The organism is Methylocapsa sp. S129 (assembly GCF_009765995.1).
GTDB lineage: Bacteria > Pseudomonadota > Alphaproteobacteria > Rhizobiales > Beijerinckiaceae > Roseiarcus.
In genome coordinates this window covers 1-56,828 of the sequence record NZ_LMUI01000024.1, presented here as the reverse complement: position 1 = coordinate 56,828, position 56,828 = coordinate 1, and the positions used below count along the sequence as shown (strand labels likewise).

Genomic DNA, 56,828 nt, shown 5'->3' with positions numbered 1-56,828 from the left:
AAAAATATCATCAGCGCCGAGAGGACGGCGACCGCCAAGCGACCGGGCGCGATCCTCGCGCCATGAGGCGTCGCCGGATTCTCCAGGATCAATCGAAGCAGCGCCAGCACAAGCAGCGCCAATGCGGGATAAGCCTGATAGGCCCAGAGCTTGCTTTGAATCAGATAGGCCGCCATGGCGCCGGCGGACGCCAGAGCCGGCACGGCGACGAGCGGCTCGGCCCAGCGTTTGCGCGCAGCAAACGCCAGCAAAGCGCCGAGTGCGATCCAGGCATGGATCGTGGGATCGTGAGGCAGCGTCGAGAGCGGTTTGTGGAAGGGTACGTAAATATCCCGCGCGATGGGCACGGCGCGCTCGAAGAAAGCGGGGCACCACAGCGCAACCGCGGTCCAATAAAGCGCGACCGCCGCGAGCGCGGCCCATAGTTCGATACGTGGGACGAGCGAGCGCCAGCCTGTGCGCCACGCGAGATAGGTGAGATTAGGCAAAAAAAACAATGCGAAATGGGGTTTGATCGCGATCGCAAGGCCAGCTCCCAGGCCAGCTAAGAGGCTGAGGATGGGTTCAACGCGTTCGCGCGACGCCCAAACGGCCAACGCGGCTAAGCATGGCAGGCTCGCCATCAGCGCGATATGTTCGCGCTCGCTGAACGCGCGCATGGGGAGCAGCAACAGCACGGCGAATGCAATGGCTGCGAGCCGCGAACCGGCGGCCGGCGTAACGGCGCCGCCGCGCGCGAGAACGATTCCCGAGAGCCAGAGACTGAGCGCGGCGCCCACGAAACAAAACAGGTCGATCACGAATTCAGGCGCTGTCCCCGACAGGCGGGCGACGAGAATCGGCGGCAAATAGATAAGAAACGACAAAGGAGGGTTGATCTCTATGAAATCAACGTAGGGCCGCGCGCCATCCAGCGCTTTCTCGGCTAGTGTGATGTTCCAAGACGTGTCGGTATTGACGCCCCAGTGAATTTGCACGGCGGCGGCTAATAGGACGACAGCCGCTAGCAGCCAGAACGTGCGGGACGCGAGAAATCCGCTGACATTTACGCGCCCGGGCGCCTCAAGCGCAGATTCGTAGGTCACGACAATTCCGCTCCGCCATCAGTCATGTTGACCTAAATCCGCATCGCTGATTCATCCACATTTTGCTTCGATCGTGCGCGTCTCGATAGCGAAGGCCGCCGCGTTGGCGATGACATGGGGCGGGCGTCTTTCGCTTCGGCAAGGATGCGCCCGGCGCAGAGGCCCGTGGCTCCGGTCAATTATCGGCGTCGCCCGCATTCAAGGGAAGCGGCGTCGAGCTAATCGCGAAAGGCTTAAGAAAGCCGTAAGGGGCTGGCGGCGAAGGCTCTTCGAGCGTTCCTGAAAACAGGTTCGCTCCCGATCGGTCTTTGGTCGACCTCTTGCCTCGTCGCAGGCGCCGCGCCCCTCAGCGCCAGGCCGAGAAGAAGCACAGCTTGTGGGCGCCGACGAGCGGATCGCCGAAGACGTCATTGTTGCAGGGCAGTCCGCCCGGCGCGCTGCGGCGGTTGGCGAATACGCCGTAGCGGCCGTAATGGATCACGGCGCCATAGGGCGCGGCGCAAAAACCGTGCTCACGCGCACAAAATTCCCAGGCCTGCGCCGCTGAGGACGAAGCCAGAATCGCGGCCCCGACGGCCGCGGCAGCGATCAGATTTTTCATTGCCGTTCTCCTCGTCGCCGACGCTGGTTTTGGCGCGGGCGATGGGAAATTACGGGATGGTCGTTCGTGCGCATCGGCGCAGAGCCATGACCAGACGCTGGCGCCCAAGGACGTGGGCTATAGGGTGAACGTGGCGTCCACCCAGCATGGGGCCGGCAACGGGCCCTGGAAGCGGGTCGACGGCTTTTCCGAAACGGTGATCGCCTGGATCGTCGCCTCGAAAGGGACGATGCATCGAGGCGCGTTGCGGTGAAACTACGGGCCGCGCATCCCGTAAGATGAATTAGCCATTCGGGCCGCCCATGCCCCGAGTGGCGAGGGGCCGCCGGGAAGACTCCATGCTCCCGGCGGCTCGCATCTCCTTATGGACGCGCCTCGCTCCAGGCGGCGCCGTCGTATGAGCGCGTTGCAGCCTCGCGGCTCACGAAACAAATCTCGTCAAGCGCCTCGATGACGCCGGGTCTTTCCAACCAAGGGACCGTTTCATCGTATCCCTCGTCGATGATCGCCTGCTGGATTGAAGCAAAGTCGGCGTAGTCGCCGCTTCGCGCCAGCTCATAGGCGCGCCGCCCGACATAGGCGAGTCGGTTTTTGGTTTCTTCCATTCGCCGCCTCCACTATTCGCCTATTCGTCGCTGGCTGCCTTTGCCGCCTCTGGTCGTTTGGGGCGGAAATCGATAGCAGCTTATCATCTCAAATCGATGACGGAAGGCGGCGGCGTTTCACTTTTGAGTCATTTCGTGAGCATCAACAGGTTCAAGCTTGCCTGCGCCGCTCGCGGACGGTTCGCATGCGTGACAAGGGCGACGGCTGCCCATCGGGGCCGACGGCGCCACGCATTCGACTGACGCGGAACGCGCGCTCGAGGCGATGTCACTGCGTGAGGCGCGCCGAGGCTACCGATTGTTGGAACAGTTGCACGATCGCGGCCGAGATATCGGCATCGCTGTCAGCTTTGGCGAAAAAGCCGGGGCTCGCGCAATTCGTCATCGTCTGTTCGATCGGCGACACGCCGGTCGGCGTCAACGTCGTCGGTGTGGCGATATCATCCACGTTGATGGACTCGCTGCCAAAACTCGTTGATGCGGGGGTGATCGGCACATAGGGGATTAGCAGGACCGCGACAGTATAGCCGTAGGCTTTTGCCTGGCTGCAAAATGACGGCTGAGCATACGGCCCCGAAGCCGCGGCGGCGCCGACAACGCCGTTGGCGTTCGGCAATTGCGGCTGGGACCCGGTGAAGTTCGGGTAGGTCTGAGCGTTGTCAGCGCCGTCGGTGACGATAAAAATGTACCCTTGCGGCGATGCGGCCGTGCCCGGCGCGCCTGTGATATTCGGAAGTTTCATGTCGCCCCACAGATTTTCGAAATGCGTGCCGCCGGAGCCGATCGACAGCATCTTGCCGTTAATGTCGGGGACGGAACCGGCGCCATTGTCGAGATAAGTGCTGGCGAAAGGCGAGGTGGTCGTCGTGTAGGTAGTGGTGGTGGTGATGGTGAGGGGAGTGGTGGAGCGGGTGGTGGTGTTGGCAGGGATTGTGCTGCCGGTGGGAACGAGGGTGTTGATGAAGGCGCTGGTGGTGGTGACGGGGGTGAACATGTTCACCGCCGCGGATCCCGACTGTGGCATCGCCGCCAGCGGCACAGCCGGCACCGCATGGTTGATGAATGGATAGATTCCCAATTGATATTGATTTGGCTTCGTCGCGAGGCCAGGTGTGTTTGCGTAGTTTATAAGATTTAAGACGGCGGACGCGAGCGAATCCACACGAAGCTTGAGGCCATGGCTTTCAGCGTAGGCGAAACTCCGCATTGCATAATTGCCGTCGCCCGACGCAGCATTGAAATGGCAAGCAAACGCACAAGTGTTATTGGGATAGGCGACATAGTTGCCTTGGACTTCGCTAATTCCGCTGTTCACATAATCATCGGGGTTGTTTGCCTTAAGCGTGTCCTGATCGGCCGAGGCAGTCGGCAGCCCCATCGAACCCGATACGTCGAGCATGAGATAGAAATTCTCGTACGCGCCTTGCGACAAGCTGGATTGAGACTGCCCGGCGATCTGGAGCGTACTGATCCCGACGAGACCTCCCACGACGGTCGGCGCCTGCGCGGAATAGGTGACTGTAGCATTGATGACCAGCGAGTCGCTGGGCGAAAGCGCGACGGTGACTTGCGGAGACGCCAGCGTCAGATCCGTCGCCACTGCGCCCACGTTCGCTTTAAATACATTGACGCCCTGCGCCTGGCCGGCGGCGTAGGCGGCATTGGTCAGAGCAGACCCGGTCAGGGTCTGGCCAGGGGCGGTGAGAAAAGCCTGTGTCGTGTTGATCGCAGCAATCGCCGCCGCGTCGGCCGCCGCGTCAAGCCGCGCCTTGTATGACAATTTTCTATAAAAATCGAGGCCGACGCCCATCATCACGATCAGCGGAATCGCCATCAGCGCGAAGGTTATCGCCACATTGCCGCGTCTGTCGCGCCGCGCCGCGCCCGCGCGCCGGCCGAGAAATTTGACGAGCCTGGTAAAAAATCCTTCCGTGATCATGGCTTCTCTCGCTAACACGTTTGAGCGATTATGCCGCTACCCTGATAGGTGAGCGTCTGGACATAACGCGGCGCGATATACATCGATCTGGCGATCGGCAACGCCATGCCAAAATAAGAGCCGAACCAGGGATGATAGGTGTATTGGACGTCGACCGCGATGAGCGAACCCGGCCCATATACGTCAGGCGGCAATGCCGTGGGGCTGGGGACCGATGCGTCGCTCGGTAGCGCGCCGATCGGCTTGGTGTTGCATGAGCGCCATTTGTTGCCGGCGGTCCAGATCGGCGCCGCGTGATAACAGGCGGGACCCGCCACGGTGCAGCTCGGCGCGACTTGCGTGAACTGAATGAACGCCATCGAAATGGCGATATCGTTGCTCCACGGGACCCCCTGATTGGCCGCGTCGCTCAACACATCGGGAAATATCACCATCGCCGAATCATGATAAAATTGCAGGTCGGTATCGCTCACAGTGGCGCTGCTGCCGCCCGGCGTCGTTGGCCCCGTCGTGACGATCATTTGCCCGATCGTGTTGGCGACCTGTTCGATCTGCTCGGTGGCGAGCGCATATCGGGTGACGTCGACGCCCATCAGCGCGAGCAGGATCATGATCGGGGCGATGAAAGCCATTTCTGTCGCCGCGATCCCCGAGTGGTCGCGACAAAATTCGGCGAGCCTCGCGCGAACAAGGGTCAACATCGTCTAGCACCCCGCCGCGGTGTCGCCTTGAGCGCCCTGGTATGGTTCATTTTTGAAGGCGGCTGTGGCGAGCACGAAATGGACGACGCTGCCGTTAAAGTTCTGCGAGGCGACCGCAAACCAAATCGGACTGAAGATCGGCATGGCGTAATAGTTCTGGACATAGATGACGGAGCCTGGCTGTCCCGGACAAAAGGCGGCTGGGATCGCGGTATTGGTCTGCGGCGGAGCGAGCCCCGTCTGAGTAGTATTTAGAAACGCGTAAAAGCCGGCGGGACTGACCCCCTCGGGCACGGTGTACAAATTCTGAATGACACTGGCGCAGGGCATCGGCCCCGACAGGTAGGAGCAGAAGTTCGCTTTGAATTGGGCGGCGGTTTCAGAAGACGCCGCGACGGCGCCGACCCGGATCTGGCGCGCGGCGGCGTTGGTCGCGTAGTTCAAGGTCGCGGAAGTGTAAAAGTAGAAACCGATCTGCAATATTTCGATAATGAGCAGAATAAGGACAGGCGAGACCATCGCAAATTCGATCGCCGCGACCGCCGAGCGCTCTCCGATGAAGCGAGCGCTCAATGTGCGTCGCCGCCGGGAGTGCGCTCCGCCCTCGCTTTCGTTCGTTGCCGTGATTCCGTGCGTCATGACCGACAACCTACTGTGAGGCGTCGCTAAATTTAATGAAATTCGACGGCCAACGCTCTGTTATTCGCCGACAACGGATAAGGAACGTTTAAAGCCGACAATTGAAATGATTAACGCGCTGTATCATCGGGATTTCCTTGGCGGATTGGGGATTTGCCGACGATCCGCCGGCGTCGCTGCGGCGGCGCAAAACGCCGCGCCGGAGAGCGCGGCGCGGCGGATCAGGAAGCTGTCCAACGCACGCAATCAAACGCCCCGCCTCCGTCTCACTCGTCGGTGAACGGACCGATGACGAGCTGCTCGACCTTCATCCAGTTCGCCAATTGCTGATAGGTGAGGCCGATGCCATGCAGGTCGTAGGTGACTTCCGAATGGGTCGGTCCGACGCATTTGGTCACGCCCTTGCTGTCCTTGGCTTTCTTGCAGTCGGTGTCGGTGTCGGCGTAATAGACGCGGCCGTACAGGCCGGGCTTGGTCTGATCGGCCGATGAGAAGAAAGCGTCGGTATCGGCCTGCGCCGCGTCGCCGCCAAAGAATGAAGCGTCCTTGTTGACCGTCGGTTCGTTGAAGCGAAGATTATAGTCGTAATAGGACGTGTAGGCGTGTTTCTTCGCCTTGGAATCGGTGAACTCGCCGCCTTCCTCGACATAACGGATCGAGCCGGTGACATGGTCTGAGATCACATTGTCGCCGACATTATAAGTGAATTGCAATCCGGCCTGATCGGTCAGCCAATTGCCCAGTTCGTAATCGTAATCGAACACGCCCGAGACTTTGGACGCCGCGATGAACGAGAACGGGCCGGCGGCGAGACCGAGACCTTCGAACCGCAGCGGGTCGGGATTCTTAACCTGGATCGAGACCACCTTGCCGTTGACGAGGCGCGAATAGGCTTTCGTCGCCTCATTGGTCGCCGCCTTGAGTTTCTTGCCGATCTGCCACCAGCGGGCGACCTCGCGACCCTGGATGTCGCCGATGAATTTGTTCGACGACTGGTTTCCCTTAACGACGTCGAGCCTGAGACTCCCGTCCTCGGGATTGTAGCGCCCGTCCGCGTCGATCAGAAGATCGCCGCGCAGGATCGCTGCGTCGCGCGCGATCTGCGTCGGGTTCGCCGGATTGATCACGTCCATGCGGACCGAATAGGTCATACGCTGGTCGGGAATGCGCTGAATGGCGCCTTTTAAGATCATCAGGTCGGCGACGGCCAGATCCTGGATTTCATAGGTGTCGACATTGCTGGTCGAGCGCTCGGAACGGGAATTATAGTCGATGATGATCGCGCCCGTGACCTTCGCCTTGTCGGCGGGGATTTCGGTGGTCGCGCGGGTTGTCTGCGCCAGCGCCGAAGTCGGGCCGACAAGCGCCGCCCCTACGGCCAGCGCGCCAAGCGCCGCGCCGATCCATGATTTTGACATTGATTGATCCTCCAGATTTCGGCCCGCCGCCTCTCCGGCAGCGTCCAGCCCACGCATGCGCTTACGGTCCGCGCTGGCGGAACCCGGTCGACGCGGGCTGTGGGGATCGGCGCGATTTGGGTTGGGCGGGTGCGAAAATTGACGTTATGATTGCGCGAATCCGGCCCATGGCGTGGCGGTTCAGGAGGAAACCCGATGGACGATATCGATCGCGCGCGCAAAGTGGTGCTCGCCAGCTTCCTGGGCTGGACGCTGGACGCTTTCGATTTCTTCATCATGGTTTTCGTGTTCAGCGACATCGCCAAGGAATTTGGCGTCACCGTCACGACGGTCACCGTCGCGGTCACGCTGACGCTGGCGATGCGGGCGCTCGGCGCCTTCATCTTCGGCCGGCTGGCCGATCGCTTCGGACGGCGACCGCTGCTGATGGCGAGCGTCTTATGCTATTCGGTTTTCGAATTGCTCTCGGGCCTTGCTCCTAATCTGATTAGCTTTCTCGTGCTGCGTGCTTTGTTCGGCATCGCGATGGGCGGCGAATGGGGCATTGGCAGTTCGCTGACCATGGAGACCATTCCGGCGAAATGGCGCGGCTGGGTCTCGGGGCTGCTGCAATCGGGCTATCCCGCCGGCTATTTCCTCGCCACTTTGACGTTCTTCGTCGCCTATCCCTATGTCGGATGGCGCGGCATGTTCATGATCGGCGTGCTGCCGGCGCTGCTCGTGCTCTATATCCGCCGACACGTGCCCGAAAGCCCGGACTGGACGGCGCGCCAGGCGGCGCCGCGCCCCTCCATCGTCGCGGTTCTGCGCCAGCATGTCGGACTGACGATCTACGCCGTGATCCTGATGACGGCGTTCAACTTCTTCAGCCACGGCACCCAGGACATCTATCCCAACCTCTTCCTCGCCGGGCAGCACGGCTTCGACCATTCCACCGTGAGCACGATCGCGCTGATCTATAATGCGGGCGCCGTGATCGGCGGCATCGCGTTTGGCGCGCTGTCGCAGCGCATCGGCCGACGCGTCACGATCGTACTGGCGGCGCTGCTGTCATTGCTGGTGCTGCCGCTCTGGGCGTTCGGCGCGACGGCGCTGACGCTCGGCATCGGCGCCTTCCTGATGCAGATCTGCGTGCAGGGCGCGTGGGGCGTCATCCCCGCGCATCTCAATGAATTGTCGCCGCCGAGCATCCGCGCGACTTTTCCCGGCGTCGTCTATCAGCTCGGCAATCTGCTGGCTTCCTACAATGCGACGCTGCAATCGGGCATTGGCGAGCGAACGGAGCCGCACAATTACTCCTGGGCGCTGGCCGGCGTCGCCGGCACGGTCGCAATCGTGATCGCTCTGTTGGTCGGCTTCGGCGTCGAGGCGCATGACGTGAAGATGGGCGAGGACGCCGCGCCAGAAGCCGTCAAGGCGTGATGATCGACCGGTTCGACCATATCGTTCTGACGGTGCGTTCACTCGAAGCCATGCTGAGCTTCTACGAACGCGTGCTGGGATTCAAGCGCGAGCTGCGGCCCGGAGCGCCCGCTTCGCTCAAGTTTGGCCGCCAGAAGATCAATGTGCATGAGAGCGACCGGACCTTCGAGCCGAAGGCGGCGAGTCCGACGCCGGGTTCGGGGGATTTCTGCCTGATCACGCAGCGGCCGATCGACGAAGCGGTCGCGCATCTGGAGGCTTGTGGCGTCGCCATCGAACTGGGGCCGGTGGCGCGCAACGGTGCGCTGGGGCCCATGATTTCGGTCTATTTCCGCGATCCCGACGAGAACCTGATCGAGGTGAGCCGGTACGACGACCAAGGCGCGTAAACGCCGGCTGCTCATTCGACAATACGCAACAAAATGGCTGCCTATCTGCGCGGGGTTGGGTATATCAATACACAACCAGGAGGTTGCGTATGGGCAATAGCATCGAGAAGCGCATCGAACTCAAGGCGCCAGCGATGCGCGTCTGGCGCGCGTTGACCGACCATCGCGAGTTTGGCGAATGGTTTCGGGTGAAGCTGGAGGCGCCGTTCGTGCCGGGGCAGATCTCGCGGGGCTACGTCGCCTATCCCGGCTATGAGCATCTCAAATGGGAAGCGACGGTACAGAAAATGGAGCCCGAACGGCTCTTTTCATTCACCTGGCACCCCTATGCCGTCGATCCCAAAGTCGATTATTCGAGCGAGCCGACGACCCTCGTCGAATTCAGGCTGGAGCCGATGGCGGGCGGCGTCGTTCTTGTCCTCACCGAATCCGGGTTCGACGCGATCCCTAGGGATCGCCGGATCGAAGCGTTCCGCATGAACGAGCGCGGCTGGGGCGAGCAGATGACGAATATCGCGCGCCATGTCGCGGCCTAGAATCCGCGCCGAACTTGAGGCGCGCGCGTCGGTCTTTGCGGCTCTCGGCGATGAAACGCGGCTATTGCTTGTTGGAAAACTGTCCAACGGGCTGCCGCAGTCGATTTCGCGGCTTGCGGAGGGTTCGGCGCTGACGCGGCAGGCGATCGCCAAGCATCTTCGCGTGCTGGAACGCGCCGGACTCGTGCGCGGCATGCGCGCCGGACGCGAGAGTCGGTTCGCATTCACGCCGGAGCCTTTCAAAGAGGCCCAGTCCTATCTCGAACGCGTTTCGAGCCAATGGGACGATGTCTTGGCGCGGCTGAAATTCTTCGTCGAGGACGAAGAGTCCTGAGGCGCGGCCGATTGCGCCGCGCGGCCGCGATTGAACCAAACACGAAAACGCTTTAGAGCAAAGGGAGACGCGCGGGCGGTCAGGAGGCGGCTATGGAGTGGGAAAACTCCCGGGAATCGACCAATGTCGAGGATCAACGCGGTTCCTCTGGCGGCGGCGGCCTCGGCATCCCGATCGGCGGCGGCACTGGCGGGCTTGGCATCGGCGTGATCCTCATCCTCGCCTTGATCGGCTATTTCACCGGCATCGATCCGCGCATCCTGATCGGCGGCGCCCAGATCCTGGTCGGCAATGGCGCCGGCAACACCAGCTCTTATTCCGCGCCGGCGCCCGCTCCGACGCCGACCGCCATGCAGCCGCAGCAGAGCGCGCAGAACGATCTGATGCGCCATTTCGTCGCTGTCATTCTGGGTCAGACGGAAGACGTCTGGTCGCAGGTTTTGCCTGCGCAAAAGGGCGTCGCCTACACCGCGCCCAAACTGGTTCTCTATAGCGGCTCGACGCGGTCCGGCTGCGGCACAGCGCAATCGGCGATGGGGCCGTTCTACTGCCCCAATGACAAGAAGGTCTATCTCGACATGGCGTTCTTCAACGACATGCGTGACAAATACGGCGGCGGCGGCGATTTCGCCTATGCCTATGTGATCGCCCACGAGATCGGCCATCACGTTCAGGATCTGCTTGGCATTCTCGACAAGGCCGACGCGGCCAAACAGAATATGAGCCGCACGCAGGCCAACGCCGTATCGGTGCGCATCGAACTGATGGCCGATTGCCTGGCCGGCGTCTGGGCGGCCAATGCGGATCAGAAATGGCACATCCTCGATCCTGGCGATGTCGAAAAGGCGATGGCGACCGCCTCGGCGATCGGCGACGACCGCCTGCAGACCGCCGCCAAAGGCTATGCCGTGCCCGACAGCTTCACCCACGGCAGTTCGGCGTTGCGCCAGCAATGGCTGACGACGGGCCTGAAGAGCGGGCAGGTGGATTCTTGCAATACGTTTGCGCAATAGAGGTCAGCGGCCTGCAGACGCGTTGCTGACCGCGTCGTCCCCCGCCGCGATCGCGCATCGGCGGTGAACGCGGTCATCGACCGCGCTACAAGGGTTAGCGCCTCTCGCTGTCGAGATGCGCCATGGCCGCGGCGGGATAGCGCTCGCCTTTGGCGGCGCCCTTGGGAGCGGCTTGTTCGATCGCATGGAGATCGGCTGGCGTCAGGGTCAGCGCGAGAGCGCCCGCCGATTCCGCCCATTGCGCGCGCCGTCTGGCGCCGATGATCGGCGCGATGTCGGGCCCCTGCGCCAGCACCCAGGCGATCGCGATCTGGGCGACGCTTGCGCCGCGCGCCGTTGCGACCTCGCGCAAGGCCTCGACCAGCGCCAGATTGTGATCAAGGTTGTCGCCGGAAAAGCGCGTCGAGAAACGGCGGAAATCGGCGGTCTTTTCGCGCTCCTTCGACCAGTGGCCCGATATCAGGCCGCGCGCGAGCACGCCATAGGCGGTGACGCCAATGCCCAGTTCGCGGCACGTCGGCAAAATCTCGTCTTCGATTCCGCGCACGACCAGGGAATATTCGATCTGCAGATCGGCGATCGGGTGAACCGCGGCGGCGCGACGGATCGTGGCGGCGCCGACTTCCGACAGGCCGATATGCTTGATGTAACCCGCCTTGACCATGTCGGCCATCGCTCCGATCGTCTCTTCGATCGGCACGGCCGGATCGAGCCGGGCGGGGCGATAGATGTCGATATAGTCGGTTCGCAAGCGCTTCAGACTATAGGCGAGAAAATTCTTCACCGCGGCGGGACGCGCGTCATAGCTGACCCACCCGCCGGCCGGATCGCGCATGGCGCCGAATTTGACGCTAAGGATAACATCCCCGCGCCGCCGGCCCTGCAGGGCTTCGGCGATCAGCATCTCGTTATGGCCGGAGCCATAGAAATCGCCGGTGTCGACCAGGTTGACGCCCGCGTCGAGCGCGGCGTCGATCGTCAGCAGGCTCTCATTGCGGTCGGCGGGTCCATAGGCGTCCGACATGCCCATGCAGCCGAGACCCAGCGCGCCGACCGTCGGTCCGTTCGCGCCCAGTTTGCGTTGCGGCATCGTCATGATTCCAGCCTCCCGCTGCATAGAGTCTCCGTCGCCCTGTCTTGGCGCCGATTTGAACGGCGCCGAGAGGCTATTGCGGCCGCGCTTATGGCGGCCGGTCCCCGGACATCAGATCGCCATCCCACCTTTTACACCCGCTGTGGGCCTTGCGTCATCTCCGTCGCTTGGCGGCGTGATCGTCATGTCGCCAGAATTGTCCTATGAATCCTGGTCTTGGCGACGGTCCCGGGGTGGGCATGCGCTTTTTCAAAATCGCCGTGAGCGATTGCCCGCATGGCCTCGACGAATGGGAGCCCGCCAAGGCCGAGATCAAGGCGCTCGGCGCTTCCAGAACTTCGGGCCGGGATGATGGCGCGCCAGCGATGGGTCTCCCGGCGTCGGCAATCGCGGTTGTGCTTATCAGCGGGAGAACAGCTTTCGCCACCATGTCGCCTGTCTGCCCTCGGCGCCCGGAAAGGCGGCGTCGATTTTTTGAACGATTCGTTCCGCCGCGGCCTGAACGGTGGATTTGTCCGTTTTGGCGGAGATGAGCACCGCGACATATTTGACCGCGACCGGGCCTCTGGTGAAGAGATAGATGAAGGCATCGTCGGGCATTGCCGCGATCGCTTGACTGATCCCGCGCGTCATCTGATGGCCTTCGCCGAGCGCGCCCGCGAAAATGCCCCGCGCCGCGCCGAGCGCCTGACCCGAGGGGTAGCTATAGACGCGGCAGTCGCCGCCGATTCGCGCGGCGGTCTGGTTTTCCGGTTTGCCTTCGCATTTGGCTTGCAGCGTTTCGAGATGATAGGCGGTCGCCGATCGCGCGTCAGGAAACAGCCAGCGAATGTCGAAGAGCATCTGAAATGGGCTGCCTTCGCCGCCATCCCATTTCGTCATGCCGACCTTCAGCCCGCCGTGCTCGCGATAGGCTTGATCGCCCGGTTCGCTGAATCCAAGCCTGAGATCGCCGTAGAGCGTCATCGGGAAGGGCATGTCGCCGGCTTCGAGAAAGAGCGCGGAGAAAAGATCGTCGTGACTGCCGGCCATGTCAGATCCTCCTCGTCCTGGTTGGCTGCGCCAGGGATACGGTCCCCATCGCCCGAGCTGATTTATTCGCCGAGAGAGTATACCAATCGAACAAGAGCTCGAGATTCCGGCACTATTGCGGCTATGACCGGGCGGCGCGTCAGCGCCACCGCGGCGCATCCCTGGAGCCGGCGGCCTATCCCACGATTTCGAGCGCGATGCGCCCATTCACCGCGTCGCCATATTCGGTGATCGCTTCGACGATGATCCGGTGCGTGCCGGGCGTAAGATCGGCGGGCAGGCGTGCGGTCCACATATGCGAGGACGGCTCGGCCTTGATCCAGGACTTCTTCGTCGCCTCGTTGCGCGCGAACACTTCTTCGACAAACGGGTCGGGCATAGTCTGGCGCGCCATCGCGATGGGCGCGCGATCGCCGATCCGCATCGCAACTTTTGTCTTTGGGCCGCCGTCGAACACATTGGCGATGAGCGATGTCGCCGCGACCGCCGCGTACGCGATCGGCGAGCCCAGCAATTGTCCCTGTCGGAATTCGCGTTGCACTTCTTTCTGGGCGCTGTGGAACCGGCTGTCGATCGACAGGCGCATCTGGCGCCCGTTCGGCTCCTTGGCGGGCACGAAACGCGTCTTGTAGCTATTGCCGTCGATCGACAGGATATGGAACCCGTTCGGACTGCCGTCGCGGCTGTCGGCGCAGGCGACGCCGCGATGATCGAAAGGTCCGCTCCACCAGGAGCCCGACACTGCCGTCATCACATGATGATGGTGCGGTTCGGCGCCGGTCCAGCCGTCGGCCGCGTCGAAATAATGATGCTCGGTCGTATGGGTGTGGCCGGAGAAACTCACCGTGAACCGCCGGCCTTCGAACAGCGCGAACAATTCCTTCAGATTCTGCAGGTTCGTGCCGGGTTCCGAATCGAGATAATTGCGCAAGGGAATATGCAGCACCATGACGATGAGTTTGTCGGCCGGCGTTTGCGCGAGGACGTTCTTGATGAAGGCGAGTTGCGGCGCATCGAGGCGTCCCTCGTATTTACCGGCGTCATGCGGCTTCGTCGGGTCCGCGCCGAGATAGTCGACGTCGTCGAGCATCAGAAACAAGGCATCGGCGTAGGAGAACGCGTAATAATTGGGCCCGAATACGCGCTTGAATGTTTCGCGGCTGTAGTGGCGGTCTGGCGCCTCGAAATTCAGGTCGTGATTGCCGCCGATGTTCCACCAGGGAATGCCGATCGTCCCGATGATGAAATTGTAGCGGCCGTAGAGCGACAGATCGTCGAACATCACATCGCCCGCCGTAATGCCGAATTTCGCGGGCGTTCCGTTAAGCGCCTCGATCACATCCTCGCGGATGAAATCGACTTCCACCTCGGATTCGGGCTGCGGGTCGGTGAACAGCACGACCTCGAATTTTTTCGGCTCGTCCTGGCGCTTCAGTGCAAAATCGAGCGAAGCGGGCAGGGGATCGGTTGGCGCGATTCCAGCAAAGGTCAGATTGAGTTCGGCAGGCGAGCCTTTAGGCTGATGCAACCGGTAGAAGCGCGGCAATTGGGTCGCGGGATCGACGGGCGGCATGTAGCCGGAAGGCTTGATGACGCAAATGGCCGCGTCGTCGCGCAACGACAGACTATAGCGCCCCTCAGAATCGGTGACGGAGACATCCTCGCCATTGGAGACGAGAACGCCCGCGATTGCCGGATTTCCGTCGCCGGGCTTGCCGGATCCGTTTCGGTCCTCGAAAACAGTTCCGGCAATGTGAATGATCTCCGAAACCGCGGCGCCCTGCGCCTGCGCCGCTCCGGCCGGCGCCAGAGCCGCCGCCGCGGCGCCTGCCGCGCCAAGAAGAACATCGCGGCGCGTGACGCCGTTGGCTTGTTGCTCCGTCGTCATGACGTCTCCTTTTGGAATCAATGGTTCGTCGGCATTTCATCAAGCGCATGTGAAGCTTGGATGAAACAGGCCGCTCAGACCGCCATGTCGGCCGCTGCAGGATCGAGCAGCGCGCCTGTCGCTGTAATTCGTAATTCAAGATCATTGAAATAGAGGATAGTCGGCATTCAGTAGATGAAAACCGATTTGGCCAAAGTTGTTTATGTCCCGACCGTTCGAGAGCACAACGCAGCCCCGGCGGCTGATCGTGGAGAACGCCGCGAAGGAGCTGAAACCCTGGGTCGTGCCTTCATGGGCGACAATCTCGTCGCTATGTTGGGTGGAGATGAACCAACCCAGCGCCGCCATCATCCCTGGCTCTCCCAGCCGCCGCGTAGCCAGCATCATCGTCAGCGCGGGCGTCAAAGGACTGTTGCTTCGCCCGAGGCAGTTCTCAAGGAATACGAAGAGGTCGTTCACGGTGGAATTCAACGCCCCGGCTCCAGCAAGCGTCGGCATAGCCCAATCCGGCGTGGGATGGCGGCGATCGTCGTGGCCCTGCGCCTTCCGTGCTCGCATGGACGGCGTGAGGGTGATGCGCGTGCTTTCAAGCCCCAGCGGTTCGCATATACGCGCAATCACAAGGTCTTCGTAGCTTTGATCGGCGCGGCGCGCGAGCGCATGGCCAAGTAGGCCGAAGCCCAAATTAGCGTATGCGTAGTGGGAGCCTGGATCGAAAAGCAGCGTGTAGTTCGATAGGAAACTGTAGAGTTGCCCAAGGGTGTAGTCGGCAAAGAGATTGGCCGGGTCTTTCGGGTGGAGGTTGCCCGGCATGTTGGGCAAACCTGATGAGTAGGTGGCGAGGTCCAGCAGCGTGATCGCCTTGCCGCCGCGCTCTGGCATCTTCACCTCGGCGGGCAGATATCTCGCTACCGGATCCTCTAGCGCCACCTCGCCCCGATTGACCATGTCGGCCAACAGCAGGGCCGTGAACACCTTTGTGATCGAACCGATCTCGAAAACAGTATCGCCGTCAATAGGTCGCTCATCCGGTGTGTCCGGCCGGCCATCGGTGACAAGCCGGCGGCCGGAGGCGTCAAGCACGCCAGCAACCATCCCCGTGCTGTGCTGACCGACGTCGACGCGATTCTTCAGGATCGCGTAAATGGTATCGTCAGACGGCGTCTCAGCGGAAGCACGAGATCGCCCGCTGAGCGTCGCCAGGGCTCCAAGCAGAAACGCTCGGCGGTGCGGCATTGATCTAGCTCGTAGGTTCCAAGGAGCAATTATCGATCCGAGAGATTTGGATGGCAATCATCTATGACCCACCCGCCACCGCTAAGGTCATCTGCCACTACTGCGGCCCACACCGTATATTCGTGCAGAACTCAACCTTTAGTCCAGTCCGTTCAGCTTGCGGTCCCCGCGCGCTCCAGCGCGGCGGCGCAGGCGGCTTTCAACAGCGCGCAAACCGCGTCGCGCGAGCGGCCGGGCGCCATCATCGCGAACATCGCATGGCTGGTCAGCGCGAACATCATATCGACCGCGTCCCGCCGGCCGGGCGCGTTGCGCCGGTCGCCGCCGCCTATTCGTGCGACGAGAGCGGCGAGCAGCTTGCGTCGCTGCTCGTTGCGCTCGGCCATCGCCAGCGCGAATTCGGGATCGACGGCGGCCGCGGCGTGCAGCCGGCCGACGGCGGGATCAGCATCCCAGAATTCGCAGAAGAATTCGATCACGCGATCGAGGCCCACGCGTGGATCGGCCATCGCCGCGGCCTCGGCGAGGCGGGCGAAGCCGCCCAGCCGGGCGCGTTCGTCGAACACCGCCTCCAGCAATCCGCGGCGCGATCCGAACTGGTTGTAGACGGTCAGCCGCGTCACGCCGGCCGCCTTGGCCACCGCCTCCAGCGAAAAGGACGCGGCGTCGGCCTGTTCGCCCAGCAGTCGGCCGGCCGCGGCGACGACGCGCGCGCGCTTTTCGGCGGCGACCGAATCGCGGAGCGGGCTGACATAGGAACGCGGCGGCATGATCGCTCTGGCTATTTGAATGTACACACTGTATATCGTATTATATCACAGCTGGAGAATCCCCCATGCAGATCGCTCTCATGATAGCCGTGTCGCTCCATCTTCTGACCGCCACATTTTGGGCGGGGACGAGCGTCGCGCTCGCGCGCACGAACGGTGCCGGCGCCGAGCGGCTGTTGCGCCCGCAGATGGGCGCGGCGGTTCTTGCGGTGCTGTCGGGCGCCTACCTCTGGAGCCAGCTCCACCGCGACCTGTTCGAAAGGCCGGAACAGGTGCTGGCCGTCGGGATCATTTGCGCTTTTATCGCCGCCGGCGTCCAGGGCGCGATGGTCGGGAGCGCCATACGCAAACTCTCTGTGCGCGCGATCGACGAAGCGACGGCGCGATCGCTCATTCTCCTGGCGCAGCGCATCGCGTCCGGGCTGCTGGCGGTGACGATCATCTGCATGGCGGCGGCGCGCTATGTCTGAGAGCCGCCGCGACTTGTCGGGACGGACGCTTTTGTCAGCTCTCACTCGAGAGTAAGGCATTCACGGCGATGCGCCTGTTCCATTTCAGCGATGACCCCAACATCAAAATATTCACGCCGCGGCCTGTGCGCGTCGCAGTCGACAGGCCCGCGGGACAGGAGTGGCTGAACGGTCCTCTCGTCTGGGCGACAAGCGAGGCCTTTGAGCTGCTGTACCTATTCCCTCGCGAATGTCCGAGGATCGTGATCTGGCCGACGCCTGAAACGAGCCCCGAGGAAAAGCAGGCCTGGTTCGGCGACGGTTCTCGCCGCGCTATCGCTCACATCGAGCGCGTTTGGTTCGAACGGCTCAGAGCTGGCGTCATCTATCGTTACGAATTGCCCGTCTTCTCGTTTGAGGACGTCGATGAGGTGGGGATGTGGGTTTCGCGCATCGCGGTGAAGCCTGATGGCATGGAGGCCATCGTCGACATGCTGGCGGAATTGGACGCGCGAAACATAGAGCTGCGCGTGATGGAGAAGCTGACGCCATTGAAGGACATTTGGGGCGCCTCGCTCCATGCGAGCGGCATCCGGCTCAGGAATGCGCAGGATTGGGGCAAGCCCGGGTGGACGCATTCCAAGCCCGGCAGGCCTGTCGTTGTTTCACCGTCCGAAAGCTAGCGCGGATTTGGCGACAGGCGCTTATTTCTCCTATTTTTGCACGCTGTCGAGAAAGGCCGCGAGCCTGTTCTCGTAGTCCGCGTGATCAACGTCCCAGATTGCCGCGTGGCCGCCCTTGTCGGAAAACCAGACGGTCTTTGGACCTGTGTAGAGTTCAACGAGCGCCTGGGCTTGTCGATAGGAAACGATTTCATCCGCTTTGCTATGGATGAAATAGATCGGCGTCGATCTGGCGAGCGGCAGGGAATTTTCCGCACTGCTCAACCCGTCAAACCGGCCGCGCAGCATGGCGAGTTTGATGAGAAGATCGGCGGCCCAGTCCGGCAGGGATTGCGATTGGGGCGCTTCCCTGATGAGCTGCTGAAAGCTCGCCATCGGATTCTCCGCGATCGCGGCGGTGAGCCTGGGCATTTCCGGCAAAGCGATCAAAATCGACGCGGCGCCCACAGAGCTGCCCATCGCATAGAGTTTCTCGTATTTGTCCGTGAGATAGAGATAGGCGGAAAGAACGTCTCTCGATTCCCGTTGCCCATAGGTCAGCCCGGGCGCGGGACAGGGCGCTTCGCCCTGGCATCCCAAATCGAGCGTGAGAACGTCGAGATTCCGGCCAAGGAAGAAGGAAATATATTTCGTTTCCTCGCGCCGGTCGCTGCCGCCGGCGGGGACCAAGAGGATCGCGCCTTTTGCCGTCCCCCTGCCGTTTTCCGCCGAGCGAATGAGCCAGCCCGGCAGTTCATAGCCGTTGAAGGAAGGGACGCGAACCTCTTCGAATTTGAATTCGTGCGTGCTGCGCAGGTTGCCGCAATCCTTGCCCCAATATTTCGCCAGATCCGGCTTGCAGTCGGCGAGGTCCCTTGTCGCGCCGCGCCATACCGGAAAAAGCAATTGGTCGCTGGCGAACCAAAGTCCCGCACCCGACAAGACGAACACAGCGGCGAAGACGCCGAGAGCGAGCAGGCCGAGCTTACGAATCATAGCGCGACCCTCTTTTTACCAAGATTCTCCGAGCGCGACTTGGCGTGCGCCCCCACCGTCATGGCCGGGCTCGTCCCGGCCATCCACGCCGTGCTGCGAGCAGTAATCACCAAAGTTGTCCGCAACGGCGCCGCGTGCAGACGAATGCTACGCATTCGCTTGGGGATGGCCGGAACAAGTCCGGCCATGACGTCCCGAGGTTCGTGTATTCATGCGACTAAGGAATCGTATTTTCGGCGCTTCGGTATCAGCGACATGCTGGATCAACCGTGTCGCGAGCGTTGGTTCATCGGGATTCTGATCAGGGGATTCCCGGCATCTGCTCCTTGACGCCTTGCAGCCAGCGCAACGATCCGGGCGTGGTGAGAATCTCGCCTGTCTCGAGCAGCGTCTTGATTCCCGACAGGATCATCGGCCAGCCGCCATAGAGCTGGGCGTTGGCGCCCTCGCGCAATTGATCGTGGGTGACTTTCAGCAGGCAGGAATCGCCAACCGGCTCGATCTCCCAGGTCACCCGCGAGGTTCCCTCGCTCTTGGCTTCCGCGCTCCACAAAGCCCGGTAGCTCTGGACGAGCCGGCGCGGCGGGTCGACCTCGAGATTTTCGCCATCGAAGATCAATGCGCCGCCGCCGGCGCCTTTGTAGCGGGAGCCGGACGTCCAGTCTGAGGTCACGACCGCGCCGAAATTATATTGGCGCCGCATCTCGGTATCGGTGATCGCATGCCACAGGCGCTCGGGCGTCGTTTTGATGTAGATTTCGAATATCTTTTCCATCGTCCTGTTCTCCAATGTGTGTTTCAGGCCGCTCAGCGTCGCGACCCAGGGCTCGGCGAATTTGCTCACCCACCGATCATGGATGAGCCGGATCGGCACGGCGTTGAGGAAATGCAGCTTTTCGCGCCCGCGCCGCCGAGTGACGACGACGCCAGCCTCTTCGAGCACTTTCAGGTGCTTCATGACGCCAAAGCGCGTCATCGGCAGCCGCGCTTCGAGCGCGCCCAGCGTTTGCCCATCCTCCCGGAACAGTTCGTCGAGCAGGCTGCGGCGGGTCGGGTCGGCGAGGGCTTTGAAGACATCGTCCATGGGGGTGAGAATAGGTGACTATATGGTCACATGTCAAGACGCATTCGCATGCCCCAATTTAGCGGCCTCCTGTAGGCGCGATCGTTGATCGCGTCCGGCGCAAGCGCCTTATTTCCGATAATTTGCGGGCGGCGGAAGAGCGCGATCAGCGATCGCGCCTACAAGCCACCCCGCCCTTCCCACATCGCCCTTTCGCCCCCATATTGGCGCTATGTCCAAGCCCCCCAAATCGGCGTCGCGTCCGACGCGTCCCAAAGCGTCGAAGCCTGAGGTTCATCCGCTCGGCGACCATCTCGCCGCGCTGCTCAATCCCGCGTTGCTGGAGAAGCCGCCGGGCTTCGCTGAGGCGCCGCAGGCGCGCTTCGAACCGGCGCCTTACGACGATGCCGACGGCGATCATCCGCGCGGCATGACTGGCGCGGCGGCGACCGTTGAATCGTTGAAGAGCCTACTTGAGCTCGGCGATCCCAATCTGCGCGGCGCTCGGCCATGGACGCCGCATCGCCCGGCCCGGCCCGACAAGTCGGAAGGCGGCCGCGCGTTCAAGATCGTTTCCGAATATGAGCCCAAGGGCGACCAGCCCGAGGCGATCAAGGAACTGGTCGCGGGCATTTCCACGCATGATCGCGACCAGGTGCTGCTCGGCGTCACCGGTTCGGGCAAGACCTTCACCATGGCGCAGGTCATCGAAAAGACCCAGCGTCCGGCGCTGATCCTGGCGCCCAACAAGACGCTCGCCGCCCAGCTCTATGGCGAGTTCAAGAGCTTCTTTCCCGACAATGCCGTCGAATATTTCGTTTCGTACTACGATTATTACCAGCCCGAAGCCTATGTGCCGCGCACCGACACCTATATCGAGAAGGAATCCTCGATCAACGAGCAGATCGACCGCATGCGCCATGCCGCGACGCGCTCGCTGCTGGAGCGCGACGACGTCATCATTGTCGCCTCGGTCTCCTGCATCTACGGCATAGGCTCGGTCGAAACCTATACGGCGATGACCTTTTCGCTGAAGCTGGGCGAGAAGGTCGACCAGCGCCAGCTCGTCGCCGATCTCGTCGCGCTGCAATACAAGCGCTCGCTCGGCGATTTCACGCGCGGCGTGTTCCGCGTGCGCGGCGACACGATGGAAATCTTCCCCGCCCATTATGAAGACCGCGCCTGGCGCATCGGCTTCTTCGGCGATGAGATCGAGTCGATCGCCGAATTCGATCCGCTGACCGGCAAGAAAACGCAGGACCTCGAATTCGTCAAAGTCTACGCCAACAGCCATTATGTGACGCCGCGTCCGACACTGCTGCAATCGATCAAGGCGATCAAGGAGGAGCTCAAAACCCGCCTCGATCAGCTTCATGCCGGCGGACGCCTGCTGGAGGCGCAAAGGCTGGAGCAGCGCGCCACTTTCGATCTCGAAATGCTGGAGGCGACCGGCTCCTGCGCCGGCATCGAGAATTATTCGCGTTATCTCACGGGGCGCCGGCCCGGCGAGCCGCCGCCGACTCTCTTCGAATATCTGCCCGATAACGCTTTGGTGTTCACCGACGAAAGCCATGTCACCGTGCCGCAGATCGGCGCGATGTATAAGGGCGATTATCGGCGCAAGGCGACGCTCGCCGAATATGGCTTCCGCCTGCCGTCCTGCATGGACAATCGCCCGCTGCGCTTCGAGGAATGGGAGGCGATGCGCCCGCAGACCGTGCATGTCTCGGCGACTCCCGGCAAATGGGAAATGGAGCGCACCGGCGGCATCTTCGTCGAGCAGGTGATCCGCCCGACCGGCCTGATCGATCCGCCGGTCGAAGTGCGCCCGGCGCGCAACCAGGTCGATGACCTCCTCGGCGAGGTGAAGGCCGTGGCGTTGCGTGGCTATCGCACTTTGGTGACGACGCTGACCAAGCGCATGGCCGAAGATCTTACGGAATATCTGCATGAGCATGGCGTGCGCGTGCGCTACATGCATTCGGATATCGACACGATCGAGCGCATCGAAATCATCAGGGATTTGCGCCTGGGCGCCTTCGACGTGCTGATCGGCATCAATCTGTTGCGCGAGGGCCTCGACATTCCCGAATGCGCGCTCGTCGCCATTCTCGACGCCGACAAGGAAGGTTTTCTGCGCTCGGAGACGTCGCTGGTGCAGACGATTGGGCGCGCGGCGCGCAATGTCGATGGCAAGGTGGTGCTCTACGCCGATTCGATCACCGGCTCGATGGAGCGCGCGATGGCCGAGACGACGCGGCGGCGCACAAAGCAGGAGGCGTATAATGCCGAGCATGGCATCACGCCAGCCTCGATCAAGCGCGGCATCGCCGATATTCTCGGTTCGGTCTATGAAGCCGATCATGTTACGGTCGACGCGGGGATGGCGGGCGGCGGCAGGGACGGCGTGCTGGTCGGGCACAATCTGAAAGCGACGATCGCCGATTTCGAAAAGCGTATGAAGGAGGCGGCGGGCAATCTTGAATTCGAAGAGGCCGCGCGCCTGCGCGACGAAATCAAGCGCCTGCAAATGGTCGAGCTGACGGTCGGCGACGATCCGCTGGCGCGCCAGTCGGCGATCGAGGCGATCGCCGGCGGCTATCAGGGCGAGCGCAAATTCGGCAGGGCCGCCAACACGCCCGCCAGCCGTGCGCATAAACCGACCGACGCGGATATGGGCCCGCATAATTGGGGCGGCGGCGAAGCGCGGCCGAGCGGCGGGGCGATGAAGCAAAGGCGTGGCAGGAGATGAGCGCGGCGCCTCAGTAATAGCGCGGGATCGGGCCGTTATGCGGAGTCATGCGGTCCGACAGGTCGAACATCAGCTCGTCTACGTAGCACCAGCCCCAGCCTTCGGGCGGATCATAGCCTTCGATGATGGGATGCTGGGTCGCATGAAAATGCTTGGTCGCGTGCTGGCCGGGCGACTGGTCGCAGCAGCCGACATGGCCGCACGCGCGGCAGATGCGAAGATGGAGCCAGGCGTCGCCGGTCTTCAGGCATTCCTCGCAGCCGAGCGCGCTGGGCGTCACCGTGCGAATGGTCTTGAGATGGGTGCAATGGTTCGCCATGGCGGCTCCCTTTGGTCAGAGGCTGGGGCTTCTGGAATCGGCGAGAAAGCCGTGCAGCGCCTGCACGACCTGCGCGCCTTCGCCGATCGCGGCGCCGACGCGTTTGACGGATCCGGAGCGGACGTCGCCGACGGCGAATACGCCGGGCACGGAGGATTCGAGCGGCATCGCCGGACGATTTCCAGCGCCGCCGCAATGCGGGCCGGTCATGATGAAGCCCGCCTTGTCGACGACGACGCCGCAGCCATCAAGCCAGGCGGTGGCGGGATCGGCGCCGACGAACAGGAAGACGTTGCGGATCGGCGCCTCCGCCTCGGCGCCGGCGCCGCGATCGCGCCAACGGACCTGTTCGAGGCCGCCGTCCGGCGCGCCTTCGAGGGCGACGATCTCGGTCTGAATCATCAATTCGATATTGGGCGTCGCGGCGATCCTGTCGATCAGATAGCGCGACATGCTTTCGGCGAGGCCCGCGGCGCGCACCATCATGCGCACCTTGGCGGCATGGGCGGATAGAAAGACGGCGCCCTGGCCCGCCGAATTGCCGCCGCCGACCAGGATCACCTCTTCGCCCGCGCAGAGCCGCGCCTCGATCGGCGAAGCCCAATACCAGATTCCGCGCCCCTCGAAGCGCGCGAGGTCGGCGATCGCCGGGCGGCGATAGCGGGCGCCGCTGGCGACCACCACGGTGCGCGCATGGACGCGGCCGCCGTCCTCAAGTTCGAGGCCAAGGGCGCCGTTGGCGCGCGAACAATCGAGCGTCTTCACGACAGCGGGAATCAGCATTTCGGCGCCGAATTTCGCCGCCTGGACATAGGCTCGGCCGGCGAGCGCCTGGCCGGAAATGCCGGTGGGAAAGCCGAGATAATTCTCGATGCGCGCGCTGGCGCCCGCCTGGCCGCCAAAGGCGCGCGCGTCGAGCACGACCACCGACAGGCCCTCCGAGGCCGCATAGACGGCGGTCGCCAGGCCCGCCGGCCCGGCGCCGACCACCGCTACGTCATAGGTGAAATCCTGGCGCGGCGCGTCGGTCATTCCCAGCCGCCGCGCAAGAACGGCCTCGGTCGGATTATGCAGGATCGCGCCGTCGGGACAGACGACAAGCGGCAGGCCGCCCGCCTCGGAAGCGTAGCGCGCGATCAGGTCGCTCGCCTCCTGCTCGCTCGCCGGGTCGAGCAGATGATGGGGATAGCCGTTGCGGCTGAGAAACCCCTGCAGCCGGACGACATCGGCCGAGGCGGGCGAACCAATCAGCACCGGGCCCCCCGCGCCCGTGCCGATCAAGCTGACGCGGCGCAAGATCAGCGCGCGCATGATGCGTTCGCCAAGGTCGGCTTCGGCCACCAGCAGCGAACGGACCCCGGCGGAGGGAATCAGCAGGGTCTCGACTTCGCCTTCCGCGACGCCGTCGACCAGAGCCGCGCGGTCCGAAAGCTGACCGATCTCGGCGAGGAACTGGCCGGGCCCCTGCTCGACCACCGGCGTGACGTGGCCGATGCCGTCGCGTTGCGTGATGGCGACATGGCCGGACAGGACGATGAACATGCCGGGCCCCGGCTTGCCGGTCTCGAACAGCTTTTCGCCGTCGGCATAGCAGCGCAACGTTCCAAAGCGGCGCAGGCGGTCGATTTCCTTGCCGGTGAGGACTGGGAAAGTCTCGTCATAGCGCGGGCCATGCGCCGGGAAAGGAACCGCCATCGTCAAAGTCGTAGCCATTGCCCCTCGCAGAGTTAGGCGTGTTGCAGGCGTATCCTATCGGACCGGATGCGCCAAGGAGCGGGGCGCTCTTCCCTTCCGCCTTCGGCGGGAGAAGGCGGCGCGCAGCGCCGGATGAGGGCGGTGAAGCCGGGTGCGACCCAAACTGCCGCGTCCATTTTCGCATCATCACGCCGATAGGCCCTCATCCGACCCGACTTCGTCGGGCCACCTTGTCCCGCCGAAGGCGGGAGAAGGGGTGTTCGCCCCCGCCGGCAGTTATACAAATTCCCCACATTTCCCCCTTCCACGCGCCGATAATGCGCCTAAATAACAGTCATGCCGCTTCATGCGGCAAATCCATCATCGTTTGGGCCGGTCGGCGTCGCTTCGGGGCGCGGCCGGAGCCGAGGAGAGAACGAAATGAATTTGGAAAAATACACGGAGCGCGCAAGGGGATTCATCCAGAGCGCGCAATCTTTGGCGCTTCGCGAAGGCCATCAGCAATTCACCCCCGAGCACCTGCTCAAGGTGTTGCTCGACGACGACCAGGGCCTGTCGGCCGGGCTGATCGACAAGGCGGGCGGCCGCTCGCGCGACGCGCTCGCCGCGGTCGAGCTTGCCTTGGCCAAACTCCCCAAGGTGCAGGGCTCGGGCGCCGGCCAGCTTTATCTCGCGCCGACCACGGCGCGCCTGTTCGACAATGCCGAGAAGATCGCGCAGAAGGCGGGCGATTCCTTCGTCACCGTCGAACGCCTGCTGCTCGCCATCGCGATGGAGAAAGGCGCGGAAGCCGCCAAGATTCTCGCCGCCGCCGGCGTTTCCGCCCAGACCTTGAACGCCGCGATCGAAGATCTGCGCAAGGGCCGCTCGGCCGATTCGGCGAGCGCCGAGAACGCCTATGACGCGCTCAAGAAATATGCGCGCAACCTGACGGACGCCGCCCGCGCCGGCAAGCTCGATCCGGTGATCGGCCGCGACGAGGAAATCCGCCGCACCATCCAGGTTTTGTCGCGCCGCACCAAGAACAATCCGGTGCTGATCGGCGAGCCCGGCGTCGGCAAAACCGCGATCGTCGAAGGCCTCGCTCTGCGCATCGTCAATGGCGACGTGCCGGAATCCCTGAAAGACAAGAAGCTGCTCGCGCTCGATATGGGCTCGCTCATCGCCGGCGCGAAATATCGCGGCGAATTCGAGGAGCGGTTGAAAGCCGTGCTCAACGAGGTGACCGCGGCCGAGGGCGGCATCATTCTGTTCATCGACGAAATGCATACGTTGGTCGGCGCGGGCAAAGCGGACGGGGCGATGGACGCCTCGAACCTGCTCAAACCCGCTCTGGCGCGCGGCGAATTGCATTGCATCGGCGCGACCACGCTCGACGAATATCGCAAACATGTCGAAAAGGACGCCGCGCTCGCGCGCCGCTTCCAGCCTGTGTTCGTCTCCGAGCCGACGGTCGAGGATACGATTTCGATCCTGCGCGGCCTCAAGGACAAATACGAGCTGCACCATGGCGTGCATATCACCGACGCGGCGATCGTCGCGGCGGCGACTTTGTCGAACCGCTATATCGCCGACCGTTTCCTGCCGGACAAGGCGATCGATCTCGTCGACGAGGCCTCGTCGCGCCTGCGCATGCAGGTCGATTCCAAGCCCGAGGAGCTTGATGAATTCGACCGGCGCATCATCCAGCTCAAGATCGAGCAGGAGGCGCTGAAGAAAGAGACGGACGCGGCTTCCAAGGATCGCCTGAAGAAGCTGTCGACAGAACTGGCCGATCTCGAGGAGAAGTCGGCCGCGCTGACGGCGCGCTGGCGCGCGGAGAAGGACAAGCTTGGCGCGGCGCAGAAGGTCAAGGAGCAGCTCGAAGCGGCGCGCAACGAACTCGCCGAGGTGCATCGCAAAGGCAATTATCAGCGCGCGGGCGAACTGACCTATGGCGTCATCCCCGAACTCGAAAAGAAACTCGCCCAGAGCGAAGAGGCGAGCGCCGACAACCTTGTCGACGAAGCGGTGACGCCCGACATGATCGCGCAGGTTGTGTCGCGGTGGACCGGCGTGCCGGTCGACAAGATGCTGTCGGGCGAGCGCGAGAAGCTTCTTAAGATGGAGGCGGAGCTGGCCAAGCGCGTCGTCGGCCAGAGCGAGGCGGTGACGGCGGTCGCCACCGCCGTGCGCCGCGCGCGCGCGGGCCTGCAAGACCCGCATCGCCCGATCGGCTCGTTCATGTTCCTGGGGCCGACGGGCGTCGGCAAGACCGAGCTGACCAAGGCGCTGGCGTCGTTCCTGTTCGACGACGACACGGCGATGGTGCGCATCGACATGTCCGAATATATGGAGAAGCACTCGGTCTCGCGTCTGATCGGGGCGCCGCCCGGCTATGTCGGCTATGACGAGGGCGGCGCGCTCACCGAGGCGGTGCGCCGGCGCCCCTATCAGGTCGTTTTGTTCGACGAGATCGAAAAGGCGCATCCCGACGTCTTTAACGTGCTGCTGCAGGTGCTCGACGACGGCCGCCTGACTGATGGCCAGGGCCGCACGGTCGACTTCCGCAACGTGCTGATCGTGATGACCTCCAATCTCGGTTCGGAATATCTCGTCGCCCAAAAAGAGGGCGAGGATTCCAAGGCGGTCGAGGGCGAGGTGATGCATGTCGTGCGCGGTCATTTCCGCCCCGAATTCCTCAACCGCGTCGACGAGATCATCCTGTTCCACCGCCTGGCGCGCGAGGATATGGCGGCCATCGTCGACATCCAGTTCCAGCGGCTGGCCAAACTGCTGGAGGATCGCAAGATCGTTCTGGAGCTCGACGCGAAGGGCCGGCAATGGCTCGCCGACAAGGGCTATGACCCGAGCTACGGCGCCAGGCCGCTGAAACGCGTCATCCAGAAATCGGTGCAGGACCCGCTCGCGCAATTGCTGCTGGCGGGGGAACTGGCCGACGGGTCCGTGGTCAAGATCGGCGCGTCGCATGGCGCGCTGATGATCAACGGCAAGGCGATCGGCGGCAGCGCCGAAGCTGAGGCGTCGAGGGGCGGCAAGGCGACGACGGTAGTGAGCTTCCCCAAGGGGGCGTGAGGGGGCAGGCTCATCTTCCTCCCTTGCGGGGGAAGAGGGGGTAGCCGGCGACCGGCGGTGAACTTTCCCAAGTGGGTTCTTGCCGTATCGTCCGCACTCCCTATGCGCGCAGGCGTTCGGCTGGTGCAAGATGGTCCCGCGCGGCAGCGGCTTCCGCGCGGGTCAAATAGCCGAGACGCCAGGTTTTCGTCGTGCTGCGCCAAAAGAGAAAACCGGTCGGCAGCAATACGGCCATCAGCAAGAGCGACCAGATGAGGCCATCCATTTTGGTGACTTCTGCGTCGCCAATGAAAGATTGGTAGCCGAGCAGCATCGCCGTGAGGTCGACGGCTTTCTCCTCGTGCTGCAGCCTGTGGTCCATCGCGGAAAGAACGGCATGCGAGAGTTCGTGCGAAAATCCGGCGACGACGCACACGAACGATTTGGCTTCCAACACGTCGCGGCGCGCATTGACGATCACGCGCGTCTCGCGGAACTCCGCGGTTCCACGGCGCGGCATCGGCTGCGGAATTTCGATCCACATCGGCGGGGACGAATCGGGTGCGTCGACAATGCGCAGGCCGACGCGAAGATCGAGCCGCATTGAATTCTTGATCCAGCCCAGCATGGCCGCATAGTCTTGGCGATCGTAGAGGGTTTTCAGCACGCTCGAATCGATCGGCGGCGCCGCCGCGAAGGAATTCTGCAATTCATCGAGATAATCGCGAATGAGATAGCTCATTCCGCCCCGCGCCAATTGTGTGACGGCCCCAAGCGTATTTCTACCCATGCGCGACGGGGGAGTCATCCTGCTGAGGCATGTGATCGGAGGGGTGGCGCAGGGGCCGCATGCAATGCTGCGGGCGGGTGAAATTCTGATTTCGCGGAAACCCTCGACGTTGATTGTAAGGTGTTTCTACCTTACAATGTTGATCAAGAACACGAGGCTTCCCCATGTCTACCCTCAAAGTCACCGCTAAGGGACAAGTCACTTTGCGCCAGGATGTCCTCAAACATCTTGGCGTGCAGCCCGGCGAGAAAATCAATGTGGAAAAGCTTCCCGATGGTCGGGTCGAAGTGAAGGCCCTGCGCTCGAAGGGCAAGATTTCTGATGTCTTCAATTTCTTGAAGAAAGAGAAGGGCCGACCTCTGTCGATCGCAGAGATCAATGAATTGGCCGCCGACGGCTGGGCCGGCAAACGGTGAAGATCACAGCCGATACGAATGTTCTGGTTCGCGCGATAACCGGCGACGACGAGCGGCAAAGCCGCATTGCTCAGAGAGAGTTGGCGCGTGCGGAAATGGTCGCGTTGGCGCTGTCGACATTGTGTGAGCTCTCCTGGGTGTTGTCGCGGGGCTACAAGACGCCGGCGGGCGAAATTGCGGAGACGATCCGACGACTGATCGATGGCGCCAACGTCGCGGTGAATCGCCCTGCAGTGCAGGCTGGGTTGGCGCTGCTGGAAGCAGGCGGCGATTTCGCCGATGGAGTCATCGCTTTTGAAGGCGCTTGGCTCGGAGCGGAAGCCTTTGTCTCTTTTGATAAGCAGGCGGTGAAGCTGCTGAAGGCGAGGGGCGAGTCCGCTCGTCTGCTTTCTTAGCCTGGAGCCTGTTCCTGACCGAACGCTCCCCCGTCATCGCGAGGGAGCGTAGCGACGAAGCGATCCAGGCTAAGCTCTGGCAGCCTTCGTCTGGATCGCTTCGCTGTCGCTCGCGATGACGGGCGCGTGTTTCACGTTGATTGGGGCGCCGCGGGAAACGGCGTTGCTCGATCATCGCGGATTACGCGGGCGGAGTCTCCGAGACGAGGATGCGCTCTCTCGCCTGCGCGTCTCCCACAAGGGCAAGCCCATAAGTCTCCGCCACGAACTGGCGATCGCTGGCGGCGATTTCGTCGAGCGCCTTTATCGCAGGGGCGCTGAGCGCCCAGGTCCTGCGTCGCGACATCGATGAAAGCATGGCGAGCGGCTGCCGGCACAAGATTGACAGCAGCGAAAGCGCCGCCCAGCCAGCCAAGCTGTCGCCTCGCGCGACGGTGCGCTTGATCGCGACATTGGCGCGGCGCAGCGCTTCAATATTGCCGGGGAGGAGCGAAACGCGGTTGCGATGGCGGCCCGTTCCAGCCAGGCTTTCATCGAACCCGCAATGGCGGAGGATCGCCGGCGTCACATCGATCTGCGCGTCATAATCGATGACGTGGATGCGCTCAGCGCCGAAAGCCTCCTGCCAGATCAGCAGGGTTTCGCGCATGCTCATATAGCGGGTGACGGGGATCAGCACGCTGCGCGCATATTCCTCGATCGTGAGCCAGCCGCCGGCCGTCACATGGGTGTTGTAGGCCGACAGGAAGCGGCCGTGCAGGCTGCGCAAGGTTATGACGATCCGCGGCTCGTAACGGCTGAAATCGGTCGCGAGCCGCAGCGCCTCGGGGCGATCGAAGTGCTTGGAGAAATGTTCGGAGCTGATGAGAACGGTCCCGGCCTGGGTCGCATCGATCTCGCCCGCAAGGTCGCGCACCGCCTCCGTTCGATGAGACCATCGCAGCGCGAGCGAAGGACCTTCCGGCCGGTGTGCGATATAACTGGCGACCAGCGGCGAATGGTTTCTATGCCGCCCAAGCTGATTTCCGGGATAAAGAATTCCGCGGCGCCTGAGCAAGTCCCGATGCCGCCAGCAGAAATTTAGGAACGATGTGGTTCCGGTCTTGGTTTGGCCGATATGAAAAATCACTTTCGGCGTCATATTGTTTTCAACAACACAGAGCTCCTCCCGGTTTTTGTTTTACTTCAATAGCTTTAGGAGCGATCGTCAATTCTACGAGGTGCGCCGGCGGAAATGGAAGCTTCGCCGATCGCAGGCGCATACGCCGACGGAGCGCTAATCGCCGATGGGGTCATCGCCGTCGAAATCGCCTGGCTTGGCGCGGAAACCTTTGTCTCTTTCAACAAAAGGGCGGTGCAGCGACTGGAGGCGCGCGGCGAGTCCGCGCGTCTGCTTTCCTAATTGCGACGCGCCGCGATGGCGGGCGCCATATAGGTCGCTAATGCTGTCATAATGTCCCGCTTCCTCTTGGAGTCGCATTCGTTATCCAGCCGGCGGCGTCGTGAAAAACCATGGGTGGCCTTCGGGATTGCGCGCGGTATAGCTGCGCCCGTAGGGCAAGTCCTCGGGCGGTTTTTCGATCTCGGCGCCCGCCGCGTGCGCCCGTTGATAATGGGCGTCGGCATCGGCGAGATGCGAAGACGCCCTGCGTCGCGGCCTGCGTTTCGCTGGCGCTGAGCATCCGCTTTTCTTTGCTGCCTTGTCCCATCATGATGTGCTGGCCGTCCAGGCTCATCTTCTGGTTCTGGACGCCTGGTCCGCCATGATCGTCCTCCGACCCATCGCAGCGACGGCCTGCAGGCCGATTGATCTGCGCCGTCCTCCTCACCCGCCCGCAAAACTGCGCGGGGCGGGGCTCAGCACCGAGGCGGCGCCGTTGACGATCTGCATGACGGCGAGGCCGCGCTCGTCCGGCCCATCGAGGTGGAAGCGGAAGACGCCGTCCGCGCCGTTGAAGCCCGACGCATTGGTGAGAACCTTCTCGGTGAAGCGTTGCTGCCCCTGCGTGCGCGCCAGCGCCGCGACGAGAGAGACCGCGTCATAGGCGAGCGTCGCCAGTCGCGTCGGGTCAGTGTTGAACTTGGCGCGATAGCGCGCGGCGAAAGCGTTGAAGCCGGCGTTCTCGGGCGCCGCGAACCATGCGCCCTGCAGCGCGGGCAGTTTCAGGACGCGCGGGTCGTTCCAGATTCCCGTTCCAAGGATTTGCGTCTTTATGCCATTGGAGGCGAGCGCCGCATTGATGCCGTCCATGCCGTCCGCCTGGTCGGGAATGAACAGAGCGTCGATCTGATTGCCGACCGCGGCGATCTCCTTGGCGGCGACGGCGGCCTGACCGGGCGCATAACGGGCGATCGTCACCACGCGAAGGTTGAGGCGCGAGGCGGCCTGCTGGAATTCCGCGACGGCGATGTTGCCGTAATCGCTTTGCGGCGCCATGGCGGCGACGGACTGCTTTCCCTTCGATTTCGCATAATCCATGATCCGGTCGACATAGCCCTCGATCAGGAACGACAGGAGATAGACGCCGCGCGCGGCGACGCTGGTGTCGGTCGAAAAAGCGATGACCGGGCGGTTGGCGGCTTTGGCGATTCTGCCGACCTCGCGCACGCTGGGCGAGAACAGCGGGCCGATGAGCAGTTCCGCGCCCGCCCCGATCGCCGCCTGGGCGGCCTGGGCGGCGCCTTCGGGCGTCGAATGGTCGTCGAGGATCATCAGGGTCACGTCGCTCGCTCCCGATTCCTCCACCGCCAATTGGGCGGCGTTGCGCAGCGAGGCGCCGACCGCGCTGGGATTGCTCCCCTGGGTGAGCGGCAGGATCAGGCCGATGCGCACCGGGCCCGTGCCCAAGGTCTCTCCGACCGCGGCTGCGCCGTTGAGGGGCTGGGACTGCACCGGCGTCGTCGGCGCGGCCATCGAATTGTCGAAACTGGGCTCGCCGGTCGGGCCGCAGCCCGCCAGGGCCAGGGCCGCGCAACCGGCAAAAACGAGCGTGGCTGGCCTGGCGACAAGGCGCCCGAAGTTAGACAATGAGGCAAAAGCCGACATTCGGACCCCCAAATCAGCCACGCCTAAGGAAGTTTCCCCAACAGGCTGGCGCGCCGTCGATCGAGGCCCGCGCGAGCCCGGCGATATCCTCGCCGTTACGGTCTTCGCGGCCAATTATGGCATTTTAAGCCCCTGATGGTAAATGGTTCCTCAAGGAGCGACGGCTGCGATGGCGTTTCCCTTTGGCTCTGGAGGCGGCGATGACGCGGCGCGACGATGTGGATAAAACTCAAATTTCCCAGCCAAGCGCCTTCACAGCGCTGGGCATGCGCGCGGAAGCCGAGCCGATCGCGCCGGGCCTGCATGTCGTGGCGACGCCGATCGGCAATCTGCGCGACATCACTTTGCGCGCGATCGCGACTCTCGCGGCCGCCGATGCGGTGATCGCCGAGGACACACGGGTTTCACATAATCTCCTCGCCCATTATGGCGTCACGACCCCGCTCGTCGCCTATCACGAGCATAATGCGGCGGTGATGCGCCCACATCTGCTGGCGCGGCTCGCCGAAGGCGCCGCGCTGGCGTTGATCTCCGACGCCGGCACGCCGCTCGTCTCCGATCCTGGCTACAAGCTGGTCGCCGAGGCGCTGGCGGCGGGCGTCGCCGTCACCAGCGTTCCCGGGCCCTCCGCCGTGCTGGCGGCGCTGGTGGTGGCGGGGTTGCCGACCGATCGCTTCTTTTTTGAAGGCTTTTTGCCGCCCAAAAGCGCGGCCCGGCGCGCGCGCATCAACGAATTGGCCTTCGTGCCCGCGACATTGGTGTTCTTCGAATCGCCCCGGCGCCTTGCCGAAATGCTGACCGATCTGGCCGCCGAACTGGGCGACCGCCCCGCCGCCGTCGCGCGCGAACTCACCAAGCTTTACGAGACTACGCGGCGCGGAACCCTTGCCGCGCTTGCCGCGCAATTTGATGCGGAAGGCCCCCCGAAGGGCGAAATCGTCGTCCTCGTCGGGCCGCCGGACACCGCCGCGCCGGTCGCGGAAGAGGAGCTCGACCGGCTGTTGCAGGGCGCGCTCGAAAGCCTGTCGGTCAAGGACGCCGCCGCCGCCGTCTCCGCGCAAACGGGTGCGCCGCGCCGGCAGGTCTACGCGCGCGCGCTGACCTTGGCTGGTTCGAAACGCTAGATGGGCCGCTCCGCAAGGCCTGACGCGAAGCGGCGCGCCCATCTGTTCGGCCTGCGCGCCGAATGGCTCGCGGCCGCCTGGTTGCTGCTCAGGGGCTATCGCATTCTCGCGCGCCGGTTTTCGGTCGCCGGCGGCGAAATCGACATTGTCGCGCGGCGCGGCGACGTCGTCGCCTTCGTCGAGGTGAAGGCGCGCCCGGGCCTCGATGAGGCGGCGATCGCGATCAGCGAGGTCAAGCGCCGCCGCATGTCGCAGGCGGCCCGCGTCTGGCTGACGCGCAACCCTTGGGCGATGAGCGCGACCTTGCGCGGCGATGCGGTTTTCATCGCGCCGGGGCGCTTGCCGCGCCATCTGCCCGCCGCCTATCTCCTGGACATTGATTGAGTCGGGAAATGTTGGCCGCGGCGGCAAAAAGTCGACGGCGCTCCAACTCTGTGGTCAAACAAGTCCGAAATCTGACGCAACCGCCAACGCTTTCCCATCCGCAGGCAAAAATCCCATGACTCTCACCGTCGCGGTCCAGATGGACCCTGTCGAGCGCATCAAAATCGCCGGCGATTCGACCTTCGCCTTGTTGCTGGAGGCGCAGGCGCGGGGGCATCGCCTTCTCTATTATACGCCCGACCGCCTGACCCTGAACGGCGCCCGCGTGCTGACGCAGGCGCAGTCCCTGACCGTTCGCGACATCCAGGGCGAGCATGCGACGCTCGGCGAAATGCACGGCGTCGATCTGGCCGATGTCGATGTCGTGCTGTTGCGACAAGACCCGCCTTTCGATCTCGCCTATGTCACGACGACCCATCTGCTCGAGCGCATTCATCCCCGCACGCTTGTCGTCAACGACCCGCGCGCGGTGCGCGACGCGCCCGAGAAGCTGTTCGTCATGGACTTTCCCGAACTGATGCCGGCGACGTTGATCTCGCGCGACCGGGCCGCCATCGAGGATTTCCGTAACGAACATCGCGAAGTCGTCATGAAGCCGCTCTACGGCCATGGCGGCGCAGCGGTCTTCAAGATTGGCCCGGGCGAACCGAATTTCGGCTCGATTTTCGATATGTTCAGCACGACATTCCGCGAACCCTGGGTGATCCAGAAATTCCTGCCGGAGGTCGCCCAGGGCGACAAACGCATCATTCTCGTCGATGGACAGGCGCTCGGCGCGGTCAACCGGGTGCCGGTCGGCGACGACATCCGCTCCAATATGGTGCGCGGCGGCGCGGCCAAGCCGACCGAACTGACGGCGAGAGAACAGGAGATTTGCGCGCGCATTGGGCCGGAGTTGAAGCGTCGCGGCCTGCTGTTTGTCGGCATCGACGTGATCGGCGGCCATTTGACGGAAATCAACGTGACGTCGCCGACCGGCCTGCGCATCATCAAGCGCCTGGGCGGCCCGGACCTCGCCGCCGCGATCTGGGACGCCATCGAGGCCAAACGCGGGGCCGCCAGACCTTGAATGTCCGGCGCTATATTGCGCCTGCCCGTCCCCCTCATGCTAAAAGCCACTCCGATGGAATCTGCCTCGGTCCAAAGCGCTCCCGTCTCGCGTTCGCGCCGCTCGGTCGCCGCTCCCAAACGGAGCAGCGAGAGCGCGCGCCTTGACGCCGAAATCGCCACCTTGCGCGCTCAGATCTCCGACGACGAAAGCTTTCGGCAGGGGGCGGTCGCCATCGTCGCCGCCGCGCTTGAGGAAGGGCGCGCCGAGGCGCGGCGCTTGCTTGAAGAGGGCGGCAAGGGCCTTGCTTGCGCTGCCCGCATCAGCGATCTCGAAGACGAGATTATCGCCGCCATCCACGATCTCGCTCTGCGGGCCGTCCATGGCGCCAAATCCGCTCCCGTCGGCGGCGTGACGATCGTGGCGGTCGGCGGCTATGGGCGCGGCTTGCTCGCGCCAGGTTCCGACATCGACCTCCTGTTTCTGCTGCCGGACAAGCGAACGCCCGGCGCCGAAAAGATCGTCGAGGCGATGCTCTATGTCCTGTGGGATCTGCGCCAGAAAGTCGGCCACGCCACGCGAACGGTCGACGAATGCCTGCGCCAGGCCAAAGCCGACATGACCATCCGCACGTCCGTGCTCGAAGCACGCTTCATCCTGGGCGACCGCGCGCTGTTCGACACTTTGCGCGAACGGTTCGACAAGGAAATCGTCGCCCGCTCGGCGCGCGAATTCGTCGCCGCCAAACTAGCCGAACGAGACAGCCGCATCAAACGCATCGGCGCCTCGCGCTATGTCGTCGAGCCCAATATCAAGGAGGGAAAAGGCGGGCTGCGCGATCTCAACACGCTGTTCTGGATCGCCAAATATGTCTATCGGGTGCGCGATACCCGCGAATTGGTCGGCGCCGGATTGTTCACCGCGAAGGAATTCGCCTTGTTCCGCCGCTGCGAAGAATTCCTTTGGGCGGTGCGTTGCCACCTGCATTTTCTGGCGGGACGGCCTGAGGAGCGCCTGAGCTTCGATTTTCAGCGCCCGATTGCGCAAAAGCTGGGTTACACGCCCCGCGCCGGCCTGACCGACGCCGAACGTTTCATGAAGCATTATTTCCTGATCGCCAAGGATGTCGGCGATCTGACCGCCATCGTCTGCGCGGCTTTGGAAGAGCGGCAGGCCAAGCCCCGCCCGGTGCTCGATCGCTTTATCGGACGGTTGCGCCGGCGATCGAGCGTTGTCGCCGACGCCAAGGATTTCAAGATCGAATTCGATCGCATCAGCGTCGTCCGCGACGACGCTTTTGAACGCGATCCGATCAATCTGATCCGCCTGTTCTGGGTGGCCGACCGCGGCAACCTGGCCATTCATCCCGACGCGACGCGTCTCGTCACGCATTCGCTGAAACGCATTGACGCGAACTTGCGCAACGACCCGGAGGCGAACCGTCTTTTCCTCGAAATACTGACCTCGCGCCACTCGCCCGAAACGGTGCTGCGCCACATGAACGAAGCCGGCGTGCTGGGGCGCTTCATTCCCGATTTCGGCCGTATCGTCGGGATGATGCAATTCACCATGTATCACCATTTTACGGTCGACGAACATTTGCTGCGCACGATCGGGGTGCTCGCGAATATCGAGGCGGGTCGGCTGGTCGAAGATCATCCTCTGGCCAGCGAGTTTCTGCCGACGATCGCCAATCGCACCGTGCTCTACGTCGCCGCTTTCCTGCATGACATCGCCAAGGGCCGGGGGGTTGATCATTCGCTCGCCGGCGCTGAAGTGGCGCGTCGTCTGTGTCCGCGCTTTGGCCTATCTCCTGTCGAGACCGAGACGGTCGTCTGGCTGATCGAACAGCATCTGACGATGTCGATGACGGCGCAGAGCCGCGACCTCTCCGACGCGCGCACGACAGAGACGTTCGCCGCCATCGTGCAGACGCTCGAGCGCCTCAAAATGCTGCTGGTGCTGACGATTTGCGACATTCGCGCCGTTGGTCCGGGCGTCTGGAACGGCTGGAAAGGTCAGCTCCTGCGCACTTTGTTCTGGGAGACGGAGGTCGTCCTGGGCGGCGGCCATTCGTCAATCGATCGCAAATCGCGGGTCGTCGCGGCGCAAGAAGCGCTGCGCCGCGGGCTGCCCGGCTGGTCCGATCCCGATTTCGAGACATACGCCGCGCGCCATTATCCCGCCTATTGGCTCAAGGTCGATCTGGCGCGCCAGATCGCCCAGGCCAAGCTGCTTTATGCCATGGCCTCCGACGTTCGATCGCTCGCGACCGAAGTGGCGACCGACGCTTTTCGCGGCGTGACGGAACTGACGATCGTCGCGCCGGACCATCCGCGTCTGCTGTCGATCATCGCCGGCGTCTGCGCGAGCGCAGGCGGCAATATCGTCGATGCGCAGATTTTCACGACGACGGACGGCCTCGCGCTCGACACGATCTTCCTGTCCCGCGCGTTCGATCTCGACCAGGACGAATTGCGCCGCGCCGACCGCATCGCCAAGGGCATCGAAAAAGCGCTGCGCGGCGAGATTCGCCTGGGCGAAATGGTCGCCGCCAAGCGCGGCCCCGACGCCCGCGCCAAAGCCTTCGCCTTGGCGCCCGACGTGACGATCAGCAACAATCTGTCGAATCGGTTCACCGTGCTCGAAGTGTCGGGGCTAGACCGGCCGGGGCTGCTTTTTGACCTGACCGCCGTGCTTTCCAGGCTGAACCTCAATATCGGTTCCGCCCATATCGTCACTTTTGGCGAAAAAGCGGTCGATTCTTTCTATGTGACTGATTTGACAGGTTCGAAAATCGTCTCGCCGGCGCGCCAGGCCACGATAAAGCGCAATGTTTTGGCGATTTTCGATTCCGCCGAAGAAAAGCGCGCCGCGGCCGCGCATCGCCCCGGCGCTTGATTTTTGGCGCGCAAACCCTGATATCCGCCCCGCCCGCCACAACAGGATTGATCATGAACGACACGACCAAGGCGCAAGCCAATGACGCCGCCCATGAGGCTGCGTCCGAGGAAACCATCGCGACGCAAACGGAGGCGGAGCGCGACGGATTCGCCGTCGTCGAGGCGCTGAACGCCGAGAATGCGTCGTTGAAAGACCGCGTCCTGCGCACGCTGGCCGAAATGGAAAACCTGCGCCGCCGCACGGAACGCGAAGTCGCGGACGCCAAGACCTATGGCGTGAGCGCTTTCGCCCGCGACATGCTCAATGTCGTCGACAATCTGACGCGCGCGCTGGAGAGCCTGCCCGACGACGCGCGCGCTAGCGCCGATGGCGCGCTCAAGAGCCTTATTGACGGGGTGGAATTGACGGCGCGCGATCTGAGCGTCGCGCTGGGGCGCCATGGCGTGAAGAAGCTGGAGCCGCAGGGGGAGAAATTCGATCCCAATTTCCATCAGGCGATTTTCGAGACGCCGGATGAAACGCTGCCTTCAGGCACGGTCACAAAAGTGGTCCAGAGCGGATGGACGATCGGTGATCGCGTGTTGCGGCCCGCCATGGTGGGCGTTTCCAAGGGCGGCCCGAAGGCAGTGAAGGCGGAGTGACGGGCCCGCGTTTTCCTGTCACGATCCCTTTGCGCGATGGCTTTATAGACCATCGTTGACCGGGAGGATGACATGGCGGCGCATGGAACGTTCAACTGGAACGAACTGATGACCAACGATGTCGCGAAGGCGAAGGCCTTCTATGCTGCGACGTTAGGTTGGACCTTTACCGATATGCCGATGCCGGCGCACGGCGTCTATACGCTGGCCCATAGCGGCCCGGCGATGGCCTGCGGCATGATGGACATGACCGGCGTCACGCCGCCGGGCGTGCCGCCGCATTGGTTCAGCTATATCGAGGTCGACGACGTCGATCACCGCGTCAGCCTGGTCGAGGAAAACGGCGGCAAGGTGCTGCGGGCGCCGTTCAACATTCCCAATGTCGGGCGCATCGCGATCATCGCAGACGCCGCCGGCGCGGCTTTCGGCCTGATGACCTCGACGCCTCGGAGCTGAAGGGCGGAGCGTCCGGCCACGCGCGGGAGCATCCTCGTTCAGCGACTGGACTGGATGTGGTTGCGCACGACGGGATAAATCTGATTGTCCCAGCGGCGGCCGTTGAAGACGCCGTAATGACCGACGCCGGCCTGCATGTGATGCGTTTTCATATAGGGGCGCAGGCCGCCGCAAAGGTCCTGCGCCGCGAGCGTCTGGCCGATGGCGCAGATGTCGTCCTTCTCGCCCTCGACCGTCAGCAGGAATGTTTTCTTGATCGCGCGCGGTTCGATCGTTTTGCCTTTGAATTTCATCTTGCCGAGCGGCAGCAGGTTTTTCTGGAACACCTGCTCCACCGTTTCGAGGTAGAAATCCGCGCTCAAATCCATGATCGCGAAATATTCCTTGTAGAATTCATGGATCGCGTCGGCTTTCTCGAAATCGCCCGCGATGCGATGTTTGAACAAATCCACGAAGGATTTGGCGTGACGCTCGGCGTTCATGCTCATGAAGGCGGAAAGCTGCAGGAATCCGGGATAGACCCGCCTGCCGCCGCCCTTCAGGCGCGCCGGGACGGTGCCGATCATCTTGTCGCGGAACCATTCGATCGGCTTTTCATTGGCCAGATCGTTGACCTTGGTAGGCGAAATGCGCGTGTCGATCGGCCCCGCCATCAGCGTCAGGCTCGCCGGTTGATGGTTGGCGCCTTCCTGGGCCATCGCCGCCGTCGCCGCGAGCGCCGAAACGGCGGGCTGACAGACGGCGACGATATGCGAATCCGGCCCCATATGCCGGACGAAGTCGATCAAATGCTGGGTATAATCGTCGAGGGCGAATGGCCCGGCGTCCAGGGGAATGATGCGCGGGTTGATCCAGTCGGTGACATAGACCTCGTGGTCCCTGAGCATCGTCTTGAGCGTGCCGCGCAGCAGCGTCGCGAAATGGCCCGACATCGGCGCGACCAGCAGAACCTTCGGTTCGCCCGCGCTGGACGTTTTGCGGAACCGCCGCAGATCGCAGAAATCGGTCGACAGAACGACTTCTTCCTCAACGGGGATCGTCTCACCGCGCACTTCGACGCTGGGGACATCGAAAGCGGGCCGCTCATGCGTGAAGCCGGCCAAGGCGACCACTTCGTAATAGGCCGCCATTCGCTGGAATGGCGAAGCGAAAGGGCCGGACGCCCAGGTCGTGAGGATGCGCTCGGCGTTGAATGCGAGCAGGCGGACGGCGTCGCCGACGTCGGCTAAGGCCTGATAGGAATCGTACATCATTCCATTCCGCTCGATTCCGGCACGCTTGTTTCGACGCGGCTCAAATGAAGCAAGCGACGTGCCACTGGCACGTCATTTGCTTTGAGAATCAAAGGTTTTTCTTCAATCATGGGCGTCGCCGATGTCGAAAACGACGATCACCCTCAGCAGCAAGAATTATTCGTCCTGGTCGCTGCGCGGTTGGCTGATGGCGAAGTTCGCGGGGATCAAATTCGAGGAATCGATCGTCGCGCCCGACGATGCCGACGCGCGGGCCGAAATTCTGCTGCTGTCGCCGAGCATCCTCGTGCCCTGCCTCACCTATGACGGAATCAAGATTTGGGACACGCTGGCGATCGGCGAGTTTCTCAATGAAATTGCCCCCAAAGCGGGCTTACTGCCTAAAGATCGGGCAAAACGCGCCCATTGCCGTTCGATTTGCGGCGAAATGCACTCGGGCTTCGTGTCGCTGCGCCAGGCGCTGCCGATGAACATCAAGGGGCATTTCCCGAAGTTCAAAGTCTGGTCGAAGGCCAAAGCCGACATTGAACGCATCACCTTCCTGTGGCGCGAATGCCTCGACGCGCATGGCGGCCCGTTCCTGTTTGGCGAGCTTTCGATGGCCGATGCGATGTATGCGCCGGTTGTGAGCCGGTTTCGCACCTATGACGTCGCGCTCGATCCTCAGACCCAGGCCTATGCCGATCGCATCTGGGCGCTGCCGGCGATGGTCGAATGGCGCAAGGCGGCGACGGCCGAGCATGAGGAGATCGAGGAACTCGAAGTCGAGTTTTAGGGCCGCTCCCGCTATGGGACGCGGGATGGGATATTCCGCGCGGCTCAGCGCGCGGTGAGGTCGGCCATCTCGGGCGATGTTGCGCTACGGGCCAGCGCCTGGCGCGCCTGCCATTCGGTTCCTGAATCGACCTCCTGATAGAAACGCGTCTCGCCGCCGGCGAGCGAGGCGAGCGGCAGGCCGTTGCGATAGAGCAGGCGGTTGCCGGCGAGCGCAGGCAATTTCGGCCCTGGCGTCAGGACGCCGACGAGATTCAAAGGGTCGGCGCCCGATAGCGACACCCAATCGTCCGAGCCGTTCTTGCGCCGGGTCTCGCGCAGCAGGCCGATCGCATCAGGCAGCGCGAATTGCTCGCCGGAAAAGCCGGCGACGAACCGACCACCGCGAATCTCGCCGCGCGCCTCCAGCCGCCGATAGACGCGCAGCAAATCGCGCCACGGCGGCAGCCACGCCGCCTCGCGCTCCAACGAACGCCAGAACACGACGCCGTAACGCGCCAGCAGCGTGCGCGCGACATGCTCGACCGCTTCCGCGCTGAATTGTTTCTCGCCTTGCGCCGTCTTGACGCTCTTGGCGCTCTTGGCGCTGCGCGCGAGCGCCCAACGGCCGGCGCCCTCCATGCCATAGCCGATGGAGCGCCGTTTGCGACGACCGCCCGCGGCGGGCTTGCGTCGGCTGGAGGGAACGAGAAGCGCGCGCAATCCGCCAAAACTATCCGAGGTCACGAGGCCAAGCGCCACTAGTTCCGCGAGCGCCTCCTCGACTTGCGAACGCAACAGGCCGGCGCCGGCGAGCATTTCGTCGAAGAAGGAGGCGCCGTGCTCGCCGATAAAGTCCATGACGGCCTGGGCGCCCGCCCTCGGCTGCTGGCCATCCGCCTTCTGCGACAAGAATTTCCAGAGCGGCGCATGACGGCGCGCCAGCAAAGTGATCGGCGTGGTGCGCAAGGGCGTCGCGCCGCGCTCGGCGCCATCCGGTCGCGCCTCGCGCGGCTTCAACCGCGCCCAGGCGACGCGCCCAGCGAGGCATTCGTCGTCGAGCCAGGCCGGCTCATAATCGGCGACGCGCGCAGGCAGGATTTCGGTCTCCCAGGCGCCGGCCGGCGCCTCGAAGCCTTCGAGCTGCGCGACGGTAGCTGCGAGCGCGTTCGGACCCTCCATCCGCGCATCCGCCGTGACGTGCTGCCAGGCGAACAGGAACCGCAGGAAATCGCGCGCGGCGACCGGCTCGATTTCGGCGCGCAGGCGATTGACGGTGTAGCGATGGATGCGCGCAAGCAGCCGCCGCTCGCACCATTCGTCGACATTCGCGCCGCGCGTGAACCGCCCGCGCATCGCAAAGCCTTCCGTCTCCAGCGCAATCAACGCCGCCGCTATCGCGTCCGGCTCAAGCCCGAGCGGCGCCGCCAGCGTGGCGGGACTGACGGGGCCGAGGCCTTCCAGCCTGCCGCGCAGGATTTCGACCAGCGCCGTCTCGCGCGACCGTGGATGATCGGCGTAAGCGGCGGGCGCGGCGATCGCAGGGTCTTGCCGCGGTTCAGGCCACAAAGCGAGAAACTGGGGCAGACGCTCCGCGGCGATCCAGATGTCTATCCCCGGCGCGCGCAGCCTGGTGGCGCGGCCCTGCCGCGCGAGCGCCTCCAGCCAGCCTTTCCAAGGCGTCGCTTCGTCGGCGCTGAGAAAGCCGAGCCAGGACAGCGAATCGTGCAGCTCATCCTCGTTGACCGGATCCGGCCATGCCTCCGCGCGCACCCGCACGATCGCCTCGGGATCGAGCCGGCCGATGTCGGCGGCGTCTTCAGGCGAAAGCCAGCGCCGGCCCATCACGGCCTGCGTGCGGCGCTCCTCCAGCGGCGCATCGTCGAGGAAGGCGTAGGGCTTGGCGGTCAGCACTTCGGCGGCGAGCGGCGAAGGCTCCGTCAGATCGCAGGCGACCACCTGCACCACGCCCGCCTCGATCCTGGCGAGAAGCCGCTCCAGGCCGGCGATATCCATAGCATCGGTGAGGCAATCGGCAATCGTCTGATTGACCAACGGCTGGTCCGGAATTTCGCGCTCGCCGACGAGATTTTCGGCGCAGGCGATTTGGTCGGGAAAGACGGCGGCGATCAGGTCTTCCGCCTCCATGCGCGCAAATTGCGGCGGAATCTTCCGCCCGCCGCGCATGCGCGGCAGCGCCAGCGCAATTCCCGCCGTCCAGCGCCAGCGCGTGGCGAACATCGGCGAATCGAGCATCGCCTGGATCAGAACCGACCGGACGCTCGCGGAATGCAGATAGCGCGCGACATCGGCGAGTTCGAAACTATGAGCCGACGTCAGCGACAGCACGATATTGTCTTCGGTGGCGGCGGCCTGCAGTTCGAAATTGAATTTGCGGCAAAAGCGCTTGCGCAGCGCAAGGCCCCAGGCCCGATTGATGCGGCCGCCGTGAGGCGAGTGCACGACAAGCTGCTGGCCGCCCGCTTCGTCGAAGAAGCGTTCGAGCACGATTGTTTCCTGCGTCGGCAGGCAGCCGAGCGCCGCATGCGACGCCGCGAGATATTCTGCAAGCTGCAACGCCGCAGGCTCGCTCATTCCGCGCTCGGCGACGAGCCATTCGGCGATCTGGATCGCATCGACGCCCGCTCGCAGCCTTGCGGCGATTTCACCGCGCAGTCGCGACACCGACACCGACAATTCGTCGCTGCGAGCCGGCGCTTCGCCGAGCCAGAATGGAATGGTCGGCGGCATGCCGCGCGCATCCTCGACGCGCACCGTTCCGCGTTCGACGCGCAGGATGCGATAGGCGCTATTGCCAAGCTGGAAGACATCGCCGGCCATGCTCTCGACGGCGAAATCCTCGTTGACCGAACCGACAGTCAGATTCTCCGGCTCCATGACGACGCGATAGTCGGCATTGTCGGGAATCGCGCCGCCCGATGTCAGCGCGGTCAGGCGCGCGCCGCGCCGGCCGCGCAGCATGCGATTGACGCCGTCATGATGGATCAGCGCGCCGCGCCTGCCAAGGCGCGTACTGAAGCCGTCGGCGAGCATGCGGGTGAGTTCGGCGTAATCCGCGGCCGCGACGCTGCGATACGGCCATGCGCGGCGAAACAGCGCGAGCAATTCCTCCTCGTTCCATTCCTGCGCCGCGACTTCGGCGACGATCTGCTGCGCGAGCACGTCGAGCGGCTGATGCGGGATCGTCAGGCGGTCGAGTTCGCCGCGCCGTACGCTGTCGAGGAGCGCCGCGCATTCGGTGAGTTCATCGCGCGACAGCGGAAACAGCCGTCCTTTCGGCGTGCCGCCGACAGCATGTCCCGAGCGCCCGACGCGCTGTAGGAAGCTCGCGATCGAGCGCGGCGAGCCGAGCTGGCAGACAAGATCGACGTCGCCGATATCGATGCCGAGCTCCAGCGAGGCCGTCGCCACCAGCACTTTCAATGCGCCGCGTTTCAGCCGCTGCTCGGCGTCGAGGCGCAACTCCTTGGCCATGCTGCCGTGATGGGCGGTGACGTGCTCTTCGCCAAGCCGCTCCGACAATTGCCCGGCGACGCGCTCGGCCATGCGCCGCGTATTGACGAACACCAACGTCGTGCGGTGCTCGGCGACGAGTTCCGCAATCCGGTCGTAGTTCTGGCGCCAGACCTCGGCCGACATCACCGCTTCAAGCGGCGAGAGCGGGACTTCGAGCGCGAGATCGCGGCCGCGGATATGGCCGCCATCGACGATCTCGCAATCGGCGGCGCCGTCGTCGCCGGCCCCGACCAGGAAATGCGCGATCGTCTCGATCGGCTTTTGCGTCGCCGAAAGGCCGATCCGCTGCAGCGGATGCGCGCAAAGCGCCTGCAGGCGCTCCAGCGAAAGGGCTAGATGCGCGCCGCGCTTGTTGGGCGCGAGGGCGTGGATTTCATCGACAATCACGGTCCGCGTCGTCTTCAGCATTTTGCGGCCGGATTCCGAACCGAGCAGGATGTACAGCGATTCCGGCGTCGTGACGACGATATGGGGCGGCCGGCGGCGCATGCGGTCGCGCTCGGCCGACGGCGTGTCGCCGGTGCGCACCCAGGCGCGGATATCGACGACAGGCAATCCCAGCTTCCGCAGCTCTTCCTGGACGCCGCTCAGCGGCGCCTGCAGATTGCGCTGGATGTCGTTCGACAGCGCTTTGAGCGGCGAGACATAGACGACTTGCGTTTCGTCGAGGAGTTCGCCCGCCACCCCTTGCCGCACGAGTTGGTCGATCGCCGCCAGGAACGCGGCCAGCGTCTTGCCCGATCCGGTCGGCGCGGCGACCAGCGTGTGGCGTCCCGCGCTGATGGCGGGCCAGGCGCGCGCCTGCGCCATCGTCGGGGCGCCAAAACAGCGGCCGAACCAGCCCGCCACCGCCGGGTGGAAAAGATCGGCCGGCTTCAGGGGGGAGATGACGGACAACACGCTTCTCCTCGGACGCGCCCGCCCGGAGCTTCCGAAGGTCCGACGGCGGCCCCCGTAATAAGGGCATTGTCGCGCAGAATATCAAGCGCCCGGCGGGTTCGACGATTTCTAGCGCCGCCTGCGCTCGTAACGACGAAGGAGCGGTTTCCTCATCAATCCTCCTGATCCGGAGGGGACGTTTGGTCAGACTTTTACGTCAGGGCGCGCGTGCGAGAGCGTGAGGCGATGGCGTGAACGGCGCCTACGCGATCACCGCAATATCGAGACGCAGGAGTAACCGAGAAGAGCCGAATTTGCGCCCCAAACAGCGGCCGGGCGGTCGGGAGCGCAATCGTTCGCATTATGGATAATGCGATCGGGTCCTCCTGGTCCCGTTGATACGATGGCGGAATATTGGCTCCTGTCTGGCGAGGCCGCGCCTGCAAGCGGAGGGCCGCTTTGGGCGAACGCCGCGGAGGAAAGACTTAGAAGCGTAATGATGGTCAGTTGAAGTTTTCTCATGATTTTCTCTTCCGGGTTTCTCTGTCAGAGCGCTGATGAGGCGACTCGGGGCAGAGCCGATTTATTCCCAGCGCAAGCTCGTTTTGTGCTGAGCGAGAGGCGACGATTTGGGCAAAGCCTCGCGTTCGCGCTGCGTTGCGCGTTCAGGTCAAACCGCTGCTGGGAATTGAAGTTCGCGACTGTCGCCACATGGCGAGGCGCAACGGTTTACGCGTTCGATCCCGCCATGAACCTTCGCTCCTTCCGTCGCCTATGGACCCAAAGCTGGCGGGTCAGCCGACGCACAATGAGTGCTGCGACGCGCGGGTAATCTCAACTAATATAAATTTTAGTCTGAACGGGAACCGGCCGTAGCGTCGCCGCGCAGGCGCAAGGCTACCCACGACTCTCGTCGGGCGTCGTGAAGATTCCGGTCTCGAAAAACCGCTCCATGATCGCGGTCGCGGCGCTGATGTCGATCCCGCGCTGTGCGAGCCAGGCATCGTCGAGATGGGTGCTGCGATAGCGCTCGCCCGAATCGCACAGCAGCGTCGCCACCGACCCTTTCTCGCCACGGGCTTCCATTTCAGCAATGATCTCAGCCGCCGCCCAGAGATTCGTTCCCGTCGATCCGCCGCAGGATCGGCCGATCCGGCGCGACAGCACGCGCGCGCTGGCGATGCTCGCCGCGTCCGGCGCCGTGCAGGCGCGGTCGATCAATTCGGGAATGAACGATGGCTCGCATCGCGGGCGCCCGATGCCTTCGATCAGCGAAGGCGGCCCGGCGACGGCGCGCACGCTTCGGTCGGCCAGATGCCGGTGGAACACCGACGCTTCGGGGTCGGCGAGGCAAAGCCGCGTCGGCAGGCGGCGATAACGGATATAGCGCCCGAGCGTCGCTGACGTTCCGCCCGTTCCCGCTCCGATCACGATCCAGGCCGGGATCGGATGCTCCTCGCTCGCCATCTGGCTGAACATCGATTCGGCGATGTTGTTGTTGCCGCGCCAGTCGGTGGCGCGCTCAGCGAACGTGAACTGATCCATGTAATGGCCGCCGAGGGAGGCGGCGAGGCGGGCGCTCTCCTCGTACATCGCGGCGGCGCTGTCGACGAAATGGCTCTCGCCGCCATAGAAGGCGATCTCAGCAATCTTCTCGGCGGAGGTGGCGCGCGGCATGACGGCGATGAAGCGCAGGCCGAGCATGCGCGCGAAATAGGCCTCGGAGACCGCGGTCGAGCCGCTCGACGCCTCGATAATCGTCGTGCGCGGCCCGATCCAGCCGTTGCAAAGGCCGTAGAGGAACAAGGAGCGCGCCAGCCGATGCTTGAGGCTGCCCGTGGGATGGGTCGATTCGTCCTTGAGGTAGAGCGCCACGCCGCGCACGCCGGGCAGCGGCACGTGCAGCAGATGCGCGTCTGAGGAGCGGTTGAAATCAGCCTCGATCGATTGGATGGCGTCGGCGACCCAGGAGCGGATGGATGGGACGGGGCTGGCGGTCACGCGACGATCCTCGTCCTGTCGCAACGCGGCGCGGGCGTCGGGCGAATTGTCAACCTCTACCAGCGATCTGCGTGAAGGGCGAGCGATGGCTAACCAGGCAAGCAATTGCGACCGCGTGACGATCGCCGGTCGCCATCATGCCGGCGCCGCAAAGATTTGCGCTGCGAAACAGCCTGGAGCCAGCTTGGCCCGGGATGATGCCGCGGCCCTCAACGATCCGAACGTGAGTCCTTCACGGGAGCAAAAAGTGAAATTGTCGATTCGTGCGCTCGCCGGCCTTTGTTTTTTGCTGGTTTCGGGAACGTCGGCTCTTGCCGCTTGCACGCTGACCAAGGTCACGGAAATGCCCTTGATCGTCTTGGGCGACCATTATGCCGCAATGGTTCAGATCGGCGACGTGACGCGCCCTATGCTCGTCGATACCGGCGCGGCGCAAACCATTCTGAAGTCGAGCGTCGCCGATGAGCTCAAATTGACGCCCGATAGTTCCCTTGCGGAGGTCAAGCCAGTCTTTGGCATCGGGCAGACGACAACGCAGGTCCATCTCAATGTCATTCCGTCCGTTTTGGGGCTTGGCGATCTTGTTTTGCGCGACCGCAGCACGGTCGTCGCCGATATGGACGACGGCGCTTCGGCGGAAAAAGCCTCCGCTGGACTGCTGGGCGACGACATCTTGTCGCAATATGAGGTCGAGTTTGATTTTCCCTCGAAAAAATTGACCTTTTATCGCGCGTTCGGCTGCTACGGCGCCTTTACGCCCTGGACTGGAAGCTACTCGTCGATCCCCTTCGTGCATGACGGTACGAAGATCATCATCGACGTCATTCTCAACGATGAGCGAACCCGCGCGATCGTCGATACCGGCGCCGATGTTTCGGTCGTCTCGCGAAGATCGCTAGCCCTCTGGGGCATGCCTGACGATCATTTTGTCGACACGAAGGCTCAGATCGGCACGTCATTGAACGGCGGGTCGGCCTTCGCGCTGCAGATGTTTCTTTTTGATAAAGTGACAATCGGAAAGGAAGTGTTCCCGGCGCGGGTCATGAGGATCGCCGATATTGATTTCTACGTCGGCTCGGCTCTTCTCGGCCTCGATTACTGGAAGACCCATAAAATCTGGATTTCCTATCGGAACGGCCGGATGTTTCTCGCCGACAAGGCGTCAACCACGACGCTGGCTTATCCCGTGGAGAAAGAGCCGCCCGCCGGTGAGGACATAACGGCTGCTCCAGCGAAAGGCGGAACCATGGCGGAGGTCGCTCCGAGCGACGAAGCGCCGGCCGATAGGCAAATATCGACCAACGAGGGGGCGGCGTCGACGGCGGTCGACGCTGTGCACACAGAGCCCGTCCTTCACAGAAGCATCATGAAGGACCAGCCGGCATGGCTGCTGCCTGTCTACAGCCTAGAGGAGGACTGCGAATCGTTAGCGCCGACGGTGACGTTCTCAAAGCCGCCCGATCATGGAGCCGCGTCCATGGAGGTGCGCGATCGCCATGCGGCATATCCGGCCGGCAGCCCGCTCGAGAAGTGCAACGCGCGGACGATTCCGATGATCGTCATCAAATATACGCCGGCGGCCGGTTACATCGGCGAGGATACGATCACAATCGACGAGGCCTATGCCGACGGAAAACATCGAATCCGGCATGTGGATGTGACGGTCGATTGAGCAATCCACTCCGCCAGTCATGCACGTTGTGGCGATAGCGCATGTCCGCGTCGCCCTCACCGCAACGGCGGCGCATAAAGTATTCCGCCCGCCGACCACAATTGATTCAGCCCGCGCGGAATGGCCAGTTTCGAACCCGAACCGATATTGCGCTCGAAAATCTCGGAATAATTGCCGACCTCTTTGACCGCTCGGATCGCCCAGGCATTGTCGAGGCCGAGCTTGGCGCCAAAGGCGCCTTCGGCGCCGGTGAAGCGGCGCGCGTCGGGCTTGGTCGAAGCGAGCGCCTCGTCGATATTGCTGGACTTGATCCCGAGCTCCTCGGCGTTGATGAGCGCGAAGGCGACCCATTTCACAATATTGAACCAGGCGACGTCGTCGGCGCGGACGACGGGGCCCAGAGGCTCCTTGGAAATGATGTCGGGAAGGATGATGGCGGCGTTGGGTTGGGAAAGATTGCCCCGCTCGGCGTAGAGCCCCGACTGATCGGTCGAGAATACGTCGCACGCGCCGCCTTCCAGCGCCTTGATCACTTCGGCGATCGTGTCGTAGGCGTGCAGGGTGTAGGTCATCGAATTGGCGCGGAAATAATCGGCCAGATTGAGTTCGCTGGTGGTTCCCTTCTGCACGCAGATCGAAGCCTTATCCAGTTCCAGCGCCGATGTGATTTCGGGCTTGCGCAGCGCCATGAAGCCCTGGCCGTCATGATAGGTGACCGCCGCGAACAGCAGGCCAAGCGAGGCTTCGCGATCGAACGTCCAGGAGGAGTTGCGCGAGAGCAGGTCGATCTTGCCCGCATGAAGCGCGTCGAAACGCTCCGCGGCGTTCAGCGGGATATAGGTCACCTTGTTCGGGTCGTCGAAGATCGCGGCGGCGACGGCGCGGCAGAAATCGACATCGAACCCGCTCCATTTTCCCGCCGCGTCGCGATCCGAGAATCCCGGCAGACCTTGCCCGACGCCGCATAGGAGCGAGCCTCGCTGCTTGACCACGTCCAGCGTCGAAGCGGCGGCGGCGGTCGCCAAAAGCGCTAGCAGCGCGGCGCCAAGATGGAGGGTTAGGCGCTTCGCGAGTCGGGGCATCGAGGGCGCTCCTAAAGGGTGGGGGCCTGGCGGATAATGACTTTGGTCCCAACGCTGGCATGCGAATAGAGATCCACGACATCGCCGTTGGCGAGGCGGAAGCAACCGGACGAAATGTTTTCGCCGATCGTTTCGGGCTGGTTGGTGCCGTGAATGCGATAGACCGTCCCGCCCAGATACATTGCGCGCGCGCCGAGCGGATTGCCGGGTCCGCCAGCCATGAAGCGGGGCAGATAGGGCTGGCGCTGGATCATCTCGGGCGGCGGAGTCCAATCGGGCCATTCCGCCATTTTCACGATTTTCACGAGGCCCGACCACTGGAAGCCCTGGCGGCCGACGCCGATGCCGTAGCGCAGCGCGCGATTATTGCCGAGCACGACATAGAGAAAGTGCTCGGACGTCTGGATGATGAATGTGCCGGGCGCCTCATTGGTGCGGAAGAAAACGAGTTGGCGCTTATAGGGGCCGTCATCGATGACGACCTCGTCGGTTGACACGCGCCCCGGTTCTTCGCCGATGGCGAGGGTTTCGCGCATCGCCGATTCCGGGGCGGCCTGGGCGCCGGCCGGCGCGCTTCCCGCGCACCAGAGGATGGCGGCGAGGGCGATCAGCGCCGGGCGCGATTGCGGGAGAAAGCGTGTGAAACTCGCGAGCATAGGCGCTCCTCGATGGCCGGGGCGCTCAACCGCGCGCCGCATTGCAACGGACATAGATGAAGGTGCCGTAGCGCGAATTCGTCTCGGGATTGACGTAACGCGCCACGAACATTTTTTCGTTGAGGGCGAGGATTTCGCGATCCTGATCGTCGCCAGGCGGCCCGGCAAAGCCCAGATAGGTTTTGCCGCCGGGGCCGCCCTTGAGCGTAAGTTCGTGAATGGTCGTGTCGTCGGCGACATGCATCATCACGCCGTCCGTCGGTCCTTTGGCGATCACATAGGGAAGCTTGCATTGGGCGCGGGCTTGCGCCTCGGTGCGCGCCCGGTCCTTTTCCTCGCGATAGGAGGCGACGCCCCAACTGCCGACGAGGCGGGCGACAGGATAGGCCGCGGGCGAGGCGGCTGGCGGCGGGGCCGCGGCCGGCGTGAAACTCTCCGTCAGGCCCCCGGCGCAGCCCGAAAGCCAAGCGCTGGCGGCGGCGGTCAGGACAATGCCTCGAAATCTCATGACGGCGTCCCCCGGCGATTATTGTCTTGGAACGGCTTTTGGAGCGGCTTCCGGCTACGGCGGTCGCTCCCATACAAAAATGTGCCCGGAATATCCAGTCTTGGCAAGCTAGGACGCACGTCCCTTCATTCATCCGGCGCCTCGACAGGCGTCATAGGGACATGATGCGCATTGCGTTATTTCAAGACTTGCTTCGCTCTGAAGGCTTTGGGTTTCTCAGCGAGAACAACCGCCGCCATTCTCCGCGCCAATGGGCGCAACGGCCGCGCGGCATGGTCGACGGCGCCGCTAGACCAGGTCGTCGATCGTCACACCGAGAGCCTCGGCGATCTTCTTGATCAAGCCGACGCTCCCCTCGCGGGCGCCGGTTTCGATTTGGCTCAAAAATGGCGCGCTGACGCCGGCTTTCGCCGCCAAATCCTTGCCGGAAACGCCACGATATTCGCGCCAGACGCGGACGGGGCTTTCGCCAGCGACCAGGCGCTTGGCGAAGGCGGATGGGATCAATTCCTCTTCCCCCGACGCCAGGCGCTGTCTGACGCGATCGGCCAAACGAACATCCTCGGCATCCTCGGCGGCGGCCACAAGACGCTCATATTCGGCCATGGGCACCACGGCCAATTTATCCCCGCTGGGCGATGTGATAATATCCACCTTGCTCATCTCGGACCTCATTTATAAATTCCGCCGCGCGGGCCAATTTCCAAAATAGCGATCGCCCCATCGTCTTCATCGAAGATGATGCGCCAATCGCCAACTCTCAGGCGATAGCTCGCACTGCCCTGCATCCTAATGACATTGTTCGCTTGCGACGCGGGATCCGTGGCATATTGCTCGATCTTGCGGATGATTTTCTGCGCCGTATTGGCAGGAAGGCGCCGCAAGGATTTGATCGCAGAATTGCTATAAGCTACATTCTTCACCATAGATAATTAGCATAATGCTAATCGTTTACAAGCGGAATCTCGCCTTGCGCGCCGCGCCTGCGGTGCGCGCAAGGTGCCTGCCGGCCTCATCGCCAATTGAGGTTCCCTTCCCCGCCCCGCGCTGCTATGCCCGCGCCAGCTTCATTCACGGCCATTGCGCAAAGGCCAAATCAACCGACATGACCACCCACACGATCGACAACATCCGCAATTTCTCCATCGTCGCCCATATCGACCATGGCAAGTCGACGCTCGCCGACCGGCTGATCCAGGAGACGGGGACGGTAGCGGCGCGCGACATGAGCGAGCAGATCCTCGATTCCATGGATATCGAGCGCGAGCGCGGCATCACCATCAAGGCGCAGACGGTGCGGCTCGATTATGTCGCCAAGGACGGGCGCGCCTATGTCCTCAACCTGATGGACACGCCCGGCCACGTCGACTTCGCCTATGAAGTCTCGCGCTCGCTGGCCGCCTGCGAGGGGTCGCTTTTGGTCGTCGACGCCAGCCAGGGGGTGGAGGCGCAGACGCTCGCCAATGTCTATCATGCGCTGGACGCCGGCCATGAGATCGTGCCGGTGCTGAACAAGATCGACCTGCCCGCCGCCGAGCCCGAGCGCATCAAGCAGCAGATCGAGGATGTGATCGGCCTCGACGCCTCCGAGGCGGTGCCGATTTCGGCCAAGACCGGCCTCAACATCGATCTCGTTCTTGAAGCCATCGTCAAGCGCCTGCCGCCGCCCAAGGGCGATGAGACGGCGCCGCTGAAGGCGCTGCTGGTCGATAGCTGGTACGACGCCTATCTCGGCGTCGTCGTGCTCGTGCGGGTGATCGACGGCGTCCTTCGCAAGGGCACCCGCATCCGCATGATGGGGGCCGACGCGCATTACGAAGTTGACCGCATCGGCATATTCCGCCCCAAAATGACCGACGCGGCTGAGCTCGGTCCGGGCGAGATCGGCTATATCACCGCGCAGATCAAGCAGGTCGCCGACACCCGCGTCGGCGACACGATCACCGACGACAAGCGTCCGACGGCCGAAGCGCTGCCCGGCTTCAAGCCGGCGCAGCCGGTGGTGTTCTGCGGCCTGTTTCCGGTCGACGCCGCCGATTTTGAGGATTTGCGCGCCGCGATGGGCCGCCTCAGGCTGAATGATGCGAGCTTTTCTTATGAGATGGAGACTTCGGCGGCGCTCGGCTTCGGCTTCCGCTGCGGCTTTCTCGGCCTGCTGCACCTCGAAATCATCCAGGAGCGGCTGGAGCGCGAGTTCAATCTGGATCTGATCGCCACCGCCCCGTCGGTGATCTATCAGATCGGCCTGACCGACAAGACGACGATCGAATTGCATAATCCGGCCGACATGCCCGATGTCGTCAAGATCGAGGAGATTCGCGAGCCCTGGATCAAGGCGACGATCCTGACGCCCGACGATTATCTCGGCGCGGTGCTCAAACTCTGCCAGGACCGGCGCGGCGCGCAGATCGATCTCAACTATGTCGGCAAGCGCGCGATGGTCGTCTATGATCTGCCGCTCAACGAAGTGGTGTTCGATTTCTACGACCGGCTGAAATCGATCTCCAAGGGCTACGCCTCATTCGACTACACGCTGACCGATTATCGCGCTGGCGATCTTGTCAAAATGTCGATCCTCGTCAATGCCGAACCGGTCGATGCGCTGTCGATGCTGGTGCATCGCGACCGTGCCGAATCGCGCGGTCGCGCGATGGTCGAGAAGCTGCGCGAGCTGATCCCGCAGCATATGTTCCAGATTCCGATCCAGGCGGCGATCGGCGGCAAGATCATCGCGCGCGAGACGATCCGCGCCCTGCGCAAAGACGTCACCGCCAAATGCTACGGCGGCGACGCCACCCGCAAGCGCAAGCTGCTCGACAAGCAGAAGGCCGGCAAGAAGAAGATGCGCCAGTTCGGCAAGGTCGACATTCCGCAAGAGGCGTTTATCGCGGCGCTGAAGATGGATGACTGAGGGAGACTGCCCGTCTACCAAGGCGGTAGGGGGTGAGCGATGCCGAAGGCCATAATCTTGAGGCGCGAACCATGACGGATGTCACGCATGATCCCGAGGCCGACGCCGTGTACATCACCGTCGGCGGCGGGAGGTTTGATCGCACAGCGGAGGCGGGTCCGTTCATTTACGATATGGATTCCGAAGGTCGGATCATTGGCATCGAAATTCTGTCCGCGAGTAGGGTTCTAGCGCCTGGCGACTGGAAGAACGCGCGGCGGCCAAACACGGAAAACGTCGACGCGGCCGAGTAGGCGTGTTCTCGCGGCGCTGAAGACTCGCCGCCGGTAAGTGGCCGATGAGCTGAGGCGGCCGCCGCGCCGACGATGCGCAGTCGCTCCAGACGGGGCTTGTAGCCCAGGCAAGCAGCGGGCTCTTGACCGCTGACGTTTGCCGGCCGGCGCGTCGCCGGCGTCAATATCGACGCCTCGCCGCCGTAAGGATGCGGCGGCGAATTTTGCGTTGTGTCTAATTGACGTTCTTGGCTACAAACGCGCCCGTCGCGGCGATCAGCTCATCGACCGTCTTGGTTTCGTCGAACACGTTGAAACCGTGGTCCATCGGGCGGACCCACAATTCACCGGGACCCTTGTGATAGGTCAGCAGCAATTGACCCGATTGGGGTTGCGGATAGACGATCGTGTCCTTGGTTCCGACCGCCACGAAGACGGGCCCGGGATATTTGGCGAGTTCGGCGACAGGGTCGATCGTGAATATGTCCTCGAAATAGGCTGTCTTCAACGCGACTTCGGCGCCCCAGGGCAGTTTCACCGTGATCGGTTTGCCGCCGCTGGCGAGCCCCGCCTGCACCCTATCGACGCCGAGGAAGGTTTCGATCGTCGCCGCGGGCGCCGATAGCGGGTTCCATAGCGCGACCGCCTTGATCGGATGGGTCGTTCTTCCCGCGACGGTCGCGGCCACCGCGCCGCCCTGACTCCAGCCGACCAAAGCGAGCTTCGTCGGATCGACAGACTTCTCCGTCTGCAGGAAATCGACCGCGGCGAGAGCATCCTTGATTTGCCCGGAGATCGTGGTGTCTTCGAAAGACCCGTCGCTGTCGCCGCCGCCGCGAAAGTCGATGCGCAAGCTCGCGATGCCCTTGGCCGCCCATGCGTCGGCGGCGCGCGAGTAAATGCCTTCCTTCAGCGAAGGAATTTGCATTTCATTGCGGCTGCCCTTGAAGCCGTGCAGTAGCAAAACCACCGGCGGCGCGCTCACCCCTTCCGGCGTCTCCAGAGTGCCGACGACCTTCTGTCCGTCGACCTGGAAAGAGATGACTTTTTGACTGGGCGCAGCATGGGCCGCTTCAAGCATCGGGAGCAAAAGCAAAGCCGCGGCGAACATTTTAATACAGCGCATCTAAAGCCCCTTGTTCATCGGTATTCTCGTGCTTGCTCACGCTAGGGATCGCTGGCTGTTGTGTAAAGCGACCGATTGCCTCAGTCTCGCGCGGCGATCTCTTTTGCGAGGATGGCCTATGATCCTTCCCCTGCCGCCTGATTTCGAGCGTCGCCAGCTTGATGTGAACGGCTATCGTTTCAACGCGATCGCCTGCGGAAACCCAACAGCGCCGCTTGTGCTTTTCCTGCACGGCTGGCCGTCCTTCGCCGATTGCTGGCGCGACATCATGGCGCCAGTCGCCGCGGCCGGGTTTCGCGTCGTGGCGGTCGACCAGCGCGGCTATTCGCGCGGCGCGCGGCCAAGCGAGATCGCCGATTACGCGGTTGATCACCTCCTTGCCGATGTCGAAGGCTTTTCGCAGGCGCTCGTCGGCGACGCGCGCTTTCATCTGGTCGGCCATGACTGGGGCGGGGCGCTCGCCTGGGCCTATGCGGGCCATTACGCGGATCGGCTCGCCTCGCTCACCGTCCTGTCGACCCCGCACGGGAAAGCGTTTCGCGAGGCGCTGCGCAGCGATTCCGAGCAGCAGCGCATGTCCGATTACATTCGCATCTTCCGGGAGCCCGATCATCGCGCGGAACGGGCTTTGCTGGGCGAGGGCGCTCGCAAGCTGCGCGCGATCTATGCCGGCAAATGTCCGCCCGCCGAGGTTGAGGAAAACGTCGCGCGCCTCAGCGAGCCCGGCGCGCTGACCGCCACGCTCAACTGGTATCGCGCGATGGACAACAAGCTGCTGGGCTTGCCTGTCGCGACGCCGACGCTGTTCATCTGGGGCAGTGGCGACCTCGCGCTCGGCGCCACCGCCGCCAAGGCGACGGGCGACTATGTGACGGGGCCCTATCAGTTTGAGGTGCTGGAGGGCTATTCGCACTGGCTGCCCGAGGAGGCGCCCGGGAAAGTGGCGCCATTGCTGATCGCGCACCTCGGGAAATTTGACGCGGGCCGGCGGGTCTAGGGTCTAGGGTCTAGGGTCTCATACCGCCAGAAATTACCAAGCCTTTTCAGTAGCGTATAAAGCGGCGTTGCGCCGCCGCCGCGCTTCTTGACGTCAGACAAGGAAATTCTGGATCGGCCGACCCTAGCCTGGGATGCGGCGTCGAGGTCCCGTCTTTCGGTCGGAATCATTGCTGGACCCGGCGTTTGCGCTATAGAAGCCGCATCCCTTGAAGCGAAGGTTTATCGATGCGCATTGCGATGGTTGGGACGGGCTATGTCGGGCTGGTGTCTGGGGCGTGCCTGTC

At 63.3% G+C, this 56,828-nt stretch carries 50 protein-coding genes and 2 pseudogenes (1 of these 52 running past the window's edge); 23 read left to right on the top strand and 29 right to left on the bottom strand.

The window, feature by feature from the left end; translation table 11 throughout:
* From GSQ90_RS15760 to GSQ90_RS15730, 7 genes are all read right to left on the bottom strand, one after another.
* Window positions 1-1,085: the 5' portion of a hypothetical protein gene (locus GSQ90_RS15760; RefSeq protein ID WP_158815807.1), read on the bottom strand. It extends 436 nt beyond the left edge of the window; 1,085 of the gene's 1,521 nt are visible here — the first part of the coding sequence; its start codon is at window positions 1,083-1,085; its stop codon lies beyond the left edge, outside the window.
* Between the two features lie 346 nt (window positions 1,086-1,431).
* Complete coding sequence (locus GSQ90_RS15755; RefSeq protein ID WP_158815806.1) at window positions 1,432-1,686, bottom strand: hypothetical protein; 255 nt, start codon at window positions 1,684-1,686, stop codon at window positions 1,432-1,434.
* Window positions 1,687-2,048: 362 nt separating this feature from the next.
* A complete protein-coding gene (locus GSQ90_RS15750) occupies window positions 2,049-2,291 on the bottom strand; it encodes a hypothetical protein (RefSeq protein ID WP_158815805.1) in 243 nt (80 codons plus the stop codon).
* Between the two features lie 268 nt (window positions 2,292-2,559).
* Entirely contained in the window at window positions 2,560-4,230 is a 1,671-nt protein-coding gene (locus tag GSQ90_RS32765; protein ID WP_158815804.1) for a pilus assembly protein TadG-related protein, read from the bottom strand.
* Window positions 4,231-4,241: 11 nt separating this feature from the next.
* Entirely contained in the window at window positions 4,242-4,931 is a 690-nt protein-coding gene (locus GSQ90_RS15740) for a TadE/TadG family type IV pilus assembly protein (protein WP_256366608.1), read from the bottom strand.
* A gap of 3 nt (window positions 4,932-4,934) precedes the next feature.
* Window positions 4,935-5,504 carry a TadE/TadG family type IV pilus assembly protein gene (locus GSQ90_RS15735; RefSeq protein ID WP_158815802.1) on the bottom strand — a complete coding sequence of 190 codons (570 nt, stop codon included), beginning with the start codon at window positions 5,502-5,504 and terminating at the stop codon, window positions 4,935-4,937.
* A gap of 332 nt (window positions 5,505-5,836) precedes the next feature.
* Window positions 5,837-6,988, bottom strand: a complete 1,152-nt coding sequence (locus GSQ90_RS15730; protein WP_158815801.1) for a hypothetical protein — start codon at window positions 6,986-6,988, stop codon at window positions 5,837-5,839.
* A gap of 195 nt (window positions 6,989-7,183) precedes the next feature.
* On the opposite strand from GSQ90_RS15730, the gene GSQ90_RS15725 reads away from it, so the two are divergent.
* The 5 genes from GSQ90_RS15725 (at window position 7,184) to GSQ90_RS15705 (ending at window position 10,682) form a co-directional block, all read left to right on the top strand.
* Window positions 7,184-8,410, top strand: a complete 1,227-nt coding sequence (locus tag GSQ90_RS15725) for an MFS transporter (protein WP_158815800.1) — start codon at window positions 7,184-7,186, stop codon at window positions 8,408-8,410.
* Window positions 8,410-8,799: a VOC family protein gene (locus GSQ90_RS15720; protein ID WP_158815799.1), complete on the top strand. Its 390-nt coding sequence runs from the start codon at window positions 8,410-8,412 to the stop codon at window positions 8,797-8,799. The genes GSQ90_RS15725 and GSQ90_RS15720 overlap by 1 nt, the downstream gene beginning before the upstream one ends.
* Before the next feature lie 89 nt (window positions 8,800-8,888).
* The gene (locus tag GSQ90_RS15715; RefSeq protein WP_158815798.1) at window positions 8,889-9,335 is read left to right on the top strand and encodes an SRPBCC family protein; all 447 of its coding nucleotides are present in this window, start codon (window positions 8,889-8,891) and stop codon (window positions 9,333-9,335) included.
* On the top strand, window positions 9,322-9,669 hold the full coding sequence (locus GSQ90_RS15710; RefSeq protein ID WP_158815797.1) for a helix-turn-helix transcriptional regulator: 348 nt from the start codon (window positions 9,322-9,324) through the stop codon (window positions 9,667-9,669). The genes GSQ90_RS15715 and GSQ90_RS15710 overlap by 14 nt, the downstream gene beginning before the upstream one ends.
* A 92-nt stretch (window positions 9,670-9,761) precedes the next feature.
* Window positions 9,762-10,682, top strand: a complete 921-nt coding sequence (locus GSQ90_RS15705) for a neutral zinc metallopeptidase (RefSeq protein WP_158815796.1) — start codon at window positions 9,762-9,764, stop codon at window positions 10,680-10,682.
* 94 nt (window positions 10,683-10,776) lie between these two features.
* Here GSQ90_RS15705 and GSQ90_RS15700 read toward each other — a convergent pair whose 3' ends face one another.
* The 5 genes from GSQ90_RS15700 to GSQ90_RS15680 all read right to left on the bottom strand — a co-directional run bounded on the left by GSQ90_RS15700 (window position 10,777) and on the right by GSQ90_RS15680 (window position 16,701).
* Complete coding sequence (locus GSQ90_RS15700; RefSeq protein ID WP_158815904.1) at window positions 10,777-11,772, bottom strand: aldo/keto reductase; 996 nt, start codon at window positions 11,770-11,772, stop codon at window positions 10,777-10,779.
* A gap of 405 nt (window positions 11,773-12,177) precedes the next feature.
* Complete coding sequence (locus GSQ90_RS15695; protein ID WP_158815795.1) at window positions 12,178-12,807, bottom strand: hypothetical protein; 630 nt, start codon at window positions 12,805-12,807, stop codon at window positions 12,178-12,180.
* A 175-nt stretch (window positions 12,808-12,982) separates the two neighbouring features.
* Window positions 12,983-14,695 carry a calcineurin-like phosphoesterase family protein gene (locus tag GSQ90_RS15690; RefSeq protein WP_158815794.1) on the bottom strand — a complete coding sequence of 571 codons (1,713 nt, stop codon included), beginning with the start codon at window positions 14,693-14,695 and terminating at the stop codon, window positions 12,983-12,985.
* Between the two features lie 141 nt (window positions 14,696-14,836).
* Window positions 14,837-15,931 carry a serine hydrolase gene (locus GSQ90_RS15685; RefSeq protein ID WP_158815793.1) on the bottom strand — a complete coding sequence of 365 codons (1,095 nt, stop codon included), beginning with the start codon at window positions 15,929-15,931 and terminating at the stop codon, window positions 14,837-14,839.
* Window positions 15,932-16,083: 152 nt separating this feature from the next.
* Window positions 16,084-16,701 (bottom strand): TetR/AcrR family transcriptional regulator, encoded by a 618-nt coding sequence (locus GSQ90_RS15680; protein ID WP_158815792.1) that lies wholly within the window; start codon window positions 16,699-16,701, stop codon window positions 16,084-16,086.
* A 65-nt stretch (window positions 16,702-16,766) separates the two neighbouring features.
* Here GSQ90_RS15680 and GSQ90_RS15675 point away from each other — a divergent pair, with 65 nt between their 5' ends.
* The gene (locus tag GSQ90_RS15675) at window positions 16,767-17,171 is read left to right on the top strand and encodes a hypothetical protein (protein WP_158815791.1); all 405 of its coding nucleotides are present in this window, start codon (window positions 16,767-16,769) and stop codon (window positions 17,169-17,171) included.
* Between the two features lie 68 nt (window positions 17,172-17,239).
* Window positions 17,240-17,833 (top strand): DUF6886 family protein, encoded by a 594-nt coding sequence (locus GSQ90_RS15670; RefSeq protein WP_158815790.1) that lies wholly within the window; start codon window positions 17,240-17,242, stop codon window positions 17,831-17,833.
* 30 nt (window positions 17,834-17,863) lie between these two features.
* Here GSQ90_RS15670 and GSQ90_RS15665 read toward each other — a convergent pair whose 3' ends face one another.
* On the bottom strand, window positions 17,864-18,808 hold the full coding sequence (locus tag GSQ90_RS15665) for an alpha/beta hydrolase (RefSeq protein ID WP_158815789.1): 945 nt from the start codon (window positions 18,806-18,808) through the stop codon (window positions 17,864-17,866).
* Window positions 18,809-19,109: 301 nt separating this feature from the next.
* Entirely contained in the window at window positions 19,110-19,892 is a 783-nt protein-coding gene (locus tag GSQ90_RS15660; RefSeq protein WP_158815788.1) for a metalloregulator ArsR/SmtB family transcription factor, read from the bottom strand.
* A 211-nt stretch (window positions 19,893-20,103) separates the two neighbouring features.
* Between GSQ90_RS15660 and uvrB the strand changes: the two genes are divergently transcribed.
* The gene (gene uvrB / locus GSQ90_RS15655) at window positions 20,104-22,623 is read left to right on the top strand and encodes an excinuclease ABC subunit UvrB (RefSeq protein ID WP_158815787.1); all 2,520 of its coding nucleotides are present in this window, start codon (window positions 20,104-20,106) and stop codon (window positions 22,621-22,623) included.
* Between the two features lie 10 nt (window positions 22,624-22,633).
* On the opposite strand, the gene GSQ90_RS15650 is transcribed toward uvrB, so the two are convergent.
* Entirely contained in the window at window positions 22,634-22,942 is a 309-nt protein-coding gene (locus tag GSQ90_RS15650; RefSeq protein ID WP_158815786.1) for a UBP-type zinc finger domain-containing protein, read from the bottom strand.
* Window positions 22,943-22,957: 15 nt separating this feature from the next.
* Window positions 22,958-24,655, bottom strand: a complete 1,698-nt coding sequence (locus tag GSQ90_RS15645; protein ID WP_158815785.1) for an FAD-dependent oxidoreductase — start codon at window positions 24,653-24,655, stop codon at window positions 22,958-22,960.
* 402 nt (window positions 24,656-25,057) lie between these two features.
* Here GSQ90_RS15645 and clpB point away from each other — a divergent pair, with 402 nt between their 5' ends.
* On the top strand, window positions 25,058-27,712 hold the full coding sequence (gene clpB, locus GSQ90_RS15640; protein ID WP_158815784.1) for an ATP-dependent chaperone ClpB: 2,655 nt from the start codon (window positions 25,058-25,060) through the stop codon (window positions 27,710-27,712).
* Window positions 27,713-27,812: 100 nt separating this feature from the next.
* On the opposite strand, the gene GSQ90_RS15635 is transcribed toward clpB, so the two are convergent.
* Window positions 27,813-28,433, bottom strand: coding sequence for a hypothetical protein (locus tag GSQ90_RS15635; protein WP_158815783.1), 621 nt, complete (start codon window positions 28,431-28,433; stop codon window positions 27,813-27,815).
* Between the two features lie 212 nt (window positions 28,434-28,645).
* On the opposite strand from GSQ90_RS15635, the gene GSQ90_RS15630 reads away from it, so the two are divergent.
* Window positions 28,646-28,897, top strand: a complete 252-nt coding sequence (locus GSQ90_RS15630) for an AbrB/MazE/SpoVT family DNA-binding domain-containing protein (RefSeq protein ID WP_158815782.1) — start codon at window positions 28,646-28,648, stop codon at window positions 28,895-28,897.
* Complete coding sequence (locus GSQ90_RS15625) at window positions 28,894-29,292, top strand: type II toxin-antitoxin system VapC family toxin (RefSeq protein WP_158815781.1); 399 nt, start codon at window positions 28,894-28,896, stop codon at window positions 29,290-29,292. The genes GSQ90_RS15630 and GSQ90_RS15625 overlap by 4 nt, the downstream gene beginning before the upstream one ends.
* A gap of 181 nt (window positions 29,293-29,473) precedes the next feature.
* Here GSQ90_RS15625 and GSQ90_RS15620 read toward each other — a convergent pair whose 3' ends face one another.
* Window positions 29,474-30,208: a hypothetical protein gene (locus GSQ90_RS15620; RefSeq protein WP_158815780.1), complete on the bottom strand. Its 735-nt coding sequence runs from the start codon at window positions 30,206-30,208 to the stop codon at window positions 29,474-29,476.
* Window positions 30,209-30,562: 354 nt separating this feature from the next.
* Between GSQ90_RS15620 and GSQ90_RS32870 the strand changes: the two are divergent.
* Window positions 30,563-30,694, top strand: a pseudogene (locus GSQ90_RS32870) (VapC toxin family PIN domain ribonuclease); the annotation flags it as partial.
* An 81-nt stretch (window positions 30,695-30,775) separates the two neighbouring features.
* Here the strand turns inward: GSQ90_RS32870 and GSQ90_RS32865 are convergent.
* A pseudogene (locus GSQ90_RS32865) lies at window positions 30,776-30,910 on the bottom strand (VOC family protein); the annotation flags it as partial.
* A 207-nt stretch (window positions 30,911-31,117) separates the two neighbouring features.
* Complete coding sequence (locus GSQ90_RS15615) at window positions 31,118-32,338, bottom strand: penicillin-binding protein activator (protein WP_174247491.1); 1,221 nt, start codon at window positions 32,336-32,338, stop codon at window positions 31,118-31,120.
* A gap of 200 nt (window positions 32,339-32,538) precedes the next feature.
* Between GSQ90_RS15615 and rsmI the strand changes: the two genes are divergently transcribed.
* From rsmI to GSQ90_RS15585, 6 genes are all read left to right on the top strand, one after another.
* On the top strand, window positions 32,539-33,462 hold the full coding sequence (gene rsmI / locus GSQ90_RS15610; protein ID WP_158815779.1) for a 16S rRNA (cytidine(1402)-2'-O)-methyltransferase: 924 nt from the start codon (window positions 32,539-32,541) through the stop codon (window positions 33,460-33,462).
* Complete coding sequence (locus GSQ90_RS15605) at window positions 33,463-33,846, top strand: YraN family protein (RefSeq protein ID WP_158815778.1); 384 nt, start codon at window positions 33,463-33,465, stop codon at window positions 33,844-33,846.
* 115 nt (window positions 33,847-33,961) lie between these two features.
* Complete coding sequence (gene gshB, locus GSQ90_RS15600; RefSeq protein ID WP_158815777.1) at window positions 33,962-34,915, top strand: glutathione synthase; 954 nt, start codon at window positions 33,962-33,964, stop codon at window positions 34,913-34,915.
* 54 nt (window positions 34,916-34,969) lie between these two features.
* Window positions 34,970-37,795 (top strand): [protein-PII] uridylyltransferase, encoded by a 2,826-nt coding sequence (locus GSQ90_RS15595; RefSeq protein WP_158815776.1) that lies wholly within the window; start codon window positions 34,970-34,972, stop codon window positions 37,793-37,795.
* 53 nt (window positions 37,796-37,848) lie between these two features.
* Window positions 37,849-38,439 (top strand): nucleotide exchange factor GrpE, encoded by a 591-nt coding sequence (grpE, locus tag GSQ90_RS15590; protein ID WP_174247490.1) that lies wholly within the window; start codon window positions 37,849-37,851, stop codon window positions 38,437-38,439.
* Between the two features lie 72 nt (window positions 38,440-38,511).
* A complete protein-coding gene (locus GSQ90_RS15585; RefSeq protein WP_158815775.1) occupies window positions 38,512-38,895 on the top strand; it encodes a VOC family protein in 384 nt (127 codons plus the stop codon).
* Window positions 38,896-38,933: 38 nt separating this feature from the next.
* Here the strand turns inward: GSQ90_RS15585 and GSQ90_RS15580 are convergent, their stop codons facing one another.
* Window positions 38,934-40,148: a polyhydroxyalkanoate depolymerase gene (locus tag GSQ90_RS15580; protein WP_371418388.1), complete on the bottom strand. Its 1,215-nt coding sequence runs from the start codon at window positions 40,146-40,148 to the stop codon at window positions 38,934-38,936.
* 121 nt (window positions 40,149-40,269) lie between these two features.
* Between GSQ90_RS15580 and GSQ90_RS15575 the strand changes: the two genes are divergently transcribed.
* Window positions 40,270-40,923: a glutathione S-transferase family protein gene (locus GSQ90_RS15575; RefSeq protein ID WP_158815774.1), complete on the top strand. Its 654-nt coding sequence runs from the start codon at window positions 40,270-40,272 to the stop codon at window positions 40,921-40,923.
* Between the two features lie 44 nt (window positions 40,924-40,967).
* Here GSQ90_RS15575 and GSQ90_RS15570 read toward each other — a convergent pair whose 3' ends face one another.
* Window positions 40,968-45,335: a DEAD/DEAH box helicase gene (locus GSQ90_RS15570; protein ID WP_246731625.1), complete on the bottom strand. Its 4,368-nt coding sequence runs from the start codon at window positions 45,333-45,335 to the stop codon at window positions 40,968-40,970.
* Between the two features lie 879 nt (window positions 45,336-46,214).
* Window positions 46,215-47,318: a PLP-dependent cysteine synthase family protein gene (locus tag GSQ90_RS15565; RefSeq protein WP_246731624.1), complete on the bottom strand. Its 1,104-nt coding sequence runs from the start codon at window positions 47,316-47,318 to the stop codon at window positions 46,215-46,217.
* 247 nt (window positions 47,319-47,565) lie between these two features.
* Here GSQ90_RS15565 and GSQ90_RS15560 point away from each other — a divergent pair, with 247 nt between their 5' ends.
* A complete protein-coding gene (locus tag GSQ90_RS15560; protein ID WP_158815773.1) occupies window positions 47,566-48,990 on the top strand; it encodes a retroviral-like aspartic protease family protein in 1,425 nt (474 codons plus the stop codon).
* 56 nt (window positions 48,991-49,046) lie between these two features.
* Here the strand turns inward: GSQ90_RS15560 and GSQ90_RS15555 are convergent, their stop codons facing one another.
* The 5 genes from GSQ90_RS15555 to GSQ90_RS15535 form a co-directional block, all read right to left on the bottom strand.
* Window positions 49,047-50,072: an amino acid ABC transporter substrate-binding protein gene (locus GSQ90_RS15555; protein ID WP_158815772.1), complete on the bottom strand. Its 1,026-nt coding sequence runs from the start codon at window positions 50,070-50,072 to the stop codon at window positions 49,047-49,049.
* A gap of 11 nt (window positions 50,073-50,083) precedes the next feature.
* Window positions 50,084-50,728, bottom strand: a complete 645-nt coding sequence (locus GSQ90_RS15550) for a L,D-transpeptidase (RefSeq protein ID WP_158815771.1) — start codon at window positions 50,726-50,728, stop codon at window positions 50,084-50,086.
* Between the two features lie 25 nt (window positions 50,729-50,753).
* Window positions 50,754-51,236 (bottom strand): hypothetical protein, encoded by a 483-nt coding sequence (locus GSQ90_RS15545; RefSeq protein ID WP_158815770.1) that lies wholly within the window; start codon window positions 51,234-51,236, stop codon window positions 50,754-50,756.
* Between the two features lie 288 nt (window positions 51,237-51,524).
* Complete coding sequence (locus tag GSQ90_RS15540) at window positions 51,525-51,899, bottom strand: helix-turn-helix transcriptional regulator (protein WP_158815769.1); 375 nt, start codon at window positions 51,897-51,899, stop codon at window positions 51,525-51,527.
* Window positions 51,900-51,907: 8 nt separating this feature from the next.
* Window positions 51,908-52,162, bottom strand: a complete 255-nt coding sequence (locus GSQ90_RS15535; RefSeq protein ID WP_371418387.1) for a type II toxin-antitoxin system RelE/ParE family toxin — start codon at window positions 52,160-52,162, stop codon at window positions 51,908-51,910.
* A 179-nt stretch (window positions 52,163-52,341) separates the two neighbouring features.
* Between GSQ90_RS15535 and lepA the strand changes: the two genes are divergently transcribed.
* Window positions 52,342-54,147 carry a translation elongation factor 4 gene (gene lepA, locus GSQ90_RS15530; protein ID WP_158815768.1) on the top strand — a complete coding sequence of 602 codons (1,806 nt, stop codon included), beginning with the start codon at window positions 52,342-52,344 and terminating at the stop codon, window positions 54,145-54,147.
* 32 nt (window positions 54,148-54,179) lie between these two features.
* A complete protein-coding gene (locus tag GSQ90_RS15525; protein ID WP_158815767.1) occupies window positions 54,180-54,440 on the top strand; it encodes a DUF2283 domain-containing protein in 261 nt (86 codons plus the stop codon).
* Window positions 54,441-54,654: 214 nt separating this feature from the next.
* On the opposite strand, the gene GSQ90_RS15520 is transcribed toward GSQ90_RS15525, so the two are convergent.
* The gene (locus GSQ90_RS15520) at window positions 54,655-55,545 is read right to left on the bottom strand and encodes a S9 family peptidase (RefSeq protein ID WP_158815766.1); all 891 of its coding nucleotides are present in this window, start codon (window positions 55,543-55,545) and stop codon (window positions 54,655-54,657) included.
* Between the two features lie 118 nt (window positions 55,546-55,663).
* Here GSQ90_RS15520 and GSQ90_RS15515 point away from each other — a divergent pair, with 118 nt between their 5' ends.
* Window positions 55,664-56,542 carry an alpha/beta fold hydrolase gene (locus tag GSQ90_RS15515; protein ID WP_158815765.1) on the top strand — a complete coding sequence of 293 codons (879 nt, stop codon included), beginning with the start codon at window positions 55,664-55,666 and terminating at the stop codon, window positions 56,540-56,542.
* Window positions 56,543-56,828: the final 286 nt, after the last annotated feature.

What these genes read in the sequence shown, in the direction of transcription:
- GSQ90_RS15755 (WP_158815806.1), bottom strand. Translation starts at nt 1,686, where the DNA reads ATGAAAAATCTGATCGCTGCCGCGGCCGTCGGGGCCGCGATTCTGGCT.
- GSQ90_RS15750 (WP_158815805.1), bottom strand. Translation starts at nt 2,291, where the DNA reads ATGGAAGAAACCAAAAACCGACTCGCCTATGTCGGGCGGCGCGCCTAT.
- GSQ90_RS32765 (WP_158815804.1), bottom strand. Translation starts at nt 4,230, where the DNA reads ATGATCACGGAAGGATTTTTTACCAGGCTCGTCAAATTTCTCGGCCGG.
- GSQ90_RS15740 (WP_256366608.1), bottom strand. Translation starts at nt 4,931, where the DNA reads ATGTTGACCCTTGTTCGCGCGAGGCTCGCCGAATTTTGTCGCGACCAC.
- GSQ90_RS15730 (WP_158815801.1), bottom strand. Translation starts at nt 6,988, where the DNA reads ATGTCAAAATCATGGATCGGCGCGGCGCTTGGCGCGCTGGCCGTAGGG.
- GSQ90_RS15725 (WP_158815800.1), top strand. Translation starts at nt 7,184, where the DNA reads ATGGACGATATCGATCGCGCGCGCAAAGTGGTGCTCGCCAGCTTCCTG.
- GSQ90_RS15720 (WP_158815799.1), top strand. Translation starts at nt 8,410, where the DNA reads ATGATCGACCGGTTCGACCATATCGTTCTGACGGTGCGTTCACTCGAA.
- GSQ90_RS15715 (WP_158815798.1), top strand. Translation starts at nt 8,889, where the DNA reads ATGGGCAATAGCATCGAGAAGCGCATCGAACTCAAGGCGCCAGCGATG.
- GSQ90_RS15710 (WP_158815797.1), top strand. Translation starts at nt 9,322, where the DNA reads ATGTCGCGGCCTAGAATCCGCGCCGAACTTGAGGCGCGCGCGTCGGTC.
- GSQ90_RS15705 (WP_158815796.1), top strand. Translation starts at nt 9,762, where the DNA reads ATGGAGTGGGAAAACTCCCGGGAATCGACCAATGTCGAGGATCAACGC.
- GSQ90_RS15700 (WP_158815904.1), bottom strand. Translation starts at nt 11,772, where the DNA reads ATGCCGCAACGCAAACTGGGCGCGAACGGACCGACGGTCGGCGCGCTG.
- GSQ90_RS15695 (WP_158815795.1), bottom strand. Translation starts at nt 12,807, where the DNA reads ATGGCCGGCAGTCACGACGATCTTTTCTCCGCGCTCTTTCTCGAAGCC.
- GSQ90_RS15690 (WP_158815794.1), bottom strand. Translation starts at nt 14,695, where the DNA reads ATGACGACGGAGCAACAAGCCAACGGCGTCACGCGCCGCGATGTTCTT.
- GSQ90_RS15685 (WP_158815793.1), bottom strand. Translation starts at nt 15,931, where the DNA reads ATGCCGCACCGCCGAGCGTTTCTGCTTGGAGCCCTGGCGACGCTCAGC.
- GSQ90_RS15680 (WP_158815792.1), bottom strand. Translation starts at nt 16,701, where the DNA reads ATGCCGCCGCGTTCCTATGTCAGCCCGCTCCGCGATTCGGTCGCCGCC.
- GSQ90_RS15675 (WP_158815791.1), top strand. Translation starts at nt 16,767, where the DNA reads ATGCAGATCGCTCTCATGATAGCCGTGTCGCTCCATCTTCTGACCGCC.
- GSQ90_RS15670 (WP_158815790.1), top strand. Translation starts at nt 17,240, where the DNA reads ATGCGCCTGTTCCATTTCAGCGATGACCCCAACATCAAAATATTCACG.
- GSQ90_RS15665 (WP_158815789.1), bottom strand. Translation starts at nt 18,808, where the DNA reads ATGATTCGTAAGCTCGGCCTGCTCGCTCTCGGCGTCTTCGCCGCTGTG.
- GSQ90_RS15660 (WP_158815788.1), bottom strand. Translation starts at nt 19,892, where the DNA reads ATGGACGATGTCTTCAAAGCCCTCGCCGACCCGACCCGCCGCAGCCTG.
- uvrB (WP_158815787.1), top strand. Translation starts at nt 20,104, where the DNA reads ATGTCCAAGCCCCCCAAATCGGCGTCGCGTCCGACGCGTCCCAAAGCG.
- GSQ90_RS15650 (WP_158815786.1), bottom strand. Translation starts at nt 22,942, where the DNA reads ATGGCGAACCATTGCACCCATCTCAAGACCATTCGCACGGTGACGCCC.
- GSQ90_RS15645 (WP_158815785.1), bottom strand. Translation starts at nt 24,655, where the DNA reads ATGGCTACGACTTTGACGATGGCGGTTCCTTTCCCGGCGCATGGCCCG.
- clpB (WP_158815784.1), top strand. Translation starts at nt 25,058, where the DNA reads ATGAATTTGGAAAAATACACGGAGCGCGCAAGGGGATTCATCCAGAGC.
- GSQ90_RS15635 (WP_158815783.1), bottom strand. Translation starts at nt 28,433, where the DNA reads ATGAGCTATCTCATTCGCGATTATCTCGATGAATTGCAGAATTCCTTC.
- GSQ90_RS15630 (WP_158815782.1), top strand. Translation starts at nt 28,646, where the DNA reads ATGTCTACCCTCAAAGTCACCGCTAAGGGACAAGTCACTTTGCGCCAG.
- GSQ90_RS15615 (WP_174247491.1), bottom strand. Translation starts at nt 32,338, where the DNA reads ATGTCGGCTTTTGCCTCATTGTCTAACTTCGGGCGCCTTGTCGCCAGG.
- rsmI (WP_158815779.1), top strand. Translation starts at nt 32,539, where the DNA reads ATGACGCGGCGCGACGATGTGGATAAAACTCAAATTTCCCAGCCAAGC.
- GSQ90_RS15605 (WP_158815778.1), top strand. Translation starts at nt 33,463, where the DNA reads ATGGGCCGCTCCGCAAGGCCTGACGCGAAGCGGCGCGCCCATCTGTTC.
- gshB (WP_158815777.1), top strand. Translation starts at nt 33,962, where the DNA reads ATGACTCTCACCGTCGCGGTCCAGATGGACCCTGTCGAGCGCATCAAA.
- GSQ90_RS15595 (WP_158815776.1), top strand. Translation starts at nt 34,970, where the DNA reads ATGGAATCTGCCTCGGTCCAAAGCGCTCCCGTCTCGCGTTCGCGCCGC.
- grpE (WP_174247490.1), top strand. Translation starts at nt 37,849, where the DNA reads ATGAACGACACGACCAAGGCGCAAGCCAATGACGCCGCCCATGAGGCT.
- GSQ90_RS15585 (WP_158815775.1), top strand. Translation starts at nt 38,512, where the DNA reads ATGGCGGCGCATGGAACGTTCAACTGGAACGAACTGATGACCAACGAT.
- GSQ90_RS15580 (WP_371418388.1), bottom strand. Translation starts at nt 40,148, where the DNA reads ATGATGTACGATTCCTATCAGGCCTTAGCCGACGTCGGCGACGCCGTC.
- GSQ90_RS15575 (WP_158815774.1), top strand. Translation starts at nt 40,270, where the DNA reads ATGTCGAAAACGACGATCACCCTCAGCAGCAAGAATTATTCGTCCTGG.
- GSQ90_RS15555 (WP_158815772.1), bottom strand. Translation starts at nt 50,072, where the DNA reads ATGCCCCGACTCGCGAAGCGCCTAACCCTCCATCTTGGCGCCGCGCTG.
- GSQ90_RS15550 (WP_158815771.1), bottom strand. Translation starts at nt 50,728, where the DNA reads ATGCTCGCGAGTTTCACACGCTTTCTCCCGCAATCGCGCCCGGCGCTG.
- GSQ90_RS15545 (WP_158815770.1), bottom strand. Translation starts at nt 51,236, where the DNA reads ATGAGATTTCGAGGCATTGTCCTGACCGCCGCCGCCAGCGCTTGGCTT.
- GSQ90_RS15540 (WP_158815769.1), bottom strand. Translation starts at nt 51,899, where the DNA reads ATGAGCAAGGTGGATATTATCACATCGCCCAGCGGGGATAAATTGGCC.
- GSQ90_RS15535 (WP_371418387.1), bottom strand. Translation starts at nt 52,162, where the DNA reads ATGGTGAAGAATGTAGCTTATAGCAATTCTGCGATCAAATCCTTGCGG.
- lepA (WP_158815768.1), top strand. Translation starts at nt 52,342, where the DNA reads ATGACCACCCACACGATCGACAACATCCGCAATTTCTCCATCGTCGCC.
- GSQ90_RS15520 (WP_158815766.1), bottom strand. Translation starts at nt 55,545, where the DNA reads ATGCGCTGTATTAAAATGTTCGCCGCGGCTTTGCTTTTGCTCCCGATG.
- GSQ90_RS15515 (WP_158815765.1), top strand. Translation starts at nt 55,664, where the DNA reads ATGATCCTTCCCCTGCCGCCTGATTTCGAGCGTCGCCAGCTTGATGTG.